Below are 57,671 nucleotides of genomic sequence, written 5' to 3' on the forward strand. Positions count from 1 at the left end.
ATAGCCTGGAACTTACCAATTCCCCTGCCGCCCTGCGCTGCCAATTCAGGGGAATCTGCGTAGTCATAGGCAACCGTATTATCTATAAACAGGCAGGCAGCCCAGTATTCGCCCGCGGCATCTTTATAAAACAGCCTGCCGTCCACCGTCGGTATGACAGTCAGGGCCTCCCTTAGAGGGTCGCCTCCCCGTTCTGAGATTATCTTCTTCAGATGCGTGGTTACTTTATAAATATTATCCATCATTGCGGGCACATCCCTGAAGATATTCTTATTCTTCCGCTGGAGGATATAGTCGGGATTATTTCCCTGCGTTTCAACGAAAAACGTATCATTTATCAGCCCTTCACCCAAAGGGCGTATTTGCAGTATGGGATGGGCGAATAAAAAATGGGGGACTGTTTTTTCTAAATTCGTGTTCATCGGTATAGTTATTTTTGGTCTTATTCTTGTTTTTTCGATATTTTTACCTGCCAGTTCCACGCCGACATCAGCGTGTCTTCTATCGATTCCTTTGCTTTCCATCCCAGCTCATTATTTGCCAGCTGCGGATCGGCCCATACTTTTACGATATCCCCGGCACGGCGATCCGTTACGCGATAATTCAGCTTTACTCCCGTTACCTTTTCGAAGGTATTTATCAGTTCCAAGACAGATAAGCCGCGTCCTGTCCCGATATTAAATACTTCGACGGGCGATTTTTGCCCTGATTGTAAAATCCGTTCGATAGCCGCGACATGGGCCTTAGCCAAATCCACTACGTTGATAAAATCCCGGATGCAGGACCCGTCCGGCGTATCGTAATCGGCCCCGAACACGCTTAACTGTTCGCGGATTCCGATAGCTGTCTGCGTAATATATGGGACGAGGTTTTGAGGCACACCGTTCGGCAGTTCGCCTATTTCAGTGGAAGGATGGGCACCTATGGGATTGAAGTAGCGGAGGATAACGCTCCGGATATTCGCTCCCGAGGCAACTGTATCCTGTATAATCTCTTCATTGACCTGCTTTGTGTTCCCGTATGGGGATTCTGCCGGCTTTACCGGCGCGGATTCGCTTACAGGCAGCTGGTCAGGCTGTCCGTACACCGTACAGGAGGAGGAAAAGACAAATCCCCCGATACCGAACTGCGGCATCAGTTCCAGCAGGTTGATTAGCGAGACCAGGTTGTTCCGGTAATACATCAGTGGCTTTTCAACGGACTCGCCTACAGCCTTGCTGGCGGCAAAGTGGATGATGGCTTTTATACCTTTATATTTTCCAAAAATAGCGGCCAGCGCTTCATAATCACAACAATCGATTTTCCTGAATACCGGACGTATTCCCGTGATTTTTTCAATGTTATCCAATACCCCGGCACCCGAATTGGACAGGTTGTCGACTATTATTACTTCATATCCTGCATTTTGCAGTTCTACCACCGTATGCGATCCGATGTATCCCGTTCCTCCGGTTACTAATATCCTGTCCGCCATGCTATTCGGTTTCTAATGTATATATAATATCCATGATCTCTTTTCCGGCCTGCTCCGCCGCTTTCTGTGTCGCCGCTTCGGAATATATGCGTATGATGGGTTCGGTATTCGATTTGCGCAGGTGTACCCACTTATCGGCAAAGTCGATCTTCACCCCGTCTGTATCGTTGATGCGCTCGTTCCGGTATTTTTCCTTTACTTTTTGCAGGATCAGACCGACATTCGTTCCGGGTTTCAGCTCCACTTTATCCTTAGCCATGAAGTACTGCGGGTATGCGGTACTTAATTCGCTCACTTTCTTCTTTTCTTTGGCCAGATGGGTCAGGAAGAGGGCTATACCTACCAGGGCATCGCGACCGTAGTGGCTTTCCGGATAGATAACACCACCGTTTCCCTCCCCGCCGATAACGGCGCCGGTTTCCTTCATCTTTGCCACGACATTCACCTCCCCGACGGCAGAAGCGGCATACTGCTGCCCGTGTTTTTCGGTTACGTCACGCAAAGCGCGTGTAGAGCTAAGGTTCGATACCGTATTTCCGGGTGTGTTGGACAGTATGTAATCGGCGATGGTTACCAGGGTGTATTCTTCGCCGTACATGGCACCGTCCTCGCAGATAATAGCCAGACGGTCTACATCCGGGTCTACGACGAATCCTACGTCGTATGCCGAATCCCTCATCAGCTCCATTATTCCGGACAGGTTCTTTTCCAACGGCTCGGGATCGTGCCGGAATTCCCCCGTAGGATCGTAATTCAGGCAATCCACATATTTTACGCCCAGTCTTTCCAGCAGTATGGGGATGATGATTCCCCCGACGGAGTTGATGCAATCGACTGCTATACGGAAATTAGCTTTCCGTATAGCCTCAGTATCCACGAGTTCCAGCTTGAGGATTTGGTCTATATGTATGTGGTTATATGTATCATTTAAACTGCATGAGCCGGTATGGTCAATATCCGCGTAAGTAAAAGCCTCGTCTGCTGCTGTTTTCAGCACAGCTTCCCCTTGTGCGGCATTGAGGAACTCTCCGTGTTCGTTCAGCAGCTTCAGGGCATTCCACTGCCTGGGGTTATGGCTGGCTGTGATAATGATTCCGCCGTCTGCCTGCTGGTCTGTGACAGCTATCTCCGTTGTCGGGGTGGTTGCCAGCCCCAGGTCGATCACATCGAAACCCATTCCCATCAGGGTGCCTTTTACGATATTACCGACCATTTCACCCGAAATGCGGGCGTCGCGCCCGATAACGATCTTATTGCTTTTTTGCGAGCTTATCCGGCGGATCTGCACAGCGTAAGCCGATGTGAACCTGACAATGTCCAATGGGGACAGGCCTTCCCCGATACGCCCGCCTATCGTGCCGCGGATGCCCGAAATTGTTTTGATTAACGTCATTGTTTTTTTGTTTCAATCGTTTATTGTTTTTAATCTTTCTTTGATGCAGTTATTTACGTATTTATCTTTATTTCGTTGAGAGTTAGTTTACAATTCAGGCTTTCAAGCTGAACGATTACTACTTTAAGTGGTATACCTATTTCCAATAAATCTTGGATCGCTCTATAACTATATTATTAACAGTATTTTAAAATATTCACATCTCAACTCCATCTGTTTTAATAATCTATCTCGGTTCCGTTACGACAAACGGTTTATAAGGTGAAAGGCTGAAAGTAAAATTACCATATGTATCGGTTCCATTATATCCAGATACTTCTGCCTTTATCGTATATTCTGAACCAGCTTTATAATTATCTACTTTTAGAGAATAGAGATACGTTTTAGTTTTATTTGTTCCCCTAAAATTATCGGCAAATCCTCTATGTGTATCTTCTGAAATTACTTCTCCATTTTCGAGTAATTGTATTTTTCTGATATTCAGGGAAGACTCACCTTTCGTATGAAATAAGCCAGCTGTAATGCATCCGTTAGCGTATACTTTATTTGTTACATCCCATTCTAACATTTCATACTGTAATGAAATATCAGCTGGAGTCCACGTACCAGCTATATAACCACCCGGATGGAAATAATCAACTTTTAACTCATCGAGCCTTAACTTGGCAGTCTCAATTCGTTTTGAAAATTCAATAAAATCTTTTCCACTCTTGTCTGCCCATCCTATTTCAGAAACAACCGTCAGACGTGGAAAATTTTGAACACTCATGTCTTTCACATTTTGAGGTATCGCTGTCCACATATTAGCTTGCAGTCCTAATACAAATTTTTCCTCATGAGGTTCGAGTCCTTGAATAGGATCATATCTATAAATAGATTCCAAAGAATTGATATTGCCGTATGCCAAATCAGAGGTTGTGCCATCATGTCTGCTTTCCTGTGTGATATCGAAGTAAAGATAACCCGCGGGGGTAGCCACTACATAATGCCCTTTACTGGCAACTTCTTTTACAGCTTCATCTCCAAGCCAAGCCATTATAGCTGTTTCTTTCGGCAGACTTTCATCTTCTAACACATCATTCCAGCCAATAGGGGTTTTACCTTTTTGTTTTATGATCTGAGATACCCTTGTTACAAAATAACTTTGTAGGTCAATAATGGTCGACATATTATTTTTCTGCATAAATTCTTTTATATGAGGTTCGTTCTCCCATACAGTATGTCGCACTTCATCTCCTCCAAAATGGAAATATTGTCCCGGGAAAAGAGAAGCAAGCTCTGTGAATACATTATCAAGAAATGTATATACCTCTTCTTTGGTCGGATCAAGAGTATTTGGTGTAAACTGGTTTCCCCAAATACCCCATGATGCAAGGAATGGGAAAACATAATCCGGATAGACTCTCTTATTGACACCCAAATGCGGATAAACAATAAGTACAGGCCAGCTATGGCCTGGAACATCTATTTCAGGAACTATCGTAATGTTCCGTAATGCAGCATAAGCAATAAGTTCTCTAATCTGTTCCTGCGTATAGAAACCACTGCGTTCGGCGGGTTGCTTATATTCAGTAGGAAAAACCGTTGTTTTCTCACTGGTGAGTTCCGGATATTTTTTTATTTCTATACGCCAGCCCTGATCATCGGTCAAGTGTAAATGCAATACATTGAGTTTATACAAAGACATTACGTCTATATACTTTTTCATTATCTCGATTCCGAAAAAAGTCCGGCTTACATCTTTCATATAACCTCTCCACGAAAATCGAGGCTGATCGACAATGGTTACTGATGGAACAACGGTATTCAAATTATCTACTTTGCAATCCCGTTCAATCTGAGAAGGCAATAGCTGACGTAATGTTTGCCCTCCATAAAGTAAGCCCTCTTGATATGGAGCCGAAATCAGAATCTTTTGTGAGCTTACGGCAAATTGATAAGCTTCTTTATTTTCCTCTTTAGATTTCTTTTTCAGAGCAAATATGATCCCCTTGTGTTGTGAAGATGGGTTCTTAATAGCTTTTACAGGTAATGGATATCCGGTAGACTTACGTAATACTTCTGCAATAAGATCAGCTATTACAAAAGATTCCTGCTGGCAAAAAATTTCAGTAGTTTCATTAATATGATATTCTCCTTGTCCTGTAGTTATCAATTGAGGTTTTGGTATTATTGAAATTTCAGAACTTTGTCCGTATAGTTTTCCTCCAAAAAGTAATGTAATTATAAAGCTTGTCAATATAATCTTCTTACAGTTTATTTTTTCCATTTTTTTATTTTAATTCGTTATTTTATATATACTTTGAAAGGTTCAGAATAATTATAATGTGTAGTACCTGCCACACATGCAGCTATACGCACGTATACTGGTTTGTTTGGATCTACTCCACTCACCGTTACAGATAGTTCTTTATCAAGACTGTCTGCTTCATTGCCGGCGGAAACAGAGACCTCTTTGAAATTACGGCTTCCATCAATAGTAGTTACCTGCGTATTCTTATCCAATAACGGAGTATTTGCCCATACAACCCTGTATATACTTAATCTTCCAGTATTAGGATTCGATGATTTACTGATAACAAATTTTACGGTAAGGTCGTTTCCACTAAAGTTTAAATAGGCATCATTTATCCTAATACGTAAAAACGGTTCAAGATAAAACTTAATATCTCCCGCAGCCGGAATTGATGTTCTTATAGTATCTTCACTGGTAACAAAGAACGGTCCTTGAGGTACAAGCTTGTAATTACCGGAAAAAATCATATCACCCTCAAATGTTCCATCTCCTTTAATAGAAAAATAAATAGGTTGCGCGTAGCCTTCTTCGTAAAGAGCTATTTTAGCTCCATTAACAGTTTGCACCGGAATAGTCTTCTCCTGTCCAGCCCCTTTAGTTGCCAGATCAACAATAGCCCCTTTCACTCTGGCATCCGGAGTATCATAATTATCAAGACTGCAACTAACAAATAGAACCGATAGTATTAGAGTAGTTATATATATTAATTTTTTCATAATGTATCAATTGTTAATAACCTGGATTTGGAATAATGGTAGGATTAGACGATATAACCTGATCATCTATCTTATTATAATACAATTTTGAATTAAATACACGAGGTATTTTCAATGCCGCTTCACGTTTGAAGATAACTTTATGTTTAATTATTGGCTGTCCACTAACCACATCTGAGGGTTGAACCAATAAATAAGGAAATAGACCCATAAATTGATGATTGTTAATATTATCCTCCATCTTACGCCAACGGATTAAATCCCACCAACGGCGGTTTTCAAAAGCCAACTCTGTCTGTCTCTCTTTTCTTACCAGTTCAAGGTTTATATTTGTAAGTCTTTTTACTCCAGCCCGATCACGAATTTTATTAATATAATCCAAAGCCTTATCGGTGTTCTGATTTAATTCTACCGCAGTTTCAGCATAATTGAGATAAATCTCGGCAAGTCGGTAAACTATATAATTCTGAGTAGATTTATTATAATCTATTTTACCTCCGGGATTCATATACTTTTTTATATAGAATCCAGTTTTTGTCGGATCCCATGTTGGAATTATACCATCTTTGCCTCCAATAGTAGTAGCCGTATTTTTGTACATACTTGTCAAATCGGCCGCTAATGTTGGGGTATTTGTACTCATTCCCTCGATAATTCCTCTTCTCATATCTATTATATCTCCTTGCCAAGGTCCGAACGGAACCAAAATAGAAGCCAAAAGACGAGGGTCTTTGCCTTTGAATAAATCGTAAGGGTTATCAAATTCTATTGGTTTCCCGTTCGAATCATTTACTTTTAATGTTCCTTCGGAACCATCAATATAATCAAAAGCTTCCACAATCTCCAAGGTCGGATTAGTAGCGCTACCATAATCAATCCTAAACGAATGTGGTGCATTATAATAATCCCAGCTATGAGCTTTATCCACAGTATAAGCTTTTACAAAAATAAGTTCCTCATGCCATGTTTTATCTAGGAATAAGTTTTGAAAATTAGTCTCTTTATCGGAATCCTTTTCGTAAAGCTTAAAGCCTACATTCTTTATTATTTCTTCAGAAGCTTTTTTCGATTCGTTAAAGAAGAAATCCGCATCGGTACTTTGTATTCCACACAATCCATTCATGCTGGCATCGTAAACTCCATATTTTGCAACACATGCGGCATGTAACATAGCCTGAGACTTTAGGGCTAATGCCGCATATTTAGTAGCACGGTACAGATTCTCTGCATTTGGCTGTTTTGCAGCATCGGGTAATCCTGCAATTGCGGCATCCAAATCTTCGAGAATGAATAGATACGTGTCCTTTTCGGTGCTACGAGGCACTCTGAGTGTTGTAGGATCAGGATTAAACCCCTGAGGTTCTTTTATTATAGGTACGCCTCCATACCTGCGTGCATAAAATGCCCTGATAAATTTGGCTTCAGCTAGATATAAATATTTCTCTTCATCTCTTAGATTTCCGTTTGGAACTTTCTTTATCATGTCACTTACATCCCTGATTTCAAAATAACCCTTATTCCTATTCCACCTGGGAGTGAGATTATTGGGAAAAAACTGATCATTTGTACTTCCCCATGTATAGCTACGTACAGCTTCATCAGTCCAAGTGGACGGGTATGAGGCCTCATCGTCCATTTCGTATTCAAAACTTTCCACTTCCATACCGGAATATAAGCGGGTTAAATATGCTTTTATACTTGCCGGATCACTCCACAGTTTATCTTCATCTATTATATCTCTGGGACTTGTATCCAAAAAGTCGCTACAACTCGAGATAGGTACGATTAAAGCAAGTAATGCTATAATTATATATATTTTTATCTTATTCATAATATTTTAATTAAAATGTTAGATTAAACCCGACATTGTAAGATTTTTGCTGAGGATAGTAAAAACCGCGATTGCCCTGAGATACTTCCGGATCGAAAATATCCAGCTTAGTAAATGTGAGTATGTTGTAAGCTGTTACATAAAAACGTAACGATTCCACTTTAAATTGGGTAAGGATCTTTTTCGGTACAGTATACCCTATTTGTACGTTCTTCAAACGCAAATAAGCCGCATTTTGAAGCCAGAAGTCAGAAACTCTTCTATTACTTTCTTTTCCTCCTACGTAAGTCGAAGGATACTTTCCCTGAATCCATCGGCTTTGAGGATCAAATAGATCTTCCCGATGCCACCTGTCGTAGAATACCTCCAAAGAACTAGCGCCATTAAAAAACGGAACTTGAGCCTCACTATCGAAGTACGCATCGAAGTTCGCCGCACCCTGTAGAAGAATAGACATATCAAAATTCTTATATTCAAGATTTATATCCAAGCCAAACATTATTTCGGGTGTGTTGTTCCGTCCGATAATAGTCTGATCGTTCTCATCAATAACATCATCATCGTTTAAGTCCATATATTTAATGTCTCCCGGAGAAAGGCTATTGTTCCCATTATTATCCTGAATAGCCCAATTCGCTATTTCTTCGTATGACTGGAATTGTCCCGCCGACTTATATCCAAAACGTTTATTCATCCAGCGGTACATATCATTCACACGCCAATTGTTATATGAATTAGTCGCGTCCGCTTGTTCCAGATATTCATATTTTGCACGGGTAAAAGACATATTGCCTCCTACACTGTAAAAGAATCCGTTTCCTAACCGATTCTGGTGCCTAAGCAAAATTTCAAATCCACGGTGAGAATCGCCATTAAGGTTCTCCTGTGGCATCTTCTGACCAAACTCTAAAGGAACGGAAGTTAATCGTGTAGCTGTTTTTCCATCTCGACTACGATAAAAAAAGTCAATTTCCCCTGTTAATTTATTGTTGAACAACCCAAAATCTAAGCCGATATTGGACGTTTTAGCTATCATCCATGTCAACTGATCGTTAGGAATGCCCAATGACGAAGCTGTAGGATAGATAAATTCGCTCTCCCCTCCATAAGACCCGAAGATATACCCCGGAATAGTATTCTCATTAATATCTTTGCCTGGAGTTTGATAACCTGTACGATCTGAATAAGGTTGCATAGAGGCATCATCACCCAAACGTGATGTGGAAGCACGAAGTTTAAGATTGGAGATGACTGATGAATATGGCTTCATGAAACTTTCTTCGGTAATCCTCCATCCTACAGATGCGTCAGGGAAGAAGCCCCAACGTTTCACTTTTGGATAGGTGCTGGATGCATCGTTTCTAAAGCTTAACTCAAGCAGATACCTGTTGTCAAAACCATAATTAATACGTCCAACATGTCCAATTGAGTTCTTGTCACTTCCGCTACCTTCATTCTTTTGTCCGGTTGCGAGACCTAAATTCAGTTCTTCCATATTGAAAAGGAAATCTCTGCTACCTCTGACATAATTACTCCATGTCTTAGTATATTCTCCGACATAAAGAGCCGCAACATCGTGACGTCCGAATTTATTTTTATATTCGAGGATTGTTTGCCCTATTGTGGTACTTCCCGCTGACATATTTTCATATAAAATTATTTAGGCTCTATTACGGTGAATGGCTTGTAAGGACTCAGGTTGAACGTAAAGTTACCGTACGAATCAGTACCTCCTTTTCCGGCAACTTCGGCTCGTAGGGTATATTTAGCATTCGGATTGTAAGTATCTACTTGCAGATTATATAGATAAGTCTTCGGTAGGCTAGTATCCCTCTGTTTATCGGCAAGTCCCTGATGGATATCTTCAGAAATAACTCTTCCATCTTCTAACAATTGTACCTTGCGAATGTCCATAAAGTTTTGTCCATTAGTATAATAAAATCCTGCAATAGCACGTCCATTGGCGTATACTTTTTTAGTTATATCCCATTCCAAAGGTTTGTAATCTGTACTTAGATCGGCAGGAGACCACTTGCCTGTAATGTACCCACCCTTACGAAAATAGTCTATCCTCATTCTATCCAGTCTTGGATAATGATTTTCGAGGCGGGAATAAAAATCCTGTAGATTTCTGTCAGCTAGAGGTTTCCATGCGATTTCTGATAGAGCCAATAGGCGAGGAAAGTTTTGCACGTTCATATCTTTTACTTCAATAGCTATAGCAGACCACATATTTGCCTGAATACCCAATACAAGGTCTTTTTCTTTTTCACCCAAAGAAGCTCTTGGGTCGTAGTTATATATACGCTTTATCGAATTGATATTGCCGTATGCCAAATCGGTCATCGTTCCGTCATTCCTATCATCTTGTGTTATATCGAAATATAGATATCCGCTAGGTGTAGCTACAGTTTTAAAACCTTTGTCTACTGCGCTTTTTACATCGCCTAGCCACGACATTATGGCTACATCCCTACTTAGGTTTTCTTCATCATTTAGAATATCGTTCCAACCCATTGGTGTTTTTCCTTTTTCGAGAAGTATCTTTGATATCCTGTTTACGAAATAACTTTGTAACTGCTCAACCTTTGTGAATCCTTTTTCTTTCATAAATTCTTTCACATGTTCTTCCGATTCCCACAAACGATGTACCACCTCGTCTCCTCCATAATGAATATATTTACCTGAAAATAATGCAGCAACTTCGGTGAAGATATTGTCGAGGAATGTGTAAACACTTTCCTTTGTAGGGTCGAGCGGGTTTGGTGTAAACTGAAACCCCCAGTATGACCATGATGTCAAAAATGGCACGACATAGTCGGGTGTCCGCATATCGTTTACTCCGAGTTCTGGATGAGCAAGTATAATTGGCCAGACATGTCCCGGTACATCTATTTCAGGTACTATGGTGATGTTTCTTTCTACTGCATATGCTACCAATTCTTTTATTTGGTTTTGTGTATAGAATCCGCTTCTTTCGGCTGGTTGGTTATATTTTGCAGAAAAAGTAGTCGTTTTTTTGCTGGTGAGTTCCGGATATTTTTTTATTTCAATACGCCAACCCTGATCATCTGTCAAGTGGAAATGTAGGGTGTTCAGTTTGTACAGAGCCATAGCGTCCATGTACTTTTTTATAACATCTATGCTATAAAATGTGCGACTGACGTCTTTCATATATCCCCGCCATTTGTAGTAAGGTTTATCTTGGATGGACACAGCTGGAACAGTCCATTTAGCTGAACGCACTGTGTTTTCACTTTCTATATCGGAGGGTAGAAGCTGTCGTAGGCTTTGTGTACCGTTGAACAAGCCACCTGCATCTGAGGCACATATTAGAATTCTATCATTGTCTACCTCCAGTGTATAACCTTCCTCCGGTAGATTATATTTTTTTGATATACTGAGGAGTATTCCTTTCTTACGGTTGCGAGTGTCTTTTTTTACTTCTATCGGAATTTTATAGCCAGTTGGTTTTTGTAGAAAGCTTGAAAGAAATTTGGCTACCTTTTGGGCTTCGGTATCGCAGTAAATCACACTTTTATCAGTGATTGAGAATTCACCATCTCCTACAGTCATTGATACCGGTTTGGGTATAATGGATATGGTTTTGGCATTCTGAGTACATACATAATCCGGAAGGGCTATAAATAAGATTAGAATAGAGAATAATGTTTTCATGTTAGTGTTATGTATTAGGTTTAGTTATTTTAGTTGCGTTATAAATTCGCCTAAAGCTTTTCCCGGATCGGCAGTTTTCATAAAGTTTTCTCCCATAAGGAAACCACGATAGCCTGCTGCCTGCAGATCAACAACCGTTTGAGGGTCTGATATCCCGCTTTCGGATATTTTTATAAACTCGTTCGGTATTTTTTCAACAAGGTCGAACGAGATTTGCACGTCAGTGACAAATGTCCCCAAGTTGCGATTATTTACACCCACAACATCCACTTTATCGTTGATGTGACCTAGCTCCTGTTCGTTATGTATTTCGAGCAGTACATCGAGTCCGAGTTCTTTGGCTGTTCGTGCCAATTGTTTTGTCTCAGCAATAGTCAGAGCCGAAGCTATGAGCAGTATTGCGCTTGCCCCGGCTAGTTTTGCCTGATAGAGTTGATATTCATCTATCATAAAATCCTTGCGAAGCAGGGGAATGCCGGTCAGGTTGCGAGCCACTTCCAAATCCGCCAGATTCCCTCCGAAGAAGTCCATATCGGTAAGCACTGAAATAGCGCTTGCACCGTTGCGGGAATAGGGTGGTATCACATCTTCCACTTTAGCTCCTTTGAAAATCCAATTGCGTGACGGTGAACGCCGTTTAAACTCGGCAATGATATCTGTCGGGGAGTTAGCCAAAGCTTCTTTGAATGATTTTACCGCCTCTACATTCGAAATCAAACGTTCCAGATCGGGTTGTGGTACGGCTATTTTCTGCCGTTCTACTTCGATCCTTTTATTTGCAATTATTTTATCTAATATATTTGCCATATTTGTTTCAATTTTAATTTTCGTCTAGTTCTTGTCATGCTGACGAAGGAAGCATCTCGTTTATAAAGAAGGAGATCCTTCGTTTCACTCAGGATGACACAAATCACTCCTTTAGGCCCTTCTCTTATCTACCCTAAAAATCTTGATCACAGATGCCAATACTATGATGCCAATACCAAACAGCCCTATCAGTGCATAAGAATACCGCAGATTGGTTGCACTTGCAATGTACCCGATCAGCGGAGGTCCCATCAGAAAACCGACGAAGCTGACGCTGGAAACGATGGTAAGAGCAATACTTGTCGGTATTTTGGTGTGCTGTCCGGCTACGCTGTATATTGTCGGTACGATGCCTGCCGTACCAAAACCGATAATCATAAAGGCGATAATCGTAGTGATGAAATGAGGGAAAGCCACTGTATACTAATCTTAAATATGGAGTATGCAAATATAAAATTCGTTTAAACAAAATACGATTATTTTTGAGGAAGATGTTTTTTTAACATTTTTTGCGGTTTTCAATGAATGCCAAGAATTATAAATAACAGAGAAAATGTGAGGTCGGGAAAGTGTGGTTTAACAGAAGATACTATTTTTTCAATGGCTATTTTCATTTGTACTCTTACCGTACTTTCATTTATTGACAATTTTTCGGCAATTTCTTTTGGCTTTAGACCCTCTTGTCGCGCCATCAGGAAAATTATTTTGCATCTTTCGGGCAGGTTGTTAATTACTTTTGTCAAAAGAATATCTATCTCTTCATCCTGAATAGACTCATCTGCATACTGACTCCTTGTATTCTGAAGATGTAACGGAATTTCATCTAATGTGGTATGTCCGTTTTTATTCTTCTGCAAGTAGCGATAACATTCATTCCGTGTAATTACAAATATCCATGTGTTAAGATCGTTTATATCTTCCAGTTTTGTTCTTGATTTCCATATGGAGAGGAATACATCAGACACTACCTCTTTACAATAATCCGTATTTTTCAGGAAATAATAAGAGTAACGGAATACCTGACCATAGTACAAGTCATAAAACTCATTGAATGAATTCCTGTCATCCTTGGATATCAAATCAAGTATCATTATTTTATTTTTTTCAATTCACAAATAAACAAGTTTTTTTTCAATTATCCAGCCCAACTATATACATTATAGAGCAAACACATCAAATCTTAAGAAGTTCGATTAAGTATTGTTTATTTAGCGCCGCTTTAAGTTGCCTTTTCCTGATGCTGAGTTTATCATTCTTTTGATTCAGTATTTGAAGGGCAAACTTTCTGAGAATAGATAAATTTTCCGGGGTATTTCCTTCTCCAGCTCGACAAGCATCTTCTTTAAAAGAAACATCTAATTTGAAAGAAACATCTAACTGCCAATGAAGCCGATTTTCAATACTCCAATGCCCTCTGGCAAGATTACTATAATAAGCAGCATTGGTTTGAGTTTCATTACTGATATAATACCGAACCTCATTACTGCTGCCATTTTTGGTTTGTCTAACTGATTCAATTTTAATCAGGGTGGATAAATTCTTCCAAAGATTCAGTTTTTCCTCCAATAAATAATCTGATGCAGGCAGAATATGGCAGCTACGGGTTTCTAATCTGCCATGATCATATTCCCACTCCTGGTTATGGCTTGAACCCGAATGGACTTTGAATGCACACTCAATGTCATCATATAATTCTTGTTGATTTGCTTTTACAGACAAAAAATAATACCCTTTCTTTTCATCAATCTGCTTTGCTATCTTTGTTTGGCAGCCTATGGCATCTATGCTAACGACTGCATCTTCCAGATCAAGCATATCCAGGACTTTGGGTATAGCCGTTATTTCATTGGACTTTTCTAAAACCTTTTCCTGAGCTACACACAATGCGTTTTCACATACCCATGCATTGAGAATATACAAACCATCGTTGCCGCGTGTGGCGGGTGAAACTCCGTGAAGTTTCTTTCTATCTATAGCAATCTGCTTTTCTGACAATGCTGACAGAATATCCCGGCCATGATTCATCAAACATTCCTGAAGGCTCTTACTTTCCAGTATACTAAAAACACGTGAAAACGTATCATGTGAAGGAACTCCATTGGGCAATTTTAATAACCCATCCAATGCTCCTCCTCTTCGCTCTTGTGCAAAAACAACCATGTCCTGATAATCACTACTCCCAACCAAATATGTACAGAGGACGATTAACAGAATATCTGATAACAAATGATTGCAACGCCCTATTACGCGGGGATCGGGGATACTTGAAAAATAATCGGATATATCTTTTTTACATGAAAACAAAGATAGTACTTTTGGTCAATTGCTATTTTGATTTTTGCCCTAACTTGCAGGTAAAAAGGTATCTATTCCGGTATTCCACCCTCTAAATGAATAAGTTCCTTCAAACTTCCCTTTTTGTGGGATTGTGAACCCCACAAAAATTAGATAGCTCTTTTTACTGTCTGTTGAAGCTGATCTTTGCTATAGCTTTCGTTACCTGAAATTCAAACTTCAATTCAGTTCTTTGATTCTTATACGCTTGAACTTAACAGGCGAGCCGTGTCCCAGAAATCCGATATAGCCCTTTGGATTGAATAGCCCCGGATGATTCTGGCCGTCGGCTGTACCGTTTTTAGTCGCTTCTTTAATATCCCCGTCCAGAATAACTTTTCTGTTCGCACCGCTAAACGGTATAAAAGCCATGTGATGGATATACTCAAAAGGAACCAGAAAGATTATCTAACTCTCATGATACTTGTAATTTGAAATAGTAATCGGAGCTGTCCCCGATTACTATTTCATGAGTAATAGATATTTTTAAACGATTAGCCTGTACGATTTTAGGATTAGTCAAATTAATACCCTGGATTCTGGTCTGAGCTTAAAACAGGATTACGGTCGAGAGCTCCTTGTGGAAGCGGGCGCAAACGCATACGAGAAGACCACTTCATCGTTAATATAATTTCGCCGTCGGGACGCGTAATCGGCACGTTATTCATCATTGTTTGCCAATACGAATCTTCGTAACGGGTCAAATCCGTTGCTCTGGCTCCTTCTCCCGCCAACTCGATACGTCTTTCATTCCGGATAAGGGTGATAGCCTGGTCTTTAGTCAATGACGCCGGAACATCGGGCATTCCGCAACGATCCCTTATTTGGTTCAAAACAGCTTGCACCTGACTGTCACAGCCTGTATTGTGAGTACGCGCCTCTGCGAAGATAAGCAATACCTCCGCAAACCGGAAACAAGGAAAATCTCCGGTAGCTTCATCTTCTCCACTTGTAGATCTGTCGAGAGGCGTCATCTTACGGAAATTATACCCTGACAATGATTCATTGCCCGGTATATTTTTATTCCACCATCTGTAATAGAAATCATTCCCACCCTGAACCGTTTCGAACCAGCCTTTGAATGGAAGCATAACAGATGCATACAGGCGGCTATCCCTGTTTCTCAGCTCTTTGATAAAGTCATAGTTCTTTATTGTTCCATCAGCTACTTTCGCGGCGCAGAACTCCGAGAATGATTTTCCGGAAGCAAGGAAGTCATCGTTTATCTTTTTGAAAGCTCTGCCTCTGTCCTCGTTAGAAAGCAACGCGGGATTTTTACCATCGGCAGTCCAGTATATATTTACAAGATTCTGGGTGGGAGTGGCAGAAGACCATCCGCCCAGCTGATTAGGACGCAAAGTCAAGTATGCAACCCAGTTTTCCTGAATCTTTTCTGCATACTGGCGCGAAAATATATACTCAGGGTTATCCGGATTTGCATTTTCGGTATGCCATAAAGTCTCATAACTAAACATACCTTTGACATATTTGTCCTTATTAATTCCTAACGTTGTAAAATCGATATATTGATCCATTTCTTCAGCTTCCTTCTCCTGTTCCGGAGTCAAAGACGTTACTTTGAATAGAGAGAACGTACCGTTCATCAGTTGTTTAGCCGTAGATTCAGCAAGCTGATAATCTCCAAAAAGCAATGCTGCTCTGGACAGGTAAGCCAATGCCGCATAACTGGTGACGCGGCCTTTTTCTCTCAAATAACCGCCGGTATAAGAAGCAGGCAGTATCTTTGACACAGCGGACAGTTCATCGATCACAAATTTACGTACTTCTTCCACCGGATCTCTTTTAATATTCTTTTCATCCGGATTAAGAGCAGTCGTGATGACAGGCGCCTTTCCGAAAATAAGAGTTTTATCCAGATAGTTTATGGCTCGTAGAAAACGAGCTTCCGCTTTCATCCGTTCTTTGATATTATCATCCATCGTACATTTACCCACATTCTCCAGAAAGTCGTTCACCCGGCGTATACCTACAAAATCCCAACCCGGGCCGGTAGCGGCGCTAAGTCCGTCCCTGACAAAAATAGGGCCATTGCTTTCCCAGGAATACTGACAATAAACTTCATCAGTATATGTATCATCATACACTCCTGCGCCCGGAGTGAGTTCGCTATATATACCGTTAAGCGCCATCCAGGCGTCTTTATCTGTTTTCCAAAACGCATTGGCGTCGGTATCTTTTGTAGGCGACACATCCATATCACAGCTTGTAAATCCGTCAATAAGCGCTAAGCATATAGATATTGATAAAATTGATCTTATATATTTTTTCATAAATCTATCCTAATTAGTTGTTAAAACGAAAGATTAATACCAAATGTATACATTTGTGATCCTATTGAATTTTGAGCGCGTCCCGAAGCCGATTCCGGATCGAAATCTTTCATACGCTTATCAGCCCTGATCGTAAATGGATTCTCCAAAGACACATAGAATTTCAATGCGCTCAACGAATATTTATTTATCAGTTTCCCGGAAACTGTATACCCTAAAGTGATATTTTTAATACGGAAGTAATCTCCCTTAAACAACCAAAAGTCTGATTGAAGTTGATTATATTTCGCATTACCGGCGCCCGATGTATAAATCCGGGGATAAGCAGCTTTCGGATCAGGGTTGTCTACCGTCCATCTTGTCAGGTGGTATTCCCTTGGGCTGGAATAGTTGAAGAACGGATGAGCCATTTCGTTCTGGAAATAAGTATGCACTCCTCCAATGCCTTGACCGAAGATAGCCAGGTCAAAACCTTTATAAGCAACATTGACGCCTATACCGTAAGTAAGGTCAGGCACGTCGCATTTTGTTATAATACGGTCCTTTTCATCCAGTTTTCCATCTTTATGCACATCCACATATTTAATATCCCCGGCCTGAGGCACAGTGCCATCCGTAACATAATTGCCGGAGTCGATATCGTCCTGTGTAAGCAGCCCATCGGTTTTGTACATTATATATGCGCCGATAGGATAGCCTTCCGCTGAAATCCATGGATTTGAAATACTATTGTTATTCGGCCCCATATCAAGAATCTTATTCCAGTTCTTCGCAATGTTTCCGTTTACTTCAAAAGAGAAGTTTCCGATTTTATCTCTATATCTTAGAGCTAGCTCGAATCCGCTGTTTTTTACCACTCCTACGTTTCCCGACACTTGATCCCTCACCCCTATTTCATTGGGCAGGTAATATTCCATCAGGATATCATCCGTTCTTTTATTATAATAATCGAACACCAAACCGGCTTTCCCATTCAAGACATCGAAATCCAAGCCGAAGTCAGTAATAGTTACAGTCTCCCATTTCAAATTCGGATTGGCTGGAGCCGATTGTGCTATACCCGTAGCCAGGCCGTCTTCGAAGTTATAGTCATAATCGCTGCTTACTTTATAGGTAGAAAAATAAGCATACGGACCGATTACATTTATATTACCAAGCTCACCCCATGATGCTCTCAATTTCAAATTGTGAACCCACGCTATATCTTTCATGAAGTTTTCTTCGCTTACACGCCATCCGACCGAAATGGAAGGGTAATACCCCCATCTGTGATCCTTATGAAACCTGGAGTGCCCATCGGCTCTTACATTGAACTCAAACAAATATTTTTCATCGAAATTATATGTCAGACGGCCAAATGTAGACATCAGTTTATCAACATACGAGCCGCCCCCATTCCCGAAATCCCCTTGCATTGTAGATCCAGCTTCTATATCAGATAAGTCGTTGCTTAGTAGATTTTTACGGTTAGAGGTCAATTGTTGATATTTGCTAACCTCATACGATACTCCCAGCAAAGCTCCTATATTGTGCTTATCTGCCAATTTCAGAGAGTAATTTGCCAAACCGTTGTATATCACCCGTGTTGATTCATTCCAGTTATAATCCAGTTGATTCGGTCTTTCAGTGCCGCTAATCTCCGCGCCGGTGGTGAATCGTTTCAGTTTATCCCATGAATTCTTGAATGTCTTCGATTTGGAGTCATTAGAGTTGTAATTGATTTCTCCCGTTAAAATCAAATCTTTGAACAGTTTAACGTCTGCCGCCGCTAAAATATTCATTCTGCCATTATTCACATTCTGCCAGCCGTCTTGTTCCAAAACACGTAATGGATTTTGGTTCAGGTCCTTGATATTGGCATCGGCTCCGTTAGTAACGGTTCCATATTCACCATTGCTGTGTTTGGCTACGAAAGTAGACGGAGTAACCATCAAATCCATATACGATACAGAACCTTTCCTCCTGTACTTATTAAGGATATATTTGAAACCGGCCCTCATTGTAAGCCAATTCTTAATATCCGATGATATATTGGAAACAACATTGTAACGATTGGTTCTCTCTCCCGGTATATAACCATCTTCCAGAGTGTAACCTAACGTTGTATTGTAATGTGTTTTAGTATCGCCTCCCCTAAAACTTACAGAGTGTTGCGTAATAAAAGCATCATTATCCAACACGAGGTCATACCAGTTGGTATCGGGATACATATCCGGATCGTATTTCGATCTGTAATCCTGCCTTATCGCGTCCAAATTGGGTTTTACCGCATTAGCAGGGTCATTCAGCATTTTCGTATTATAAACTCCTTCAGCCTGTAAAGCAACATACCAGTCTGCGCCTAGCATTTTAGGTCTGTAAGTCGCACGTTTTGCGCCGGCAAAACCGTTATAATCTATCTGAAGCTTACCTTGAGTCCCACTTTTAGTGGTTACCAATACAACTCCGTATGCGGCGCGGGAACCATAGATAGCTGAAGAAGCCGCATCTTTCAAGAATGAGATATTCTCAATTGAGTTAGGATCTAAACGTGAAAAGAATGTCACATCCGAAATTGCGCCATCAATTACAAACAATGGAGAAGATGCTCCCCCTGTTGAGCCTCTACCCCGGAAATTGATAGTCGGAGTCGCGCCCGGACGTGAAATGATTGTCACTCCGGCCACTTGACCTTGTGCGGATGTAAGAAGATTTGTATTGGCTCTTTCCGTCATGTTTTTTGTGTCAATAGTTCCAATAGAGCCCGTTACGTTAATTTTTTTCTGAATGCCATATCCGACCACCATCACGTCTTCGAAGGTATTTTCCTGTTCCTTCATGATGATCTTCAAGCTTGCGCCGGCCTTTACCTCTTGTTTCTCGAGGCCGACATAAGATATTTCCAATACTGCCCCGGGATTCACCCTGAATGAGAATTTCCCGTCGGCATCGGTCATAGTTCCGTTAGTAACCTTTCCCTTTTCTTTGACAGATACGCCCGGAAGCGGTTCTCCGTTGGCATCGGTAATGGTTCCGCCGGCTACGATCGTCGGGTCTTGTTCAACCTCTTCGGCAACCGGAATCGCTTTATTTTTCACAACAATGATTTGCTTACCGTCTATGTAATATGAAAGTCCGATCGAAGGTAAAACCTTGTCCAGAATTTCTTCCGATGTCTGATCCTGACTATCTACTGTTATAGTTTTGTTGTCCAACAAACCTCTTTCATAGAGAACTGCATAGCTTGTCTTTTTTTCAATCTCAGAGAAAAGCTCTTTAATATTTTTGTTATTAAGCTTCAAAGAGATTCTTTGATTCTGCGAATTTACAGCTGATACTGTACAAAAAAGACTTAAAATAAATAAGATTGAACTGACTTTCAATACATTCATAAAAAAAACTTTTTTATGTTTTTCACATTTAATTTTATTAATTTCATACTTTTTTCTCATATATTTGATATGTTTTAAGTTAACATTGTTTTGTATCTTTGTTTACTTGACTTTCGACCGTGTGATAGGGGTATTGCACGGTTTTTTTTATTCTCTGATCACTATATCATAGGCATACGATTTTAAAGTTAAAATTCTTTATTTATATGTTTTTTATAAGTTAAATCCTCTCTTTTGTGTTTTCAAAATCAATCGATGTAAATGATATTATCTTTCTTGGTTACTTTAAATGATTTGGACAACGATAAAGTCCGTAAAATATCATCAATGGACTCCCGCAAATTAAGATTTCCTTCAAATTTATAATGATTTACCTTCGGACTTGGTACAATTTCAATTCCATAGTAGCGCGACAACCGCCTCAACAATACATTAAAGGGTTCGTCCATAAGCTGAATACGTCCGTCTTTCCAGCAAACATAGGAATAAACATCAACATCCTTTATGCTGGTTTCGCTATTTTCATTAAAAAATCCTTGTCCGGGTTTCAGCATATTATTTTGCTTGTTAGAAGATACTGAAACCGATCCTTCCATCAAGACAACCGAATGTAGGGGTTCGTTGTTATAGGCATTCACATTAAACTTAGTACCAAAAACAGAAACATCCATCTTCTTCGTATGTACGATAAAGGGTTTCTTATCATCTTTTTTGACTTCGATAAATATCTCTCCATCTACCAGAATGTTTCTTGATTTTTCATCGAATACTTTAGGATATACCAGCTTAGTACCCGAATTGATCCATATTCTGGATCCATCACTAAATAATATGGATGTGCGTTTCCCTTTTGGTACAACGACAGTCACATATTCTGCCGGGATATCTTCTACAGCTATTTCATTTTCTGTTCCGACTCTAATGTTACCTTCTTTTGTCTGTGTTATCTGTTCTTCGTTTTGTATTATTTTTTGTGTATTGCCCGCAATTATACTAATCTCAGTTTCTTCCAGAGAGATAGAATCCAGTTTAGACATCAATAATTCTTTTTGGGACATCTCGCTTATATTATTTTTTAAGAACATAAGTGAAACGACAAACAAGCTTATGCACGCCGCCGTAACGGAAAATGCCATAAGCAACCGCCTCCTTTTGCGAAGCTTGTCTATTCTGCTATTAACATCGGATAATATGACTGGTTTCAGCTTGTCTGCTATATGAAGTGTTTCCTCCGGAATTTCAATTCTATTTATGAAACCTTGTAGTTTTTCGTTTATTTTTTCTTCAAACCAATCTGATAGCCGAACATTATTTTTTTTATTTTGATCCAAGTCTATATCCATATTCAAATTCAAATGTATACTAATCTTAAATATGGAGTATGCAAATATAAAATTCGTTTAAACAAAATACGATTATTTTTGAGGAAGATGTTTTTTTAACATTTTTTGCGGTTTTCAATGAATGCCAAGAATTATAAATAACAGAGAAAATGTGAGGTCGGGAAAGTGTGGTTTAACAGAAGATACTATTTTTTCAATGGCTATTTTCATTTGTACTCTTACCGTACTTTCATTTATTGACAATTTTTCGGCAATTTCTTTTGGCTTTAGACCCTCTTGTCGCGCCATCAGGAAAATTATTTTGCATCTTTCGGGCAGGTTGTTAATTACTTTTGTCAAAAGAATATCTATCTCTTCATCCTGAATAGACTCATCTGCATACTGACTCCTTGTATTCTGAAGATGTAACGGAATTTCATCTAATGTGGTATGTCCGTTTTCATTCTTCTGCAAATAGCGATAACATTCATTCCGTGTAATTACAAATATCCATGTGTTAAGATCGTTTATATCTTCCAGTTTTGTTCTTGATTTCCATATGGAGAGGAATACATCAGACACTACCTCTTTACAATAATCCGTATTTTTCAGGAAATAATAAGAGTAACGGAATACCTGACCATAGTACAAGTCATAAAACTCATTGAATGAATTCCTGTCATCCTTGGATATCAAATCAAGTATCATTATTTTATTTTTTTCAATTCACAAATAAACAAGTTTTTTTTCAATTATCCAGCCCAACTATATACATTATAGGGCAAATATCCAAATCAAATTTTATTCAGACTGATTTCTCTAAAATGTCTGTTGTTTTGGCTATATCCTCGTCCGTCAATTTATAATTTGTCATCTTCCCGCTCAGGTATGAGATCGTTTCGTACCAAGTCGACTAGCATCACATGTTCGGCGTTTTCCTTTTCGTCTTTCAATAAGTTTTCGGAAAGGATCCGGTCTTTTTCGTCGTCTCCTGTGCGGAAGTATGTTCCTGCGATGGGGTCGATATAGGCTTTGTCTTTAGTGATTTTGCAATGGGTTTCCGGCGATGAACCGAAGTCGAAGTAAAAGAGGTAGGGCGAAGGGTTGATGGAACGGAGTGAACGGTAAACTTTGAAGTCGTCTCCTGCGAACTTTTGGGTAAAGCAGCGCGAGAGAACGATTTGGAATACATCGCCACGCTTGCAATGGGCAATTCCTTTTCTTATCATCTCCTGATGTTCTTCATCGCTGATCATCGATTGCTCACTGCCTACAGTCTCGAAATTGTACAAGGCTATATTGTTATTGGTGAGGATGGCTTCCAGCTCGTGTGCTTTTTCTTCTGTGCCTTCCACCACATTTTCTACGATTGTCAGTTCATTTTTCAGGTGGTTGATTACCAAAATAAAACGGTACAAAATATAGTAGAATTCGAGAACATCGGCATTGTTCCCTTTCTTGTTTATAGGGTCTACGGCTTCAAAATATCGGATAGCATCGTAGGAGGTATATAACCAGTATCGGCCGAGAACATCGGATATAAATTTCTCCAATCGGTAAGATTAACACGTGGGAGCAGGAGGCCTTTTGTTGAATTAGCCCCTCCGTTGGTTGAATTTTCCTGTTTTAAATCCAGCAAAGCTCCCGCGGAGGGCAGGGCGGTTACGGCTGGTATTGCCCCGTATTCTCAGAGCTACATTGGATATTGTCTGATCCGCGATAGAATGGCTCCCACAGAAAATAAAATCTCCGGGAATCCAGTAATTCTCCCCCGGCGCCTCATCGAAGGCGGCCAGCATACGGTTCCAGTTATCTACTGTTATTGCCAGGGTCACTTCTGGCAATTCCTCCAGGTTGAATATCCGCTCAAGCCTGGGATCGGTGAATCTACTTGAATTCGCTTTCATGGATTTGTTTTTAATTAAATTACTTATAAAAGAAATATAGAGTGCAAAAGGCCTGTTTGCCAAATCTTCTGCTTTCGTCTGTTAAAACCAATTGGTATCATAAGGGCAAGAAATAAATGCCTTTATTAAAAGCGGCATTTAGCCGGAAGAGGGCGATGCAGTTGTGAAATCATTGTATCCTTACCTTATACGAAAGAAAAGATGACAGGTTCTTATAAAACCCCACAAACACCGGAACATGTATGATGAAAAATGCTTCCGTCAGAACAAATAAAGAGCCTGATGGCTCCCGAACCGAAAGGCGAGGAAATCTTTTCCGGTGTACCAATAAAATCAGAGATGCCGGTAGCCGGGCTGCTCAACCGGTACAGGATATTACCTTTCCCCTGGGCAGACGGACTGTTGTAGGAATAAACGCTTAAAACAACCTTGCCGCCGCCATTTATAAGGCTTTTGATCCCTCCGCGCCGGGCAGCAGCAGGCTGACAGCGTCAAACTGTACCATATTTGCAATATCTTCACCCGGACTGACCACATGGCTGGTAAAGATTTTCGTTCCGGTTACGCAGATGGAGCCATCCGCGTTATATTTGGCAGCGCCACTGCCTGTTATCGTGCCGGATTGAGCTCCTGTGGATGAAAACCCGGGCCGTGAAATATACGGTACCTCCAAACCTGGGACAGGAGGGTTCAAATCACATTTATCCTGTGAATTATTCTTTTTAATCATGATGCCGGAATTTACAGGCTGTTTATCATTCCTTATTAATGATTGATTGCTAAAATGCAAACAGAGAAGATTTCCCGGTATTACTGGTCTTTCCGGTCAGAAGCAGTTGTTATTTACTTCTGCTTTTTATCGCAAATTGTCCGTAATCACGCTTAATGATTTACGAATATTAAAACTGTAATATCCTTATTGTTTCTATCCGGTAGGGCAAAATGAAGATAAAGCTTAGGCCGGAACAGCCTTAACGCAAAAACTCCCTGCTGTTGATTGGTAAATATCATATGTTTTAAATTTAATGCTTATCAGTAGGCATTTATCACATATTAACCGCCGGGATACCGGACTGCGCGGCTAACGATGGATTCATGATTCTTTTTTCTTTTAAGTTACATATACCCCGGGAATATTCTGCCGGACTCAATAGTTTCCATTGCTATATTCCCGGGGAAGATATTGTCCTATTGGAAGAAAGGCTCAGCTCTGGTCTGCCGGAAGTGCCTTAAAGGGCGGTCATATCCAACTACCGGCAACCCAGAGCCGGCAAGTCAGGCTGAATATACCGCAATCATGTGCAATCCGGTCAGCCGCGCTATGGGCGAATGTGACGGACAGGCTGCTAAGCCGGAAAAATTCATTGGATACAGATTTTGTTTTCATAACATTCTGGTTTTAGTTGGGTTTACTAAGGCTGATAACTCCGTAATACACTTTTTCATTGGGATATCTTTGGCCTGAGGTTTTTTGACCAAAATGTTTCAGCCCTAAAAAAGGCTGCAGGCAAAAGATATTCTTTTCATTTTGGGTAATTTTTTCAGATTATGGATTCGTTTCCGCTTATTCCATAATATGATTATCGCCTGCAATATAAAAAACAGGAGACATTCCTCCAGCATAACCACCAAAGGATAATTACGACTTTTTACTACTGCATTTTCTATATTTTACGACAAATCCGTAAAAAAGGAAGGGTTTTTCGTTTTTTTTGCAGAATTTCAGGGATATTTTACGGGAAAACAATAAAAAACAGAGGAGACGCCGGAAATTTTACGGAAAAATAATAAAAGTTTTTTGTAAATTCTTTTATAAATTATAACCTGCGCTTCATCCCTTTTTTCTTCTTACGCCTGAGCCTGCGCATAAAGGCCTCTTCCTGAGGGTCGGAACCTGAATTATCCAAATAGAACGTGCCGAAGATCTCATCGACCGCTACAGGCGAACCAATGGACGGGGATATTCCGGTCTCCGCCTGAGGAATGGATAGCTCCGGCTTTCTGCCTCCGGCGGGGACCGCACCCTCATGGAAAAGTTGCTGGAAGGCGTTGGCCGAAAACTCCTTGCCCAGGCGCGAGCCGTTAAAAGCCAGGCGACTGTTATGATCAATAAAAGTGACCCCGTAGATGCGCTCTTGTTCGTTTTCCCTAAAAACAACATCAATACCGCGCAGCCCCAGCGCCTCAGTAAACAACTTCTTGCTGCCACCGTTGTGAAGCATCGCATCCCGGATGACGGATTTGCTGCGGAGCGGACCGGCTTGCCCGGATTTGACCTGTCCTTCGGTTTTCCTGATCTGTTTCAAAAGGGCTTCGTAGCCCACCGCCTTTCCGATCCGCGAGGACTTAATGGGGTTGCCGGCAGGCTCTCCCTTGTCGTCCATCGCGCAATAAATAATACCGTTATACAGGCGGCCTTCTTCTTCACCCCTTACATGCTTGACATGGATATTAAACAGCGACAGCAACGCGTTGTATTCGCCCAGCGTCCGGAAGCCGTACATATCCAGCACGCTTTTTACCGTATTGGAGATCTGCCGCCTGACATCCCCCTTCCTATAATCGACTTTGTGCAGGTAGAGGCGCGATGCTTCATCGTGCTCTCCGCTAAGCTGCTTCAGACCGTATTTCTTTTCCAGGGCGCGGCTGATGTCCATCGACCGGAGCTTCTCGTAACGGTCGCTGATCCTGCCGCCATCCCCGTCGATATTGACCGTTACGATATGGACATGGACGCGGTCGATGTCCGTATGGCGGTAAATGATATAAGGCTGGCCGCCATAGCCCAGCTGCTGCAGGTAATCTTCCGATATGCGCCGCAGTGTTTCCGCATCCGTGGGATCGCCCCTGTCGGGATTTATAGAGATATGTACCGCATGCTTTTTTATCCGGGGATTGGCTGCCAGGTAAGGTTCAAAGGATTGCAGGGTCTTGCCAAGGCCGGCGTCGGGCTGGTCATCCCTGGCAACGATCATCTTATGGCTGTGGATGACTTCGGCAACACCGCCATCCACCTTCTGCTGGTTATAGGATACAACCCCGTAAAGGGAGGAGCCGTGGATGATTTTAGCGATCATGGGTACATATATTTAAGAATTAGTGTATTCGATTATAAGTATGAATTACAAATCGGTTTATATTATTCTATGCTTACAGGTATATGATTCCCAACTATAATAAGCGGCAGGAATAATATAAACTACTTTCGGCCCGGCACTTATTTATAGTGTATATGCAGCTAAATATTTTATAATATTATACTGTGGGAGGTATATATTACTTCTCCGGCTCGTGTTTATCCAGGTGCCTGCGTTCAAATTCATCGGTCAGGGCGATCAGTTCAAGGGTGGTTTTCTCCACCCGGTAGAGCATGGCCAGGCCCCTTTTGTGTCCGAAGTTCGTCTTGACGGCCTTTACCAGCTGGTTGTAATTGTTGCCGACAGCCTGGTACTGGTGGTAGAATGTGGTCAGGCGCATATAATAATCTGCAGCAGCCTTATCTATTTTAACTACCTTCATCTCACGGCCAAGGAGCATCGAGACGATAAAAAGGCTCAGGTTCTTCTGCCCGGAGCGGCGGAAAAGCTCCATCACTTTTGCATGGTCGGAGGCATTCAGCCTGAAGTTCAGCCTGTAAACGGCCGGGTCTTTTAGTGTTTTCCTTCCCATAATACTTCATTTATTATGTGATGCGACCCTTCACGGACCTTCTTCTGATTTCCGACTTTGGAGGAAATCAGCCCCGGACAGCAGGCTGGGGCAAGGCGCGTTTTTGTATGACAAACGGTAGTTGTCATACAAAAACACACCTTGCTAATAACAGGGGTTATTATGAATACCCCTATCGGTGTATTGCGGGGGTATGTGAAACGCCGGATGGCCACCGCTTTGATTGGCGGAAGTAAGAGACCATGCATCTTATTTGTTTTTTCCATGATTATACCTGTTTTTAAGGGTAAAAAATACCCTCCTGTTAGTAATTGCAACATATATATCGCTGCTGTTTTTTTATGGGTTTTTCCTGACACTGCAAAGTTACAGGCTTAACTGTTTGTCTCAAAGGCCGGTAGGTACGACAAATGACGACAGGAGGCGACAAATAACGACAGGGGTGTACAACCTTAAAAGAAATCATTCATTTTTGCAAACGGTTGGACAAAACGGCGACGGGCCGGCGGGATAATAAAGCGGCCCGGCAACCGGAAGGATTGACAGGGGCATTGTAAAGCGATAGGACTATTGCCCGGTGTAACAGTCTGGGGGTTACCCGGCAGGATTGTGCATCTGTGAAAGAACCGGAGGATTGTATGGTAGAGCCGCGAAGTCACCGGATTGCATGGCCGTCCGGCAATAGGATAACAGGGCAATTCCTTCGGGGGACAGCCTCCCTGTCCTACGGCAGGATTATGGGATAAGGCCACTGTAGTATAGCCTGATGGTTTGACCGGCCGGTAACTTCACCGTATAACGGCCGGAGTATCCGGCAATAGCACAGTCTAACAGCCTGACTACCGGGACACGCGGACAGTTCCCTTATACAACAGGCCGGAAAAGCCGGATACGGTTCAATATATAATTGCATGATACATAAAATGAGTATTCACTTAAAAAACAGACGTATGGAAAAAGAAACAATCTTTATTGCGGTCGGCAACCAGAAGGGGGGAGTCGGCAAATCGACCCTGACAACCCTCATCGCCAGCTACCTGCACTACAACACACAAAAGAAGGTCGCCGTTATCGACTGCGACTTTCCACAGCATTCGGTATTTCGTATGCGCAACAGCGATATCGAAACCATAGGACAAAACCCACAGTTGCAGGCCGCCCTGCAGAAGCAGTTCGCAGCTACAGGCAAAAAAGCCTACCGCATCATCGAAAGCACACCCGCCAGGGCTCTTGGATATGCACGGGAATTAGCCGCCGAAGGGGACACTAGGCCCGACCTGGTACTTTTCGACCTGCCCGGCAGCGTGGACAACGCCGGCATACTGAACGTAATATTCAACCTGGACTATATTTTCGTGCCCATCATCGCTGATAAGCGTGTCTTGCAGAGCAGCCTGGCCTTTATCATGTCGGTAGAACGGTATAGGCAGGTTTCCCCGGAAGCGCTCAGGCTAAGGAGTATATTTTTGTTCTGGAACAAAGTGGACAAAAGGGAGAGTACGGAACTCTACGCCTTCTTCGACCGCATTGTACGGGCCGAGAACTATAAGATCCTGGAAACGCAGTTGCCGGATACCAAGAAGTACAACAAGGAGATTTCCCCCGGCAGGAGCCCGGTATTCCGCTCCACCCTGTTCCCGCCGGACAGGAAGCTGTTGAAAAACAGCAACATCGAAGCATTGGTTCATGAAATGTCTAACATTATAAATTTATAAATTATGAAAAAAAAAGAAAGGGAATTCGTCGAAGTGGACGAGGTAGCCATAAAACGGATGATCGCAGGGGATATGCCCCCGTATCTGGAGAAAGAAGAAAAGCAGCGCCGGACGGTGGAAAATGGCAATGAACCCGGAGTGCATAGCGGGGAAGGGATAAAAGAAGAGAAGGATGGGAAGGATGAAAACGCCGATAATTCCAAATCGTCCCGGAAAAGAAAAACAGTTAAGGACAAGGACAGCTACAGGGAAACTTTCCTGCAACAACCCAAGACAGCGGGCTGCAGGCAGAGTACCCTGAACCTGGATGAAAGGAACCACTCCGCCATAAAGAAAATGTTAAAAACAACGGAAGGCCTGTCCATGGCCGGTTTTGTCAATAATGTGCTCCGTCACCATTTCAGGGAGTATAGTGAGGAAACAGCAGAAATCAGGCGAAGCTATATGTCGGACTTATACAAGGAGGAGGAATTATGAAAACAATCGCATCGTACTTATTATTGCTTTTGCGTATACCTAAGGGCACGCACAGGGCAGCAACACTAAAGCACAACGATACCGGCAGGGACAAGTCCCGCAAGGCTTTACGGGTGAAGGAAAAAGTTTCCCGCAGCCCGGAACCGGAAGATATGGACCGCAAGGGGAAAAAGGCAAAGGGGGATTACTATGATACATTCCTGGTACAACGCAGGAACATAAGGCATAAACAGACCTCAGTGCTGCTGGGGGAAGAGATTTATGATTCCCTCAAAAAGACACTAAGGATAGCCGGGGATTTGACCATTACCGGATTTGTCAATAATGTCCTCAGGCATCATTTCAGGGAATACAAAGAAGATATCAACCAACTCAGGAGGAACTTTATAACGGACCTTTCCAAAGAAGAGGAGGAGGAATTATGAAAACGGCAGGATTGTTTTTGCTGTTCCTGTTGTGCACGCTGGCGGAACTGGTGTGTCAGGGGGTACTATTTGTGTGCAGGCATTTGGGGTATGCCGCCTTCGAGGCCTCCGGCAGGATGCGAAAGGCAAAGCGCAGGCTATGCCTGGGCTATATCCTGACCAGGAGGAAACTGGCGGCCGCAGGCGTTGCAAAACAAGCCATGCAGGCGAAAGCGGCGCCTGAAAGGCAGGAAAGCGTGGTCGGCAAATCAAGGACGGAATTCCTGACCGGATTGCCTGTATTGAAAGCCCCCCGGGAGGCTAAACCGTTCAAAAGCGAGCCGCTGAAGATGGTTCCCCAAACAGGCGACGAATTCGCCGATGCGGATGCTCCCGGGCAGTACAGCCTCGGCACATCACCTGTAGGAGAAGAGGAACTGGAGGATTTTGAGCCCGGCGATAACGGGGAAGAGCCGGCCGGCAACTCTTCGGGAGTCAGCTTCGAGGAGCTTTCCAAAACGGTACGCATACTGGATAAAGAGCAGCCTTCCGATACTGAAAAACAGGAAGCGGCCTTGGTATTATACAATATCGACGGAACCGGATTGTTCAACTTTATCGCCATAAACGATGCCTACACCGAAAAAGCCAGGGCGATGATGGCCGCTTTCAGGGAGCAGGCCGGGGATGGAGAGCGGAAAGCATTCGAGATGAGTGAATATATGGAGTAAGACTTTTTTCATTTTCCTTCATCTGCTGAAAAGAAAAGCAAAGCCCGGGACCGTTCCTGCGGATCCGGTATTGTCCTGATAAGCTATATCGTTTAAGTTAAACTTTTTTGATTTATAAAGTTAACTGAAATGGTATAGCTTATTTTCATGAACCACTTATCTGAATATATCTATTCTGTTTACGGATATATGGGAAATTATAATTAATTTCGTAAAGATATAATACCTTAAACGTGGAAACATGAGGACGTGTAAATATTTATCCACAATATATTTACTGTTATTTGCCGGAGTAATCGCCGTTTCCGGTCAAATACTGCCGGTAATAAAGACTCCGCGGCCGGCCACTCTGTCGACAGGTGCTATCGCCGGACAACCTGACAGCAGGACTAACACCGCATCGAATACACCTTTTCTCCCGGGTTTCAACAACCGTAATCAGCAACAGATGGAGATGTACGGGCGCGACAGAATAGAAGTTGAACGCCGTATGGAAATGCAGCGGATGACAAATGAGCGGCCGGAAGGCTTTCCTTCCATACAGTATGAGTTACCTTCGTGCGCAGGCTTGCAGGGTACGGAACAATTTTACCAGGCAGCAGAAAAACTCATGGATATGCTGAATGGGAAAAAACCCATGAACCTGAAAGAAGCTGTCTTTATGGTTGAAAATGCCTACTTCGAAGGGCAGCTTGACAAGAGAATGTACGAAAACAGGATTCTGGAGATGGCTATAATAGCCAGATCGAAAGCAATACAAGACGGCTATAACTGGAATGACCCGATGGTAAAAAACATCATGCTGTACCGTGTGATGGCAGATACCCTGAGTGTCAAGCTGCCGGGACAGGAAAAACCTTCCACGTCCTTTCCCATGCAATACGATTTTAAGGATTATTGGGGAAGGGAAGACCGATCAAAGCTGTTTGTTACCAAGCTGCTGACAGCACATACCGGGCAATGCCATTCCATGCCGCTGCTATACCTTATACTTTGTGAGGCTACCGGAGCGGATGCCAATTTAGCATTCTCGCCCCACCATTCGTATATCAAATTCAAAGACAAACGCAATGACTGGCATAACCTTGAACTGACAAACGGGAGAATAACTTCTGACGCTTTTGTCACCGGATCGGGTTTTATCAATTCGGCAGCCCTAAAGCACCATATATACATGGAACCGCAAACCCGAAAGCAGGTGATAGCCCTTTGCCTGGCTGACCTCGCAGGGGGGTATACACATAAGTACGACTATGACGGCTTTGTTATCCAATGTGCGGATTCCGTCCTGGCATATGCACCCGGAAATATCTCAGCCCTTGCGTTAAAATCCAATTACCATTCCGCCCGATTTGAATATACGGCCGAGCAGGCAGGCTGGCCTCCGGTGGATATATTGAAAACGTATTACCCGCGCATCTATGAATTGCTGGTAGAACGCAACAGCTATTATAGGAAAATAGATGAAATGGGCTTTGCTGAAATGCCGCCCGAAATATATGAAAAATGGCTTAACTCTGTAAATGAGGAGAAAGAAAGAAGGGAACACGATATAAGATACAGGAATATAATCCGGTTAATCAAATAATCTAATGAATATGAAACGGACAATATTGTTTTTAATTATTCTGTTTACTGTTGGCTTTGTCTCACAGGCACAGGAGAACCCATTCAAAAAATACGGGGTTAAAGGAGAAGTGCTTACCTTGAGTAAGGGCAAGTACAAGGAAACGTTTTACAACGAAGATATAACACAGGTAGGTACGGTACGGATCAATATCTGGACTAAAAAAGTTGTCGAGTTCCTGGAGCCGGATACAACAGGATTTGCTTACCAGGCTGAAATAACAAGCCGCTTTATTTCGGTCGATCCACTCTGTGAAGAGAACTATAGTTGGTCGCCGTATGTATATGCAATGAATAACCCCCTGCGGTTTGTTGACCCCGACGGACGGCTGGCTAGGGATTCTGTGGGTAATATCATATATAATCCAATAGATAAAATTGATGAAAACCAAAATAAGCGGTTTATTGATTTTCAGGACGGTACAGGAAGAAATATCACAATGAATTATCAATATGTAACAATTTATGCTGATGATGGAACACCAATAGAAGTACAACAAGTTACGGGTGCAAGTTTTGTTAATTCTAAGGGAGAAACTGTGGAACTAATGGGAAACACAGCTTTACAAGGTCAATTAGGAATTGACATAATGTCTAATTGTCATGGCCTTGCATTTGCTGACGGTCAATTTATAATGAGTCCGACAGCTGTTAATGCAGTACTCAAAGGAGATGGATATACACAGGTCAGTGACCCCCTTAATGCACAGGTCGGATTAGTCCAGGATGGGAGGAATGTCGCTCATGGGACCTATGGAGAATGGTATCACTCTGCAAGGGTAGACGGAATCGGATTAGGAACATTTCGCGATAAAGATGATATTGGTAAAATTCGCACAGGGGTACCTTATCATCAATTGAAAAACTTTAACGGACATGGCAATACACAAACAACAGCATACTTCCGAAAAAGGAGATAAAATATGAAACAAAGAAAGATAATATTGATTCCTATATTTTTATTATTATTCTATTCAATAACTTTTTATGGTCAGAATATTAGGAATAGCGGGAATTTTTATCGGGACAAGATTGCAGAAATAGCCAATCAAGGACAGTTTACAGCAAAAGTAATAGAAAGTTGTGATAGGCCTATAAATTATGGCAGTGACACAACGAGTTATTTCATTGGATTGAAAACACCTGAATCACCTGTTGATACATCTGCGATTTTCAATCTAAAATCAATAATCTATATAGGTTGCTCCTATTATTGGAATGGAATTTTTGATAAATATACCAATGATGAAAAAATAAAAATATTAGAAGAATTATTGGGATACGAAAATGATACGGATTTAAGCGGTACAAAAGTTATGCGATATGGCTTTATTAAGCCTGATACTTCTCGCCCGAAGACTATTTCATATTCAATGCAAACAGAGGCTCTTTTTATAATTACTTTGCTGACAATGAGTGAGACTTCGCTTGCTTATTGCCCTTATCCTGTATTGGTCAATATTAAAACAAATAAAGAAATTAACAACAACCAAAAAGAGATTAAGAAAGTTTTCAAAATATATAAGAAATGGATAAACGAAAATAAAAAAAATGGTTTTGTAAATTTTACGCCTCCATTAAAAGGAACAAATTATAAGTGGTATGGAGGGATAGATTATGGAGCCGATTTTAGAATGGATAATCTTCACTTTCCGGGCATGATTGTCGGAGAAGGTAAACATACTAATTACAAAGATGAATAGCGAGATTAAGTTTCGTATAAAAAATATAGAACGACTAAATGAAAATTAAAATACTTCTTATAGCAACGGGGTTATTGTTGAATAGCATTACAATAGAAAGTCAGGAAAATAATTTATCCGGTCATGATATTTTCCGGCAATCATATGATTATATAAACGGTATGCTGACAGATAGTATTCCCCTAAGTTTCAAAGATGCTGTTTTCATCACGGAAGATGCCTATTATGGCGGGTCATTGGAAACTGATACGTTAAACCAAAAATACGGGATATTATTAAGCCTGATAGAAAATATCTCCCATTCCGAGTTAATTACCTATACCCAAAAAGACAGGGATGTAATCGTAAAGCATGCCGCCATATTTAAAGTCCTGACAGATACTGTCCTTATTCCCCTCGATTCTATGCACTATTTCATACATAAACCTCATACATATGATTTTGACGACCCGTTGGGAAAAAAGGACTGGTCGAAAATGTTTATGTCCAAATTATTGAAAACAGGAAAAGGCAACTGTCATTCATTACCCTACCTATACAAGATTCTTGCAGACGAATTAAATATACCCTGTAACTTGGCTTTTGCACCCAATCATATTTATATCAAACTCTTTTCCGAAAAAACAGGCTGGTACAATACGGAACTGACAAACGGGACATTCCCTATCGACGCATGGATTATGGCTTCGGGCTATGTAACGATTGATGCTATACGCAACGGCCTATACATGGATGCTCTTAGCGACAGACAGGCTGTAGCTAATTGCTTGCTGGACCTGGCTTTGGGATACCAGCATAAATACGGGAAGGACAATCCCCATTTCGTTGTGAAATGCTGCAATACGGTCTTACAGTATCACCCATCCAATGCAAACGCCATGCTGACCAAAGCCGAAGCGCAAAAGCATTACATCCATTCGCTGATGAAAGCCAGAAAGCTGAAAAAGCCGGAGGCGCTCTTTACAGATCCCAGGATAAAAGAAATGTATGCACAAATGGAATCGGCATATATACAACTCTATGAATGGGGATATCGACAAATGCCGGAAGAAATGTATATGCAATGGCTGAATTTGCTTGACAGTGAAGCTGGGAAATATGTTAATCCAAGACTGAATGTCATTAAATAATAAATAACTGAAAAAGCGAAGTATAAACCCAGCTTCTTTGTGTTACGCCCATCTTTGGACATTGGCTATTTCAAATATTCTGCCTGAATAATCCATAAACATATAAAAACTGACGTGAGAAATTATATTTTTGATTTTTGATAGACGAACAAATGGATATGAATATCGGGGAGAGGACGAGCTTCCTGAAATGATAGATTTTTGTAATCAAAACCAATTACATTTAGAGAAGAAAATATTAATGCAGTTATTAAGGCTCAATATGCAAACAGACAGCAACAGGGTAGCAGGCAGAAAAAACACCCGGATCCAAATGAATAAATCAGACGAACTCTTCGGTGTGCATAAGATACCCGACAATATACTTGTCAGGCAACTCCTGGAGGAAAGGGGCAAGAACCTCTCCTACATCCAAGAGTTGGAGGAAGAACTGGGGCGGAGTAATATCATATCGGGAATAGTTCCAAACTTTTCAATAGGATTTAATACAATAAATGAGCGTGAATGCTCATAATCATTGATTTTTTTTCTTAGGTGTATGGTTATACTTTGTGCATACTCATAAATCTTCTGTAAAATGAAAGTATGGGTGAAGTAAACTCTGTCCAGAACGGAAATGCTTTGTTCTTCTTCCTCCTTTGACCATATTACGTTTGGCCATACAATGGCACGTCCCAGAATGTTATTGGCTGAGTCTTTTGCTACAATGATCTTTGCACCGGCAAAGTTGTAATAGAAATCGGCAGCATTCCGTGCTACTTCTTCACTGCGCATACAGGAGTTGTGGAGTGTGGTTTCACCATGTTGTACAATAGGGGAATAATTCTCTCCCTTATAAGCATCTATGAAATCGTTCATTTTATCATAGATTTTAATATTTACCTTACTGTCCAGACAAATAGCACTGGAAAAAAAGTCGAAGTCTTTGGATGTATATTCCGGAAGATTTTTGAAATATCCGATAAATGTGGACGGATCGATATCGGTACGGTTCTCAGGAAACCAGGGAGCTTGTGGATTCAGCCTGTCCGGGAAATTTTTATTAGTGATATCTTTCGTACAAGCAGTGAATACAATTTTAATCGAATTATAATTATCATAAGTAGTTTTCTTTCTCTTGGTTGAGAAATAGTTTGCTGAACCCCGGATAACTTCCGATACATCTTTGCCGGATTTTAATTCTGCAAGTAAAGCAGATGCTATTACACTACCATTTTCGGCTGCATGGCTTAATCGTGATTTTAACTCATCACTGACGATTGTTTTCATATCATTATTTTTTTATTTAACATGGTCCTTACATCAGGTGATACCGGACTTTCTTTTCTTTCAGGCTGCAAGAGGTCCATGTTTAGCCACGGCAAGGTTTTGACGGAAAAATACCGGAGCAAAGCGAGGATGATTTTTTCGCAAACCCAAAGGGCATAACCTTTCTGGGGTGTTTAGAACATGGAAATACCTTTGCCTGAAGGGAAAGAAAGCTTCCGGCATTATTTATTTTCTTTTTATTCATTGTCTTGTTCTGATATATTCTTTGCGGGTTATTTCCCTGATTGTTGGAATACCTGTAAGGTTAAGTGTTTCGTAAAGAGTGTTCAAGCCGCCAGAGAAGGTGGAATTATCGCCTTTATTACCAGTCAGGGCGTACTTAATTCGGAACAGAATAAACCGATACGGGAATACCTGATGAATGCCTGCGATAGCTCTGTTTTAAAAAAAATACGACAAATGATGCCTGGACGCGACAAATGCCGACAGGTTTGAATACCAATATATTATTCGCATATTTTTGATATCGCAATTCATTTTTTTGTCTAACTAAAACATTATTTGCGATGAAAAAAATCATTCTTCTTTCTCTTATGCTGCTTGCCGCCTTAGGCGCTTTTGCCCAGGGGAACGGCTCGCAGGGCATCACCGACGCCACACAGATGGTCACCTCGTATTTCGAGCCGGCAACAAAACTGATATACGCTATTGGCGCGGTTGTGGGGCTGATCGGAGGGGTAAAAGTGTACTCAAAGTTCAGCTCGGGAGATCCGGATACTTCCAAGACAGCCGCCTCCTGGTTCGGAGCCTGCATCTTCCTGATCGTAGCGGCCACCATCCTGCGCTCCTTCTTCCTCTGATCCGTTTTTTAAGTTCAGTATTGTTTAGGTTATCAACTAAAAACGACTATTATGGCAGAATATTCAATCAATAAAGGGATCGGAAAGCCCGCCGAGTTCAAAGGGCTTAAAGCCCAGTACCTGTTCATCTTCGCGGGAGGGTTGCTGGGGGTATTTATCCTGTTTGTGATCCTGTACATGGCGGGGGTAGGCCAGTGGATATGTATCGGATTGGGGGTGACGCTGGCACTGATGCTGGTATGGCTCACCTTCAGGCTTAACGATAAATACGGGCAGCACGGGCTGATGAAGCTGCTGGCCGGTAAAAGCCATCCGCGCTATATCATCAGCCGGCTGCGGACCGGACGCTTGTTCAGGAAAGGAGGCCGCCGATGAGGAATACCTTAAAAGCCGCCACCCTGGAAAGCAAGTTCCCCCTGCTGGCCGTCGAGGACGGATGTATCATATCCAAGGACGCCGACCTGACGGTCGCTTACCGCGTGGAACTGCCGGAACTGTTTTCGGTCACCGCCTCCGAATACGAAGCCATCCACGGGGCATGGCTCAAAGCCATCAAGGTGCTGCCCGACTACACTGTAGTACTGAAACAGGACTGGTTTACAGAGGAGAGATACCGCCCGGATATGGATAACCAGGATAGCGCCTTCCTGTCACGCTCCTTCGAACGCCATTTCAACGAACGCCCCTTCCTGGAACATACCTGTTACCTGTTGCTGACAAAAACAACGAAGGAAAGGATGCGCCGCCAGAGCAATTTCAATACCCTCTGCCGGGGATTCCTTGTGCCCAAAGAAATACAGGATACGGAGACCGCGCGCCGCTTTATGGAAGCTGCCGCACAGTTCGAGCGCATCTTGGGCGATTCGGGATTTATACGCCTGGAAAGGTTGGGCGCGGACGATATTGTGGGAACGGATAAAACCCCAGGCATCGTCGAGAAATACCTTTGCCTCTCCCAGACGGATACCACCTGCCTGCAGGACATGGACCTCCAGGCCGGGGAAATGAAGATAGGCGACAAGCTCTTATGCCTGCATACCCTTTCCGATGTAGATGACCTGCCCGCAGCCGTGGAAACGGATATCCGCTATGAGCGGCTGTCCACCGACCGCAGCGACTGCCGCCTGTCCTTTGCCGCGCCCATAGGCGTGTTGCTCTCCTGCAACCATATCGTCAACCAATACATCTTTATAGACGACCACGAGGAGAACCTGCGCCGCTTTGAAAAATCGGCACGCAACATGCTTTCACTATCACGTTACAGCCGCGCCAACCAGATCAACCGCGAGTGGACGGAGGATTACCTCAATGAGGCCCACTCCTACGGGCTGACCTCCGTGCGCTGCCATGTCAATGTAATCGCCTGGAGTGATGACAGGCAGGAGCTATCGCGCATCAAAAACGATGTGGGCTCCCAACTGGCGCTCATGGAATGCAAGCCCCGCCATAACACCGTGGATACACCCGCCCTCTTCTGGGCGGGCATCCCGGGAAACCAGGCGGACTTCCCTGCCGAAGAGTCCTTCTATACCTTCCTGGAACAGGCCCTGTGCTTCTTTATCGGGGAGACCAATTACCGCTCATCCCCTTCTCCATTCGGTATTAAGATGGTGGACCGCGTCTCGGGAAAGCCACTGCACCTGGATATTTCGGACCTGCCGATGAGAAAGGGGATCATCACCAACCGCAACAAATTCATCCTGGGGCCATCGGGCAGCGGAAAATCCTTCTTTACCAACCACCTGGTACGCCAGTATTACGAACAGGGGGCGCACGTCCTGCTGGTGGACACGGGAAACTCCTACCAGGGCCTGTGCAACCTGATCAACCAGAAAGCAAAGGGACAGGACGGAATCTATTTCACCTACACCGAAAAGGAACCGATCGCGTTCAATCCCTTCTATACCGAAGACGGGGTCTTCGACATCGAAAAGAAGGAAAGCATCAAGACCCTGCTGCTGACACTCTGGAAACGTGAGGATGAAGCTCCCACAAGGGCTGAGGAAGTAGCCCTGTCCAACGCGGTGAACCTGTATATAGACAAAATCAGGCAGGACACCTCGGTAGCGCCTTCGTTCAACACGTTCTACGAATTCATCTTCGGGGAGTATATGGAAATACTGGAGCGTAAACGGAACAGGGAAAAGGATTTTGATATCTATAATTTCCTGAACGTGCTGGAACCCTATTATAAAGGAGGGGAATACGACTTCCTGCTCAACTCCGACAAGCAGCTGGACCTGCTCTCCAAGCGCTTTATCGTCTTCGAACTCGACAATATCGCAGAACATAAGATACTGCTGCCGGTGGTCACCATCATCATCATGGAAGCCTTCCTGGGCAAGATGCGCCGGCTAAAAGGCATCCGCAAGCTCATATTGATCGAAGAATGCTGGAAAGCCTTGTCCAGAGAGGGAATGGCATCCTATTTAAAGTACCTGTTCAAAACCGTCCGAAAATACTTCGGTGAGGCAATCGTAGTAACACAAGAAGTGGATGATATTATCTCTTCCCCGGTTGTAAAGGAGTCCATTATCAACAACTCGGACTGTAAGATACTGCTCGACCAGCGCAAGTATATGAACAAGTTCGACGCCATACAGGCCATGCTGGGCCTGACAGACAAGGAAAGGGCGCAGATCCTGTCCATCAACATGGACAACGACCCCTCGCGCCTGTATAAGGAGGTATGGATCGGCTTGGGCGGGGTACAATCGGCTGTATACGCCACAGAGGTCAGCGCTGAAGAGTACCTGTGCTACACCACCGAGGAGACCGAGAAAATAGAAGTGCTGCGCCTGGCGGAAAAACTCGGAGGGGATACCCGGATGGCCATCAAACGGCTGGCGGAAAGCAAACGCAGCACTAAAAAACAATAAGAGTATTCACGCTAAAAAAGAAACAAAATGTTCGGATTATTTAAAAAGAAAAACCATATAAAGCCGCTGTTGGGCATACTGGCCCTGCAAAGCGGCATGATCGGAGAACTGCTGAGCCTGCTTAAAGAGATGAATGATAAGCGCCGCAGGCAGGAGGACGGCGCCAGACCTGCCGATATATGCGGGCTCTGGCACAGCAAGGAGTTGGGTATCTGCCTGTCGGTCAGCAAAAAGGGTGGCGGTTATTACGCTTCACTCACGGATACGGGCGGGCTGCCCGGGGACCGGGGAATACCCTATCCTGTCAGGACACATAACGGCATATGCTACTTCGTGCTGGACTCCTACGCCATTTTTATTGAATATGACCACCGAATGAATGCCCTGCGCCTGTGCGGGAACCTCCTGCTGGTGCGCATGGCCATCGATATGGCCATGTACCCGGGCACAATATTCAACCCGAATTAACCAATTTAAAAGCCAAATAAAATGACGCGTTATAAATATATATTGCTATCCCTGCTCCTTCTATACACCGCTGCGGGACACGCCCAGTCCTATTCGCTGGGGGTGAATATCCCGGCTGCGGGAACGGGGACCATCAATGCGGAGGTAAGCATGACATTAGACCGCAAATGGTCACTGCACCTGCCGGTGTACTACAACCCTTTTGTTTTCAAGGATAACAAAAAGTTTCAAAACCTCACCCTGCTGCCGGGAGTGCGCTACTGGCTGCGGGAATCCTATGTGGGCGGGTTTACCGGGGTAAACGCCGTCGCCTCGGAATACCATATCACATGGAAGGATAGCCGCTATCAAGGGCAGGCCTACGGCATGGGCATAAGTATAGGCTACGCCCGGATGTTGGCCCCGGGCTGGAACCTGGAGATCGAAGGGGGTATCTCCCTTGTCCGGGCGGATTACACAAAATACGAATGTGAAAGGTGCGGACAGCGCAAAGGGGATTACTCCCGCTGGCTGGCCATGCCGGGCAAGACCGCCCTCTCATTTATTTATCTATTCTAAATGTATACGGTTATGAATACACGGATATTAACATACCCTTTTGTTTACCTGTTCTGCGCATTGGCGCTGCTTATAGCCTCCCTGCTGTCTTCCTGCGGGGTACAATACCAGGTACAGGGCGCACGCGCCAATATTTTCCTGCCGCAGACGGCCGCACAGGAAGCCGGCCGGGAGGATACCGTACCGGCAAACGGGACACGCCCGTCGGTCATCGACATGAAAGACCGGCATGGCAACATCACCACCTATGTGCAGACGGAGAAGGATACCGCCGGCAACAGGCAGTTATCGGTACAGTTGCGGGAGGTGACCGTAACGGCTAAAATGAAGAGTGTACCTGAACGCCTGGGCATGGTGGATGTGGATTTCATTGTCTCGGTGCCCGAAGAACTGATCAACAGCAAATGGCAACTGAACCTGACGCCCCGCCTGAACGGGCAGGACGGCATCCGGGAACTGGAAAGCCTGGTGATCTCCGGCCACGAGTTCGACGAGCTGCGGCAGAAGGGATACGCCAAATATAACAGGTACCTCTCCCGGATCGTCCCGGACAGCCTCTTTGACGCCCGTTTCCTTAAAACAGGGGCCTGGCGCCGATATATAGCCGAGCACAACCGCTCCGAACTGCGCCGCGTACGCAAGGACTCGCTGGACTGGCTGAACTTTATAAAATACAAGCAAAAGCTGGGCAGGCGCTATGACCATTTCAACCGGAAGATGCACCGCAACCGCCAGTGGATCGGATGGCCGGATAAAGGCCTTAAACGGCTGATCTCCGGGCTGCCGATGTTCAACATGGAAAGGGACTTTGTCCGCAAATATACGCGGGGGGAATACCTTGAAGGGAAGTATACCGATGGTTTTGAGAGCGATTACCGGCAGGTAACGGCCTCCGACTCGGTGTTCCTGAAGAAAATGTTCATGGATAACGGACGGATCGCCAAAAACCAAAGGCTTAGGGACGATAAGCATATCGCTTTCGCCCAAATGGTAAAATTCCCCAGGAATGACAACGCAAGGCTCGATACGGTTATCTATAACAAGGGAAAATTCGAGTATTACTACAGCCAGCAGGTTCAGGCAAGCGAAAGCGGCCGCAGGATGCAGGTATACCTGGACGGCTATGTGGTGACCACCTCTGACTATAGTTTTCTGCTGCCCCGCTCCGATACGCTGGAATATGCCGTATCGTCCATGGTCGAATTCCTGGATGCCACTCCACGGTATATGCGCAAGGTAGTCGAACGCAAAGCCATATCTTCCCTAAAGGCCAATATCACATTTGCTACAGGGAAGTATGATGTGGATGCAGGCTTGGCCAGAAACAGCAGGGAACTGGACAAAGTCCGGGATATGCTGGATAAGCTGACAGGCACGGGTGAATTTGTCCTGGACAGCATCTCCCTGTCCGCCGGCTGTTCGCCCGAAGGCAGCTTTTCATCGAATATGCTGCTGTCCAAAAGGCGGGCCGAATCTATCGGGAAGTACCTGAAGGGGGAACTTGCCGGAATCGGTAGCGCCGCCTCCGCATTAAAACCTTATTCCAAAGGGGAGGACTGGGACGGCCTTTATGTACTGGTCAGGGATTCGCAGGGCATCGCCAATAAACAGGCGATCCTCGATATAATAGCATCGGGTGCACATCCCGACAAAAAGGAAGCTGCGCTCCGGCAGGGATACCCGGCCGAATACAGGTATATACGTGAAAAGCTTTACCCACAGTTGCGGACCGTGGAATTTACTTTCCATATGCACCGCAGGGGTATGGTAAAGGATACCATCCATACCACGCAGCCCGATACGGTGTATGCAAGAGGCATGGAACTGCTCAAGAAACGCAGGTATGCAGAAGCCCTCCCGAAATTGCATGAGCATAACGATTATAATACGGCGATCTGCCTGATGAGCCTGGGTTACGACCAGGCGGCATACAATATCCTGGTAAACGAACCCGAAACGTCAAACGGCGAATACATGCTGGCAATCCTGGCCTCACGGCTGGGCAAGACGCAGGAAGCCGCCGGCCGCTACCGGCGCTCGGTGGAACTCGACCCCACGAAGCAATGGCGGGGCAGGCTCGATCCGGAGATATACAGGCTGATTAAAATTGAGGATTAACCCACCAAAAACCAAGGAATTATGATACGAATTTTAAAAATAACGATCCTTTCCGCCTGCTGTCTGCTATTGGCAGCCTGCAGCCTGGTCGACTTCCCGGAGGACTGTACCTACTATGGCGATGCGGAGATAAAACCGGACTGGACGGCAATGGACGGAGGGAAAGCCAAGCCTCTGCTGACAGATATATACCTGTTATCCCCACAGCAGAATTACAGCTACCGCATAGCATCCGATACACTGCTAAAGGATGTACCGGCAGTAAGCTATAAGGCGCTGGCTTTTAACTCCCATGACCTGGCCGGCATAAGCTATTCCGGTATGGATTGCCCAAATACGGCCATAGCGGAACTGGAAACTTACGAAAAGAACGGCAGGATATATACCATCCAGGCTCCGGCGTTTTATACCGCCAATACGGACTTGAGGGTAATTCCATTTGAAACGGCAGTCTGTGAGCCCGTGTTAAGGCCGGCTGTACGCCGGGTCTATATCGATTTCATGGTTACAGGCAGTACGGATATGGAAGTCAGCGCCATCGGCGGGCAGCTATCCGGTATAGCCTACCGCTACGGTTTCAAGCAGCTCGATGAGCTGGAATCCGCCGCATGGCTGGCTTTTACTTCAATCAGGAATATGGAAAAAGAGAACCTGTTTTCTTCCGCACTGAATGTATTCGGGGTCAATCCCGGTAAGCAGGCAGCAGGCAGCATAGACAACCTGCTGGAGGTTGTACTGCAAACTACCGGTGGCGGTACTTTCTCAGAAACGGTCTCCCTGACGGATGTCTTCAACGGGTTTACCGCCCGCAGTATCCGTATTATTATTGAGGTACGACTCTCCGCCGTGGGCATAGAGGTATCGGTAACGGACTGGATCACAGGGCAGGAAAGTAATGTTGAACTCTAAATTTCAAGAAAGATGAAAAAGATTTTAATGATAGCATGTATGGGGCTGGCAGCTTTTGCTTTCTTCTGCTGTACGGATGAATATACGCCGGGCAGCGCTATCCCGGAAAAGGATACGCAAATGCAGCTGAAATCGGTAGCTGTAGATAGCGGATTGCAAACGGCAAGCGGAACAAACGGCGGATTCGCAAACGGCGATACCATCGGCCTGTACCTGGATGAGTACCGTTTCGGGTCCCCCTTTGTGTTCGCCGCCCGTAGCAATTACGGCTGGCAGCTATCGGAACCCGTATTCCTGACGGACAAGCCGCTCCGCCTGATGGCCTATTACCCTTACCGCCATAGCGGGCATGCCCGTTTATCCGAAAAAGCGGTATATGTTGAACACGTCACTCAAACCGATTATATGTACGGACTGGTTAGCGGAGGATATGTCAGCCGTGAACAACCCTATGCGGATATACTGATGAGGCATGCACTGGCCTTGGTGCGGTTCCGGTTTATCCGGAATGATTATCCGCATGACTGCTCAGTCGGACGGATAGCCATACGCAACGCCGAAGGGGTGCATCTGTTGCATAGCAGGGGCAGCCTCGACCTGGAAAGCGGGCAGGTAGATCCCGTGGAAGGATATTATGACCAGGCCACCATCAGGCCTTACGATATGAATTTCTATGATCCTGAGGCCGGCCCGGAGCAGTATGCCTGCATCCTGGTCATACCCACAGGCCCTGTCAGGGAGAACGGAGACCTGTTCTTCGAGTTTGAAATAGACGGGCATATATACATATGGCCTGTAAAAGCCGGTACCCTCTGGCAAGCCGGTATGAAGTATACCTATCAGGTAGAAATGGTTCCGGCGGCAAGAACGGTCAAAACCTCCGGTATAGCGGCAGATATCAATGTAGTATTCACCCGAACAAGTAAATATTAACTATGAAGAAGAATATATTCTTAATAATGGCGGCAGCGTCCGTTGTAGCCGCATTGCCTGGCTGTACGGATACGGACGGCTATCCGGTTCAGGAGCAAAACACGGCCCTATCCGTAGCGGATATAGGCTTCGGCTCCAAAGCAGCGGATGGAGCAAACGGCACGTCGAAAGCATATTTTGAACCCGGGGATATGATTATGCTCTACCTGCCGGGCAGCGGCGGCGACCCCTACCGCAAAGTCACCCTGACCCCTTCCGGCTGGGTGCTGGACAGCCCGGTGACGCTTTCCGAAAACGATACCGGGATCTATGCCTGCTACCCGGCCGTATCCGCCGGGGATGAATTACTGATCGAACACATTACGGGCATGGATTACCTCTACAGCGGAAAGCATACGGCAAACCGCATGAACCCGTCCATATTCCTGGCCATGAGGCATGCCCTGGCACTGATTGAGTTCGAGTTCGAACCCGGCCCCCTGATTACAGGCAGCCCGGTAGACTTTATCTCCATCGAGGGGGAAGGCCTCCACAGCAGAGCAGCCATCAGCCTGTTGTCCGGAAAGCCGGCTTATGAAGAAAATATACACGAGCCGGCTATCATCTACGGCCGGCAGATGGAAAATCCCTTTATCGGGTATGACACAAAAATAAGCCTGATGGTAGTACCTGTCATGCAAGTGAAGTCTGACGGGGATATCTTCTTTAACTTCTGCTTCGGGGAATTCAAGTACCACTGGCCGGTGCCGGCAGGAACAGCCTGGGAAAGCGCAAAGCGCTATACCTACAGGGTGCAGCTGCGCGAACGGCTTTTGGAGGTCACCGATGTACAGGTACAGGACTGGACGGATGGGGGAAAAGAAACGGTCACACTACCCTGGCATCAATAGATATTTATTAACAATGAGCCAATGCTGTTAAGCGGGCCTAAGGCGCCAAAGCCTGTCATACAGCCTTGTTTTTCTAACTATTCAATAAAACCATTAACTAAAAAACAGATTTTTTAAATTTTAAAACGAACGATTATGAAAAAACTGGTGATTTTATGTTCAGTATTATCCCTGGCAGCCTGCTTCCTTTGGAGCTGTACAGACAAGGACGAACAGGATACAGCGGAAAATGCCGCAGGTACGAAACTCGAAATGACAGCCGGGATCAACAGCCCCGTCGCAGCGCTTAAAAGCGGCCCGGTAGCCGTTTTCCCCGAAGGGAGCAAGCTAAGGCTGTTTATCACGAAGGGAAGCCTGGGGGACGATTATGAATCCGAAGCCTCCCGGGGTGTAGCATCTACACTGACAGGCGGCAAATGGGAACAATCCCCGGCGGTAAACCTTTACGGGCACAATGCCACGGTTTTCGCTTTCTACCCTTATACAGCTATTGCCTCCGACGGAACCGCCCTGCCCATACACAGCGGGCTGACCGACTATATGTACGGGACGCATACACAGGGGCATATACCCGTCAACAGGGACAACCCGCAGGTACGCCTGATGATGAACCATGCCCTGGCACTGGTGCAGTTCAACCTTTACCGCCAGGATTACCCCTGGAAAGGAGACCTGACCTGCATACGCATCACTAACGCGCCGGGGAAAGCCGTCGTGTATAATAGTGCAAAACTGAATATCGCCACAGGAGAGGTAAAGGATCACTCCGGGCAGGATATGGCCATACAGCTCAACAGCACATCCCTGGGTATTATTCCCGGCAGCCAGTCCACAGATGAAGGGACGTTTCATAAACTGCTGCTGATACCTACCGGTACGACAAAGGCTGACGGGGAGATACTTGTCACCTTTACCATCGACGGCAGGGACTATATATGGGAAGCGCCGGCAGGCACGCAGTGGAAGCAGGGCACCAAAAATACCTACCAGGTACTGCTCAAAGGCCATGAGCTGCAAATAGCAGGCTTCGGGATAACCGACTGGACGGACGGACCCGTAGGGAATGTGGTCCTCCAGTAAGCAGGAAAGCAGGATTTAATTCCACAGCCGGAACGGACAGGACAGCCGTTCCGGCTATATAAACAGTTTTATTTACTTAAAAATTTTAACTTCCATGAAACACAAAGTTTTTATGTTGTGGGTGGGCTTTTTGCTCCTTACAACCAATATGAGCGCGCAATGGGCGGTCTTCGACCCCTCGAACCTGGCGCAGGGAATCGTAAACACTACCAAGCAGATCGTACAGACCTCAGCCACGGCCCAGTCGATGTTGCAGAATTTCCAGGAAACAGTCAAAATATATGAACAGGGGAAGCAATACTACGACGCGCTTAAATCGGTGAATAATCTTGTACGCGACGCGCGCAGGGTACAAAAAACCATCCTGCTGGTAGGTGAAATTTCCGATATCTATGTGAACAGTTTCCAGAAGATGATGGCAGACCCGAACTTTAGCGTCGAGGAGCTCAACGCCATCGCCGAAGGCTATGTCATCCTGCTCGAAGAGAGCGGCACCGTGCTGGAACAACTCAAGACGGTGGTCAATATCTCCACCCTCTCCCTGTCGGACAAAGACCGCATGGATGTGGTGGACCAGTGTTACCGCGACATCCTGGAATACAGGAACCTGGTACAGTATTACACCAATAAGAATATCGGCGTATCCTACCTCAGGGCCAAAAAGAAAGGGGAAACACGCCGGGTGATTGCCCTCTATGGAAATAGCAACGATAAATACTGGTAATTATGAACTTCGACAACTTACACCAGATATTACGCAACCTGTATGACCAGATGATGCCCATGTGCGGGGATATGATCGGCATCGCCAAGGGTATCGCCGGGCTGGGAGCCCTCTTCTATGTAGCCTACCGTGTATGGCAGTCCCTGGCAAGGGCGGAACCCATAGACGTATTCCCCCTGCTGCGACCGCTGGCCATCGGCCTGTGCATCATGTTCTTCCCGACCATCGTGCTGGGAACAATCAACAATGTGATGAGCCCCATTGTACAGGGCACACACAAGATGATGGAAAACCAAACCCTCTCTATGCGGGAATACGCCGAACAGCGCGACCGCGTCGAATATGAAGCCAAGCTGCGTAACCCCGAAACGGCCTACCTGGTCAGCGATGCCGCCTTCGACCAGAAGCTCAGCACGATGGGCGTGACCAATGTCGTGGGAAAGGTCGGGCTTTATGCCGAATGGGCCCTCTACGAGTTTAAGAAATGGGTACAGCAACTGATCATGAATATCCTGGAACTTATTTTCCAGGCTGCCGGGCTGGCCATCGACGTGGTGCGCACCTTCTCCCTGATCATCTTGTCCATACTCGGGCCGGTAGCCTTTGCTTTTGCCGTATGGGACGGCTTCCAGTCCACACTGACCGCCTGGCTGATGCGCTATATATCCATCTACCTGTGGCTGCCCGTATCAGACCTCTACGGGGCCATACTGGCGCGTATACAGGAGCAGGTCATCAAAAACGATATCGCAGGACTGCAGGCGGATCCCGGATATATCATGGATTCCACCGACGCGGTCTATATAATAATCATGATTATTGGCATTATCGGCTATTTCTCGGTGCCGACCATCGCCGGGTGGATTATACAGGCCGGTGGAGGAGGCGCCCTGACAAAGGGTGTGAACGCCATGGGCATGAAAGGCGGGGCCTTCGCCGCGGGAATGGCAGGGGCCGCCGCAGGCAATATGGCCGGACAGGCAGGCAGGGGAATCGCCGCCGGGGGACGCTACATCGGGGGAAAACTCAAAAGCGGGGCCAAATCGATCGCTTCCGGCATACGCGGGCGAAGGTCAGGCACAAGCGGAAACGGGAGCTCCTGATAACGGGTCTACGCCCCTACAGTATTGTGTATTGATTATGTACCACTAAAAAACAAAAAAAATGCAGTTTAAATCACTTCTGAACATCGAGACCAGCTTCAGGCAATTGCGCCTGTTTGCCATCGTATTCATCTGCTTATGCGCGGGGATAACCATCGCCGGCGTGTGGTGCGCCTATGACTTCGCCGAAAAGCAGCGCCAGAAAATATATGTACTGGACAACGGGAAGTCACTGATGCTGGCACTCTCGCAGGATTTGTCCCAAAACCGCCCTGTGGAAGCACGCGAGCACGTACGCCGCTTCCACGAGCTGTTCTTTACCCTGGCCCCGGAGAAATCGGCCATAGAAGGCAACATATCCCGGGCGCTGGCACTGGCCGACAAAAGCGCATTCAACTACTATAAGGACCTATCGGAGAAAGGATACTACAACCGCCTGCTGTCGGGGAATATCATCCAGAATATACAGGTGGACAGTATCGTATGCACCTTTGAGAGGTATCCCTACCCGGTGACGACCTATGCCCGCCAGACCATCATCCGTGAAAGCAATATCACCCAGCGCAGCCTGGTGACCACATGCAGGCTGATGAACTCCTCGCGCTCGGACGCCAATCCCCAAGGGTTCCTGATTGAAGCCTTCGAGGTCAGGGAAAACAGGGATATACACGTCATAAAACGCTAAAATAAAACACTAAAAAAGAAAGAAGCCTTATGAGAAAATTTATTAAGAAAGCGGCATACCGCCTGGAAGACAGGCTTAGGGCTCTCTGCGGGGAAATCACCCCGGGAAAGAAACTGGCAGCTATCCTGACGGTACTGCTGGTATGCACCGCCGCTAATATCTACATTGTCTTCAGGGCGGTTTACAACCTGGGCAGAGACAGTTACACGAATATACCCGGCATCGGACACATCACACCGCCGCAACTGGACAAACCGGGAAACCGGATGGCCGGTGATTCTATAAAAGGGAAAGGAGCAGGCGATGAAAGCTATTGATAAGAACAGGTGGCTAAGGGGATGGATACTGCTGATGATGGTATGCACCATCGCATTGATAGCAGCCGATATCCTCCTGCCCGCCGGAAGAAGCCGGGAAGAAAAGTATCCCGAACCGGGAACAGGATATGGCATGCCTTTTACCGACAGCCCCGTGGAACTCCTGCCGGCGGATACACACCGGATAAAGGAACAGGACAATATTAGTAACGCATTGAAAAACTTACTGGAATATGAAGGACAACAAACAAACGCTTAAGAAATATGCGGTATTCGCACTGATGGGTATCGCATTCGCGGGATGCCTCTGGATGATATTCGCCCCTTCGGCGGATGATAAACAAAAGCAGGCCATGACACAAGGATATAACGACCGCATACCCGACCCCGCCGCAGGGGATATTATCGGGGACAAAAGGGATGCATACCAGATGGAAAACATGAAGCAGCGGCAGCAGGAGACAATGGTATCCCTGCAGGATTATTCATCGATGCTCAACCCCGGGAGTGATGATAACCCCGGCTTGCAGCAGGGGGAACAGCAAACGCCCCGCCAGGAACAGGCGCAGTCCGCCATCAATTCGTCGGCAGCATCTTACAGGGACATCAACCGGACGCTGGGCACATTCTACCAGCCCCCGCAAAACGATGAGCGCGAGCAGGAGATACTGGCACTGGAATGGCGCCTGCAGGAACTGGAGAAAAAATTACAGGAAAAGGACAGCCGCCAGGCGGCGATGGATGAACAGGTCGCCCTGATGGAAAAATCTTATGAGCTGGCCGCCAGGTATATACCCCAATACCAGGGTGAAGGCAACGTCCGTTATCCGGACGAAGCGGCTATGCCGCAGCAGCAAAGCGACGGACTGAGCGCGCAGGAGATGAAAAACAGGATCGGCAGGGCAGCCAATACCGGCGATACGGGCGATAAAGTCAAGATATCACCTGTCGGAAGGACAACAGACAGGACCGTATCGGCACTGGGGCAGGATTATGCTGACGGTGAACTGGTGCGGATGTACGGCCAGCCGCGTAACTTCGGGTTCAACACCCCGGGAAATAACAACAATGAAACCGGGCGAAATACCATCAAGGCCTGCGTACACGGCGACCAGACGGTCATCAGCGGCCAGAGCGTGTTTATCCGCCTGCTCGAACCGGTTATTGTCGATAACGTTACCGTACCGGTAAACGCCATTATCACAGCCGGAGCCAATTTACAGGGGGAACGCCTCGCCCTGTCCGTATCTTCCATCGAATACCAGGGGGTGATCTACCCGGTAAAGATGTCCGTTTACGACACCGACGGCACAAAAGGGGTATATGTGCCGGCATCCATGGAACTGGACGCCCTTAAGGAGGTGGCTGCCAATATGGGAAATGCAATGGGAACCAGCTTTACCATGACACAGAGCGCCAGCGCACAGATCGCATCCGACCTTACAAAGGGCGTCATACAGGGCGCTTCACAGTATTTTGCAAAGAAGATAAGGTTGGTGAAAATAAACCTGAAGGCAGGCCATAAGCTGCTGCTTTACCCTGAAAAACAATAATCCCCTTTTATTACAAATAACCTATCGTTTAATAATTAAAAAACAGGAAACATATGAAAAATCTGATTATCACATTGTTACTTTCGGCATTAGCCATAACGGCTTTTGCCCAGCATACGCAAGGGGATCTCCCTGCCGTACAGGAATCACCCCAAGCGGGGGAGCACGGACAAGGCAGCAGCCCCTCCTCCGGTGACTTATATTACGGGCTGACGCGCAAGATCATGTATGACCGCGTGATACCGCCCCATGGGATAGAGGTGACCTTCGACAAGACCGTGCACCTGATATTCCCCGCCCCGGTGGTCTATGTGGACCTGGGATCGGCCAATATCGTAGCCGGCAAAGCCGACGGGGTCGGCAATATCCTGCGGGTGAAGGCTGCCGTACGCGACTTTTCCCCCGAAACGAATTTTTCAGTCGTTACGGACGAAGGGAACTTTTATTCGTTCAATGTCAAATACGCGGACGAACCCCAAAAGCTGAATATCGAGATGAAAGATTTTATACATGACGGACAGGCAGTCAACCGCCCCAATAATTCACTGGATATCTATTTGAATGAACTGGGCAAAGAGACCCCTAAGCTGGCCAGGCTGATCATGAAATCCGTCTATGACAATGACAAGCGTATCTACAAGCATATCGGCAGCAAAAAATTCGGCATACAGTTCCTGCTCAAGGGGATATACGTCTACGACGGGCTGTTGTACCTGCATACGCAGATCGGGAACACCACCAACCTGCCTTACGACATCGACTTTATACGCTTTAAGATCGTCGATAAGAAAATACTCAAACGCACCGCTGTGCAGGAAACGCTCATCGTCCCTGTCAGGGCCTATAATTATGTTACAAGGGTGGAAGGGCAAACCGCCGGACGTACCGTCTTTGCCATCGGCAGGATCACCATACCCGACGATAAGCAACTGGTTATCGACCTTTATGAACAGAACGGGGGGCGGAACCACTCCCTGGTCATTGAAAATGCAGACCTGGTAAGGGCCGAACGCATTAATGAACTGAAAGTAAAATAAGGGCGCGGGCCTTTCTATTGACAAACAAAAAAAATAAAAATGATGAACAGGATAATATCAGTGAGCTTACTGGCACTGGGCCTTACCCTTTGCGGGCAGGCATATGCGCAGCGTTACCTGCCCGGGATGAAGGGCATACAGGCCACAGCAGGGGCCGTCGACGGGTTTAAGCTAAGCAGGCAGCACGGGCAGGCATTCGTCTTCGGGGCGGCCATGGCCACCTATACCAAAAGCGGGAACCGCTGGGTATTCGGCGCGGAATATTTACAGAAGAACCACCGCTATGAAGAGATGGATATCCCGGTATCGCAATTCACCGGGGAAGCCGGGCATTACTTCAGGTTCCTGTCCGACAGGTCAAAAGCATTCTTCCTGTCGCTGGGGACATCCCTGATGGGAGGCTATGAAACAATCAATCGGGGAAAAGAAATGCTCCCTGACGGGGCGACGCTCACCGGAAAGGATAGTTTCCTGTATGGCGGGGCGCTGACACTCGAAGCAGAGACTTACCTGAGCGACAGGTTTATATTACTGGTTGGAGCAAGGGAGCGGTACCTGCCGTCCTCTTCCATCTCTGATTTTCACTTCCAATTCAGCGTAGGGCTAAAAATTATAATCAATTAGGCATCCCCTACCGTACAGGACGGTGTAACAATCAGGTGTAATAATTATAAACATAAAAACTGAACATGTTATGAAGGTAGTATTGGCGGAAAAACCCAATGTGGCTAAAAGTATCGCAGCCATTTTGGGCGCCACAACAAAAAAAGAAGGATACTTCGAAGGCGGCGGCTACGCCGTCACATGGGCCCTGGGCCACCTGGTCGGGCTGGCTATGCCCGAAGCATACGGATTTACAGGATTCAAACGCGAAAACCTGCCCATCCTGCCGGAGGAGTTTATACTGATGCCCCGCCAGGTAAAAGAGGGCAAGGAGTATAAGAATGATCCCGGGGCGATGAAGCAGCTCAAAATAATCAGGGAGTTGTTCAGCCGGGCCGACCGGATAATCAACTGCTGCGATGCGAGCCGCGAAGGATGCCTGATATTCAGGTACATTTATAATTACCTGGCCTGTAACAAGCCCTGTGAGCGCCTGTGGATCAGTTCGCTGACCGATAAGGCTATCCGTGAGGGTTTTCAGAACCTCCGCCCGGGAAGCGACTATGATAACCTCTACCTGTCGGCCAAAGCCCGCTCACAGGCTGATTTTACGGTAGGGGTAAATGCCTCCCAGTCCCTGTCCGTTGCCGCCGGCAGCGGTGTATGGTCCCTGGGGCGGGTACAGACCCCTACCCTGGCGATGATCTGCTCCCGATACATGGAAAACAGGGACTTCATCCCACAGGCGTACTTCCGGCTGAAGCTCCATACAGTCAAGGATACCACGGCATTTGCTGTCGTATCGGCGAATAAATATAATGAAAAGGCCACAGCGGAGGAAGACATGCTGCGCGTCCGCAGCGCAGGGACGGTACAGGTCACAGGCGTTGAGCGCAGGGAGGTAAAGCAGGAACCGCCCCTGCTCTACGACCTGACCGGTTTGCAGAAAGAGGCAAACAGCAGGCACGGATTTTCGGCGGATAAGACGTTGGGCATCGCCCAGGCGTTATACGAAGCGCGTGCCATCAGCTACCCCCGCACCGCAAGCCGCTATATCCCCACCGATGTAATGGAGGAAATACCCGGGCTGGTAGCCGCCCTGAAAGCGCACCCCCGTTTCGGGGAATATGCCGGTGGTATGGAAAAGATCATCCTGAACGCCTGCAGCGTGGACAATAAAAAAGTGATGGACCATCATGCTTTGATCATCACGGGTGAGGGTGCAGGCGGATTAACCGGTGATGAACGTATCATCTATGATATGGTAGCCGGGCGTATGCTCGAAGCGTTCTCCCCGGAATGCGTCAAAGAGAACACCCTTATAACACTGGATGGGGGCGGCGTACATTTTGCCGCACGGGGTAGCGTTACGCTTGTTCCCGGATGGCGCGGAGTCTTCAATGCCAGCGAAGAGGCTGACCACGATGAAGAGACGGCCGCCTTACCTGCCCTCTGCGAAGGCGATGTGTTGCCTGTCCGGGAAATCGAAATGCAGCAGAAGCAAACCAAGCCCCGCCCGGTACATACGGAGGCCTCGCTGCTTTCGGCCATGGAAGGCGCGGGCAAGGAATGCGTAGGCGAACAGGAACGCGAAGCGATGAAAGATTCGGGTATCGGAACGCCCGCCACACGCGCGGCCATTATCGAAACCCTCTTGGCGCGGAAATATGTCCGCCGGGAGAAAAAGGCGCTCGTGCCCACCGAAAAAGGGCTGGCTGTATATCAGGCTGTCAAAGACAAGAAGATCGCCGACCCCGCCATGACAGGGGCGTGGGAACTGGCGCTCAATAAGATCGCCACAGGACAAATGGATGCCGCCACATTCCACCGCTCGATAGAGGTGTATGCCTCGCAGATCACAACCGAACTGCTGGGGATTGCTTTTGAACGCAAGGACGGGCGTTCCGGCTGCAGCTGTCCCAGATGCAAAAGCGGAAAGGTTGTGTTTTTTCAAAAAGTGGCCAAGTGCAGCAATGAAAGCTGCGGGCTGACGGTGTTCCGTAGCATCGCGGGAAAGGAACTGACCGACGCGCAGCTCACCGCCCTGCTGGAAAAAGGGAAAACGCCTGTCATAAAAGGATTTACAAGAAGCAGGACGGGAAAATCCTTCGAGGCGGCAGTGGCTTTCGATACGGAATTTAAAACAGTATTCGCCTTTGAACAGGGCAAAAAAGGAAAAGGACCCAGGGGGAAATAAAAAGTTATCAATCCGATTAACAACTAAAACCAAAAAGAAAATGAAAAAATTCGCATCCTATTTAATCTACACGATACTGCTGGCTTGTATCGTATGTGCCTGTAGCGACCATCTGGATATTAAGCAATCTTATGAATTCAAGGTTACCCATCTTCCGGTACCCAAGAAACTCAAAGTAGGCGAGACCGCCGAAATACGCTGCCGGATAGAACGCAGCGGCTATTACCAAAAGGCTGCCTATAAACTGCGCTACTTCCAGCCTGACGGGCGGGGGACCCTGATGCTTGACGATGGGACCGTCTTCCTGCCCAACGATTACTATAACCTGGACAGGGAAACCTTCCGGTTGTACTTTACAGCCGCCTCGGACGAGCAGAACAACATCGATATCGTATTCGAGGATAATTTTGGGAATAGCTATGCTTTGAGCTTCTCTTTTAATTATGACTCAAAAGAAGAGAAGGATGATTGACGTATTCCAGGATCTCCTGTTATGTGATAAAAATATTATTGTCTGATTATTAAAGCGATATACATATGAACGCGATATATTATGTTTTAGCGGCTTACCAGGCCATAACATGGGTATGGATAGCCATATCCTTGCGAAAAGCGCCCGCCGATACCGAATTATGGGGCGAAGAGATTGGGTAAGGGGAACCGCCAGTAAATAAATGAAAAAGACCCGATGAAAACACCCATAACCTATTACGGGGGCAAGCAGTATATGCTCAGGCATATCAGGCCGCTGGTACCCGCCCATAACCTCTATTACGAGCCCTTCGCGGGTGGGGACGCCGTATTGTTCGATAAAGAGCCGGCCCCCATCAATGTCATCAACGACCTGAACGGGGAGCTGATCAATTTCTACAGGGTGGCAAAAGAGCGGCCCGCAGAACTGGGAAGGGAGATAGCCCCGGTACTGCACAGCCGCGCGCAATTCGACCATGCGTGCTATATCTACCGCAACCCCCTGTTCCTCACTCCCGTCCAAAGGGCGGCAGCCCTCTGGCTGCTATCAAAAGTGAGCTTCGCCTGGAAACTGGGGCAGGCCTTCGGCTTCGAAAAAACAAAAAGCAAGAATCCCCGGAAGTTGGTCAATGCCAAACTGGCATTCTGCGATGAACCGGTATGGCTCCTGGAAAAGGCAACCATCGAATGTGACGACGCCTTCAATATTATCAGGCGTTATGATACGCCCGGTACATTCTTCTTCCTGGACCCGCCTTATGCGGGTACCGGAATGGGCCATTACGCGGGAATGTTCTCCGGGCAGGAACTTTCCCGGTTGCTGGAACTCTGTAATACGCTGCAAGGGAAATTTATGCTGACAACATATTCAAATGAAACGGTACGCAGTGCCGCCAATTGTTCCGGATGGGCAATACATCCGGTCAAACATCCCCTGATAGCCGCTAAAGCCGGAAGGGTACAGGAGGAATGGATCGTATGTAATTATACCCTATAACTGCTTCTATTCCTGCCCCGGACAGCATACGCCTGCCGCGATGGAGTGGATAAGGAAGCAACATTATGAACCATATCCCCGAGGAGGTTAGCTCCCCCGGAATATTTAAACCCTATTTGAGACATGGATAAAATTGAAAACATAAATACAGCAGGGAACTTCTATCTGGCCAGGGACCTGGAAACGCCGGAGATGGAACGCCTGCTCGACCGCTTAGGTATCGACAGGCTGCACATGGAAGCCATACGGATTATTGGGCAGGGACAGGCCAGGTCTTTTTTTGTTTCCGGAAAAAATATATATCCGGCACCAATACCGGACAGGCTGGAGGATATACTCGTCCGCCAGATACCTGTCTATAAGATGAGTGAGCTCGAAGGCCATTTATCCCGGCTGGAAAAGGAATCTTCCCCGGCATATTTTATGACGGCAGATACAAAAAGGAACGATGTACCGGAACAGATCCGCCGGCTGGGCCTGGAATACGATTATAACGCAAAAGACCTGGCCGTGAGGGAACCGCTCTTCTTAGTATTCAAAAACAGGGCTTATGCCTGCAACTGTGAAGGACGCAGACGCGAACTGTTGGAAGGCTTCGGCCTTGAAGCGCAGGTCTCCGGTGCGCCTTACCACATAAAAGACCTTTTAGCCGGGCAGGAGGCAGACTTGGAACTGGTCAAAAGCAGGGCATTAAGCTATATACCCATCCAACGCAGGACACTGCCGGTCTGCCGCGAAGCCTTCAGTCACAAGCCCATGAATATAAAAGATATACCCCCGTGGCTGCTCTCCCCTAAATTTGTCAGCGATATAATCGAAACGAATCCGCGCAGCATCAGGTATATCCCCGCGGAAAAGCTCGACGGTGAAGTATGCTATCTGGCCGTCCGCAGGGACAGCGAAGCATTTATGCACCTGCCGGGGGAGTGGAAAACGACCCGCATATGCGATGCGGCTTATTCCGCCGCATGCAGGGAAACAGACGACCCGGCATACCTCAGGGATATAATCAGGGCCATCCCTGAGGCAAGCACCCATATCGCTTTGATGGGTAAATACCACAGGACGTTTACCGCCGGGGAAATACTGAAATCATTACCGGAGAATGTCTTAAACAGGCAGGTCTGTGAAAAAGCCCTCAGTCT

General features: G+C 45.4%; 57 protein-coding genes and 2 pseudogenes (1 of these 59 only partly in view). 32 read left to right on the forward strand and 27 right to left on the reverse strand.

Features of this window, described 5'->3' with window-relative positions:
• The 19 genes and pseudogenes from IR083_RS24530 to IR083_RS01045 all read right to left on the reverse strand — a co-directional run.
• Positions 1-422: pseudogene (locus tag IR083_RS24530) on the reverse strand (aminoglycoside phosphotransferase family protein); the annotation flags it as partial.
• A 20-nt stretch (positions 423-442) separates the two neighbouring features.
• The gene (gene galE / locus IR083_RS00960; protein WP_194222883.1) at positions 443-1,474 is read right to left on the reverse strand and encodes a UDP-glucose 4-epimerase GalE; all 1,032 of its coding nucleotides are present in this window, start codon (positions 1,472-1,474) and stop codon (positions 443-445) included.
• Position 1,475: 1 nt separating this feature from the next.
• A complete protein-coding gene (gene glmM, locus IR083_RS00965; protein WP_194222884.1) occupies positions 1,476-2,867 on the reverse strand; it encodes a phosphoglucosamine mutase in 1,392 nt (463 codons plus the stop codon).
• A gap of 226 nt (positions 2,868-3,093) precedes the next feature.
• Positions 3,094-5,136, reverse strand: coding sequence for a beta-N-acetylhexosaminidase (locus tag IR083_RS00970; RefSeq protein ID WP_194222885.1), 2,043 nt, complete (start codon positions 5,134-5,136; stop codon positions 3,094-3,096).
• Positions 5,137-5,153: 17 nt separating this feature from the next.
• Positions 5,154-5,879, reverse strand: coding sequence for a DUF3823 domain-containing protein (locus IR083_RS00975; RefSeq protein ID WP_194222886.1), 726 nt, complete (start codon positions 5,877-5,879; stop codon positions 5,154-5,156).
• 13 nt (positions 5,880-5,892) lie between these two features.
• Positions 5,893-7,710 carry a RagB/SusD family nutrient uptake outer membrane protein gene (locus IR083_RS00980; RefSeq protein WP_194222887.1) on the reverse strand — a complete coding sequence of 606 codons (1,818 nt, stop codon included), beginning with the start codon at positions 7,708-7,710 and terminating at the stop codon, positions 5,893-5,895.
• A 10-nt stretch (positions 7,711-7,720) separates the two neighbouring features.
• Entirely contained in the window at positions 7,721-9,352 is a 1,632-nt protein-coding gene (locus IR083_RS00985) for a SusC/RagA family TonB-linked outer membrane protein (RefSeq protein ID WP_194222888.1), read from the reverse strand.
• 14 nt (positions 9,353-9,366) lie between these two features.
• Positions 9,367-11,388: a beta-N-acetylhexosaminidase gene (locus IR083_RS00990; protein WP_194222889.1), complete on the reverse strand. Its 2,022-nt coding sequence runs from the start codon at positions 11,386-11,388 to the stop codon at positions 9,367-9,369.
• Between the two features lie 24 nt (positions 11,389-11,412).
• Entirely contained in the window at positions 11,413-12,195 is a 783-nt protein-coding gene (gene trpC, locus IR083_RS00995; RefSeq protein ID WP_194222890.1) for an indole-3-glycerol phosphate synthase TrpC, read from the reverse strand.
• Between the two features lie 111 nt (positions 12,196-12,306).
• Positions 12,307-12,612, reverse strand: coding sequence for an MFS transporter (locus tag IR083_RS01000; protein ID WP_317174666.1), 306 nt, complete (start codon positions 12,610-12,612; stop codon positions 12,307-12,309).
• Between the two features lie 101 nt (positions 12,613-12,713).
• On the reverse strand, positions 12,714-13,286 hold the full coding sequence (locus IR083_RS01005) for an RNA polymerase sigma factor (RefSeq protein ID WP_194222891.1): 573 nt from the start codon (positions 13,284-13,286) through the stop codon (positions 12,714-12,716).
• 82 nt (positions 13,287-13,368) lie between these two features.
• Complete coding sequence (locus IR083_RS01010) at positions 13,369-14,499, reverse strand: ISAs1 family transposase (protein ID WP_194222892.1); 1,131 nt, start codon at positions 14,497-14,499, stop codon at positions 13,369-13,371.
• 210 nt (positions 14,500-14,709) lie between these two features.
• Positions 14,710-14,901 carry a hypothetical protein gene (locus IR083_RS01015; RefSeq protein WP_194222893.1) on the reverse strand — a complete coding sequence of 64 codons (192 nt, stop codon included), beginning with the start codon at positions 14,899-14,901 and terminating at the stop codon, positions 14,710-14,712.
• Positions 14,902-15,053: 152 nt separating this feature from the next.
• Positions 15,054-16,820: a RagB/SusD family nutrient uptake outer membrane protein gene (locus IR083_RS01020; protein WP_194222894.1), complete on the reverse strand. Its 1,767-nt coding sequence runs from the start codon at positions 16,818-16,820 to the stop codon at positions 15,054-15,056.
• Positions 16,821-16,840: 20 nt separating this feature from the next.
• Positions 16,841-20,101, reverse strand: a complete 3,261-nt coding sequence (locus tag IR083_RS01025; RefSeq protein WP_242052323.1) for a SusC/RagA family TonB-linked outer membrane protein — start codon at positions 20,099-20,101, stop codon at positions 16,841-16,843.
• Positions 20,102-20,439: 338 nt separating this feature from the next.
• Positions 20,440-21,534 carry a FecR family protein gene (locus IR083_RS01030; RefSeq protein ID WP_194222896.1) on the reverse strand — a complete coding sequence of 365 codons (1,095 nt, stop codon included), beginning with the start codon at positions 21,532-21,534 and terminating at the stop codon, positions 20,440-20,442.
• Between the two features lie 114 nt (positions 21,535-21,648).
• Positions 21,649-22,221 (reverse strand): RNA polymerase sigma factor, encoded by a 573-nt coding sequence (locus IR083_RS01035; RefSeq protein ID WP_194222897.1) that lies wholly within the window; start codon positions 22,219-22,221, stop codon positions 21,649-21,651.
• Positions 22,222-22,403: 182 nt separating this feature from the next.
• Positions 22,404-23,048: pseudogene (locus IR083_RS01040) on the reverse strand (chorismate-binding protein); the annotation flags it as partial.
• A 60-nt stretch (positions 23,049-23,108) separates the two neighbouring features.
• Positions 23,109-23,420, reverse strand: coding sequence for a hypothetical protein (locus tag IR083_RS01045; protein ID WP_194222899.1), 312 nt, complete (start codon positions 23,418-23,420; stop codon positions 23,109-23,111).
• Positions 23,421-23,672: 252 nt separating this feature from the next.
• Here IR083_RS01045 and IR083_RS01050 point away from each other — a divergent pair, with 252 nt between their 5' ends.
• Positions 23,673-23,828 carry a hypothetical protein gene (locus tag IR083_RS01050; protein ID WP_194222900.1) on the forward strand — a complete coding sequence of 52 codons (156 nt, stop codon included), beginning with the start codon at positions 23,673-23,675 and terminating at the stop codon, positions 23,826-23,828.
• A 34-nt stretch (positions 23,829-23,862) separates the two neighbouring features.
• Here IR083_RS01050 and IR083_RS01055 read toward each other — a convergent pair whose 3' ends face one another.
• The 6 genes from IR083_RS01055 to IR083_RS01080 form a co-directional block, all read right to left on the reverse strand.
• Positions 23,863-24,150 carry a hypothetical protein gene (locus tag IR083_RS01055; RefSeq protein ID WP_194222901.1) on the reverse strand — a complete coding sequence of 96 codons (288 nt, stop codon included), beginning with the start codon at positions 24,148-24,150 and terminating at the stop codon, positions 23,863-23,865.
• Between the two features lie 510 nt (positions 24,151-24,660).
• On the reverse strand, positions 24,661-24,807 hold the full coding sequence (locus IR083_RS01060) for a hypothetical protein (protein ID WP_194222902.1): 147 nt from the start codon (positions 24,805-24,807) through the stop codon (positions 24,661-24,663).
• 430 nt (positions 24,808-25,237) lie between these two features.
• On the reverse strand, positions 25,238-26,497 hold the full coding sequence (mobB, locus tag IR083_RS01065; protein WP_194222903.1) for a conjugal transfer protein MobB: 1,260 nt from the start codon (positions 26,495-26,497) through the stop codon (positions 25,238-25,240).
• 199 nt (positions 26,498-26,696) lie between these two features.
• Complete coding sequence (locus IR083_RS01070) at positions 26,697-27,089, reverse strand: MobA protein (RefSeq protein WP_194222904.1); 393 nt, start codon at positions 27,087-27,089, stop codon at positions 26,697-26,699.
• Entirely contained in the window at positions 27,071-27,355 is a 285-nt protein-coding gene (locus tag IR083_RS01075; RefSeq protein WP_194222905.1) for a hypothetical protein, read from the reverse strand. The genes IR083_RS01070 and IR083_RS01075 overlap by 19 nt, the downstream gene beginning before the upstream one ends.
• A 186-nt stretch (positions 27,356-27,541) precedes the next feature.
• Positions 27,542-27,841 carry a hypothetical protein gene (locus IR083_RS01080; protein WP_194222906.1) on the reverse strand — a complete coding sequence of 100 codons (300 nt, stop codon included), beginning with the start codon at positions 27,839-27,841 and terminating at the stop codon, positions 27,542-27,544.
• A gap of 198 nt (positions 27,842-28,039) precedes the next feature.
• On the opposite strand from IR083_RS01080, the gene IR083_RS01085 reads away from it, so the two are divergent.
• The 8 genes from IR083_RS01085 to IR083_RS01120 all read left to right on the forward strand — a co-directional run bounded on the left by IR083_RS01085 (position 28,040) and on the right by IR083_RS01120 (position 34,875).
• Positions 28,040-28,804 carry a ParA family protein gene (locus IR083_RS01085; protein ID WP_194222907.1) on the forward strand — a complete coding sequence of 255 codons (765 nt, stop codon included), beginning with the start codon at positions 28,040-28,042 and terminating at the stop codon, positions 28,802-28,804.
• Between the two features lie 3 nt (positions 28,805-28,807).
• Entirely contained in the window at positions 28,808-29,281 is a 474-nt protein-coding gene (locus tag IR083_RS01090; RefSeq protein ID WP_194222908.1) for a DUF3408 domain-containing protein, read from the forward strand.
• On the forward strand, positions 29,278-29,706 hold the full coding sequence (locus tag IR083_RS01095) for a DUF3408 domain-containing protein (protein ID WP_194222909.1): 429 nt from the start codon (positions 29,278-29,280) through the stop codon (positions 29,704-29,706). Before IR083_RS01090 ends, IR083_RS01095 begins: the two co-directional genes overlap by 4 nt.
• Before the next feature lie 116 nt (positions 29,707-29,822).
• Entirely contained in the window at positions 29,823-30,416 is a 594-nt protein-coding gene (locus IR083_RS01100; RefSeq protein ID WP_194222910.1) for a hypothetical protein, read from the forward strand.
• Positions 30,417-30,657: 241 nt separating this feature from the next.
• Positions 30,658-32,004 (forward strand): hypothetical protein, encoded by a 1,347-nt coding sequence (locus IR083_RS01105; RefSeq protein WP_194222911.1) that lies wholly within the window; start codon positions 30,658-30,660, stop codon positions 32,002-32,004.
• A gap of 10 nt (positions 32,005-32,014) precedes the next feature.
• Complete coding sequence (locus IR083_RS01110) at positions 32,015-32,962, forward strand: hypothetical protein (protein ID WP_194222912.1); 948 nt, start codon at positions 32,015-32,017, stop codon at positions 32,960-32,962.
• A gap of 3 nt (positions 32,963-32,965) precedes the next feature.
• Positions 32,966-33,745, forward strand: a complete 780-nt coding sequence (locus tag IR083_RS01115; RefSeq protein ID WP_194222913.1) for a hypothetical protein — start codon at positions 32,966-32,968, stop codon at positions 33,743-33,745.
• 38 nt (positions 33,746-33,783) lie between these two features.
• Positions 33,784-34,875, forward strand: a complete 1,092-nt coding sequence (locus tag IR083_RS01120; protein ID WP_194222914.1) for a hypothetical protein — start codon at positions 33,784-33,786, stop codon at positions 34,873-34,875.
• Positions 34,876-35,280: 405 nt separating this feature from the next.
• On the opposite strand, the gene IR083_RS01125 is transcribed toward IR083_RS01120, so the two are convergent.
• Entirely contained in the window at positions 35,281-36,144 is an 864-nt protein-coding gene (locus tag IR083_RS01125; RefSeq protein WP_194222915.1) for a hypothetical protein, read from the reverse strand.
• A gap of 180 nt (positions 36,145-36,324) precedes the next feature.
• Between IR083_RS01125 and IR083_RS01130 the strand changes: the two genes are divergently transcribed.
• The 6 genes from IR083_RS01130 to IR083_RS01155 all read left to right on the forward strand — a co-directional run bounded on the left by IR083_RS01130 (position 36,325) and on the right by IR083_RS01155 (position 40,909).
• Positions 36,325-36,639 (forward strand): hypothetical protein, encoded by a 315-nt coding sequence (locus IR083_RS01130; RefSeq protein WP_194222916.1) that lies wholly within the window; start codon positions 36,325-36,327, stop codon positions 36,637-36,639.
• Positions 36,640-36,710: 71 nt separating this feature from the next.
• Positions 36,711-37,004 carry a DUF4134 domain-containing protein gene (locus IR083_RS01135; RefSeq protein ID WP_194222917.1) on the forward strand — a complete coding sequence of 98 codons (294 nt, stop codon included), beginning with the start codon at positions 36,711-36,713 and terminating at the stop codon, positions 37,002-37,004.
• A 51-nt stretch (positions 37,005-37,055) separates the two neighbouring features.
• Positions 37,056-37,379, forward strand: a complete 324-nt coding sequence (locus tag IR083_RS01140) for a DUF4133 domain-containing protein (RefSeq protein WP_194222918.1) — start codon at positions 37,056-37,058, stop codon at positions 37,377-37,379.
• A complete protein-coding gene (locus tag IR083_RS01145; protein ID WP_194222919.1) occupies positions 37,376-39,883 on the forward strand; it encodes a TraG family conjugative transposon ATPase in 2,508 nt (835 codons plus the stop codon). The genes IR083_RS01140 and IR083_RS01145 overlap by 4 nt, the downstream gene beginning before the upstream one ends.
• A gap of 27 nt (positions 39,884-39,910) precedes the next feature.
• Positions 39,911-40,351, forward strand: a complete 441-nt coding sequence (locus IR083_RS01150) for a hypothetical protein (protein ID WP_194222920.1) — start codon at positions 39,911-39,913, stop codon at positions 40,349-40,351.
• A gap of 21 nt (positions 40,352-40,372) precedes the next feature.
• On the forward strand, positions 40,373-40,909 hold the full coding sequence (locus IR083_RS01155; RefSeq protein ID WP_194222921.1) for a DUF3575 domain-containing protein: 537 nt from the start codon (positions 40,373-40,375) through the stop codon (positions 40,907-40,909).
• A gap of 44 nt (positions 40,910-40,953) precedes the next feature.
• Here the strand turns inward: IR083_RS01155 and IR083_RS01160 are convergent, their stop codons facing one another.
• On the reverse strand, positions 40,954-41,148 hold the full coding sequence (locus IR083_RS01160; protein WP_194222922.1) for a hypothetical protein: 195 nt from the start codon (positions 41,146-41,148) through the stop codon (positions 40,954-40,956).
• A 229-nt stretch (positions 41,149-41,377) separates the two neighbouring features.
• Here IR083_RS01160 and IR083_RS01165 point away from each other — a divergent pair, with 229 nt between their 5' ends.
• From IR083_RS01165 to IR083_RS01245, 17 genes are all read left to right on the forward strand, one after another.
• The gene (locus IR083_RS01165) at positions 41,378-43,027 is read left to right on the forward strand and encodes a hypothetical protein (RefSeq protein ID WP_194222923.1); all 1,650 of its coding nucleotides are present in this window, start codon (positions 41,378-41,380) and stop codon (positions 43,025-43,027) included.
• Between the two features lie 21 nt (positions 43,028-43,048).
• Positions 43,049-43,936, forward strand: a complete 888-nt coding sequence (locus tag IR083_RS01170; RefSeq protein ID WP_194222924.1) for a hypothetical protein — start codon at positions 43,049-43,051, stop codon at positions 43,934-43,936.
• A gap of 12 nt (positions 43,937-43,948) precedes the next feature.
• Positions 43,949-44,869: a fimbrillin family protein gene (locus IR083_RS01175; RefSeq protein WP_194222925.1), complete on the forward strand. Its 921-nt coding sequence runs from the start codon at positions 43,949-43,951 to the stop codon at positions 44,867-44,869.
• 26 nt (positions 44,870-44,895) lie between these two features.
• Entirely contained in the window at positions 44,896-45,759 is an 864-nt protein-coding gene (locus tag IR083_RS01180; RefSeq protein WP_262893141.1) for a fimbrillin family protein, read from the forward strand.
• A 135-nt stretch (positions 45,760-45,894) separates the two neighbouring features.
• Positions 45,895-46,839 (forward strand): fimbrillin family protein, encoded by a 945-nt coding sequence (locus tag IR083_RS01185; RefSeq protein WP_194222927.1) that lies wholly within the window; start codon positions 45,895-45,897, stop codon positions 46,837-46,839.
• Positions 46,840-46,933: 94 nt separating this feature from the next.
• A complete protein-coding gene (locus tag IR083_RS01190) occupies positions 46,934-47,563 on the forward strand; it encodes a DUF4141 domain-containing protein (protein WP_194222928.1) in 630 nt (209 codons plus the stop codon).
• 2 nt (positions 47,564-47,565) lie between these two features.
• A complete protein-coding gene (gene traJ, locus IR083_RS01195) occupies positions 47,566-48,666 on the forward strand; it encodes a conjugative transposon protein TraJ (protein ID WP_194222929.1) in 1,101 nt (366 codons plus the stop codon).
• Positions 48,667-48,727: 61 nt separating this feature from the next.
• Positions 48,728-49,351 carry a conjugative transposon protein TraK gene (traK, locus tag IR083_RS01200; RefSeq protein WP_194222930.1) on the forward strand — a complete coding sequence of 208 codons (624 nt, stop codon included), beginning with the start codon at positions 48,728-48,730 and terminating at the stop codon, positions 49,349-49,351.
• 29 nt (positions 49,352-49,380) lie between these two features.
• Positions 49,381-49,668, forward strand: a complete 288-nt coding sequence (locus IR083_RS01205) for a TraL conjugative transposon family protein (protein ID WP_194222931.1) — start codon at positions 49,381-49,383, stop codon at positions 49,666-49,668.
• Complete coding sequence (locus IR083_RS01210; RefSeq protein WP_194222932.1) at positions 49,655-49,927, forward strand: hypothetical protein; 273 nt, start codon at positions 49,655-49,657, stop codon at positions 49,925-49,927. Before IR083_RS01205 ends, IR083_RS01210 begins: the two co-directional genes overlap by 14 nt.
• A gap of 22 nt (positions 49,928-49,949) precedes the next feature.
• On the forward strand, positions 49,950-51,221 hold the full coding sequence (gene traM / locus IR083_RS01215; RefSeq protein ID WP_194222933.1) for a conjugative transposon protein TraM: 1,272 nt from the start codon (positions 49,950-49,952) through the stop codon (positions 51,219-51,221).
• Between the two features lie 53 nt (positions 51,222-51,274).
• Positions 51,275-52,258, forward strand: coding sequence for a conjugative transposon protein TraN (traN, locus tag IR083_RS01220; protein ID WP_194222934.1), 984 nt, complete (start codon positions 51,275-51,277; stop codon positions 52,256-52,258).
• A 42-nt stretch (positions 52,259-52,300) separates the two neighbouring features.
• Complete coding sequence (locus IR083_RS01225) at positions 52,301-52,882, forward strand: conjugal transfer protein TraO (RefSeq protein ID WP_194222943.1); 582 nt, start codon at positions 52,301-52,303, stop codon at positions 52,880-52,882.
• A 70-nt stretch (positions 52,883-52,952) separates the two neighbouring features.
• The gene (locus tag IR083_RS01230; protein ID WP_194222935.1) at positions 52,953-55,058 is read left to right on the forward strand and encodes a type IA DNA topoisomerase; all 2,106 of its coding nucleotides are present in this window, start codon (positions 52,953-52,955) and stop codon (positions 55,056-55,058) included.
• Positions 55,059-55,098: 40 nt separating this feature from the next.
• A complete protein-coding gene (locus IR083_RS01235; RefSeq protein WP_194222936.1) occupies positions 55,099-55,530 on the forward strand; it encodes a DUF3872 domain-containing protein in 432 nt (143 codons plus the stop codon).
• Between the two features lie 216 nt (positions 55,531-55,746).
• Positions 55,747-56,526: a DNA adenine methylase gene (locus tag IR083_RS01240; RefSeq protein ID WP_194222937.1), complete on the forward strand. Its 780-nt coding sequence runs from the start codon at positions 55,747-55,749 to the stop codon at positions 56,524-56,526.
• Between the two features lie 123 nt (positions 56,527-56,649).
• Positions 56,650-57,671, forward strand: partial view of a hypothetical protein gene (locus tag IR083_RS01245; protein ID WP_194222938.1) — the 5' portion only. Its footprint extends 844 nt past the window's final position; 1,022 of the gene's 1,866 nt are visible here — the first part of the coding sequence; the start codon lies at positions 56,650-56,652; the stop codon falls past the right edge of the window.

The sequence above is a fragment of the Dysgonomonas sp. GY75 genome (assembly GCF_015234155.1).
GTDB classification, from domain to species: Bacteria; Bacteroidota; Bacteroidia; order Bacteroidales; family Dysgonomonadaceae; genus Dysgonomonas; species Dysgonomonas gadei.

Excerpts from the sequence above, each read along its gene's own strand:
- IR083_RS01005 (WP_194222891.1), bottom strand. The coding sequence starts at position 13,286 with ATGATACTTGATTTGATATCCAAGGATGACAGGAATTCATTCAATGAG.
- IR083_RS01190 (WP_194222928.1), top strand. The coding sequence starts at position 46,934 with ATGAAACACAAAGTTTTTATGTTGTGGGTGGGCTTTTTGCTCCTTACA.
- traJ (WP_194222929.1), top strand. The coding sequence starts at position 47,566 with ATGAACTTCGACAACTTACACCAGATATTACGCAACCTGTATGACCAG.
- IR083_RS01125 (WP_194222915.1), bottom strand. The coding sequence starts at position 36,144 with ATGAAAACAATCGTCAGTGATGAGTTAAAATCACGATTAAGCCATGCA.
- IR083_RS01100 (WP_194222910.1), top strand. The coding sequence starts at position 29,823 with ATGCGAAAGGCAAAGCGCAGGCTATGCCTGGGCTATATCCTGACCAGG.
- IR083_RS01085 (WP_194222907.1), top strand. The coding sequence starts at position 28,040 with ATGGAAAAAGAAACAATCTTTATTGCGGTCGGCAACCAGAAGGGGGGA.
- IR083_RS01045 (WP_194222899.1), bottom strand. The coding sequence starts at position 23,420 with ATGAAAGCGAATTCAAGTAGATTCACCGATCCCAGGCTTGAGCGGATA.
- IR083_RS01030 (WP_194222896.1), bottom strand. The coding sequence starts at position 21,534 with ATGGATATAGACTTGGATCAAAATAAAAAAAATAATGTTCGGCTATCA.
- IR083_RS01235 (WP_194222936.1), top strand. The coding sequence starts at position 55,099 with ATGAAAAAATTCGCATCCTATTTAATCTACACGATACTGCTGGCTTGT.
- trpC (WP_194222890.1), bottom strand. The coding sequence starts at position 12,195 with ATGGCAAATATATTAGATAAAATAATTGCAAATAAAAGGATCGAAGTA.
- IR083_RS01160 (WP_194222922.1), bottom strand. The coding sequence starts at position 41,148 with ATGTTGCCATGCCGGTCTTTCATGTCGATGACCGACGGGCGTGTCCCG.
- IR083_RS01230 (WP_194222935.1), top strand. The coding sequence starts at position 52,953 with ATGAAGGTAGTATTGGCGGAAAAACCCAATGTGGCTAAAAGTATCGCA.
- IR083_RS01050 (WP_194222900.1), top strand. The coding sequence starts at position 23,673 with ATGCTTCCGTCAGAACAAATAAAGAGCCTGATGGCTCCCGAACCGAAA.
- IR083_RS00990 (WP_194222889.1), bottom strand. The coding sequence starts at position 11,388 with ATGAAAACATTATTCTCTATTCTAATCTTATTTATAGCCCTTCCGGAT.
- IR083_RS01140 (WP_194222918.1), top strand. The coding sequence starts at position 37,056 with ATGGCAGAATATTCAATCAATAAAGGGATCGGAAAGCCCGCCGAGTTC.
- IR083_RS01180 (WP_262893141.1), top strand. The coding sequence starts at position 44,896 with ATGGCGGCAGCGTCCGTTGTAGCCGCATTGCCTGGCTGTACGGATACG.
- IR083_RS01075 (WP_194222905.1), bottom strand. The coding sequence starts at position 27,355 with ATGGAAAAAACAAATAAGATGCATGGTCTCTTACTTCCGCCAATCAAA.
- IR083_RS01185 (WP_194222927.1), top strand. The coding sequence starts at position 45,895 with ATGAAAAAACTGGTGATTTTATGTTCAGTATTATCCCTGGCAGCCTGC.
- IR083_RS01170 (WP_194222924.1), top strand. The coding sequence starts at position 43,049 with ATGATACGAATTTTAAAAATAACGATCCTTTCCGCCTGCTGTCTGCTA.
- IR083_RS01135 (WP_194222917.1), top strand. The coding sequence starts at position 36,711 with ATGAAAAAAATCATTCTTCTTTCTCTTATGCTGCTTGCCGCCTTAGGC.
- IR083_RS01055 (WP_194222901.1), bottom strand. The coding sequence starts at position 24,150 with ATGATTAAAAAGAATAATTCACAGGATAAATGTGATTTGAACCCTCCT.
- IR083_RS01225 (WP_194222943.1), top strand. The coding sequence starts at position 52,301 with ATGAACAGGATAATATCAGTGAGCTTACTGGCACTGGGCCTTACCCTT.
- IR083_RS01130 (WP_194222916.1), top strand. The coding sequence starts at position 36,325 with ATGGAAATACCTTTGCCTGAAGGGAAAGAAAGCTTCCGGCATTATTTA.
- IR083_RS00975 (WP_194222886.1), bottom strand. The coding sequence starts at position 5,879 with ATGAAAAAATTAATATATATAACTACTCTAATACTATCGGTTCTATTT.
- IR083_RS01035 (WP_194222897.1), bottom strand. The coding sequence starts at position 22,221 with ATGATACTTGATTTGATATCCAAGGATGACAGGAATTCATTCAATGAG.
- traN (WP_194222934.1), top strand. The coding sequence starts at position 51,275 with ATGAAAAATCTGATTATCACATTGTTACTTTCGGCATTAGCCATAACG.
- IR083_RS00980 (WP_194222887.1), bottom strand. The coding sequence starts at position 7,710 with ATGAATAAGATAAAAATATATATAATTATAGCATTACTTGCTTTAATC.
- IR083_RS01240 (WP_194222937.1), top strand. The coding sequence starts at position 55,747 with ATGAAAACACCCATAACCTATTACGGGGGCAAGCAGTATATGCTCAGG.
- IR083_RS01105 (WP_194222911.1), top strand. The coding sequence starts at position 30,658 with ATGAGGACGTGTAAATATTTATCCACAATATATTTACTGTTATTTGCC.
- IR083_RS01095 (WP_194222909.1), top strand. The coding sequence starts at position 29,278 with ATGAAAACAATCGCATCGTACTTATTATTGCTTTTGCGTATACCTAAG.
- IR083_RS01015 (WP_194222893.1), bottom strand. The coding sequence starts at position 14,901 with ATGGCTTTTATACCGTTTAGCGGTGCGAACAGAAAAGTTATTCTGGAC.
- IR083_RS01110 (WP_194222912.1), top strand. The coding sequence starts at position 32,015 with ATGAAACGGACAATATTGTTTTTAATTATTCTGTTTACTGTTGGCTTT.
- traM (WP_194222933.1), top strand. The coding sequence starts at position 49,950 with ATGGGTATCGCATTCGCGGGATGCCTCTGGATGATATTCGCCCCTTCG.
- IR083_RS01205 (WP_194222931.1), top strand. The coding sequence starts at position 49,381 with ATGAGAAAATTTATTAAGAAAGCGGCATACCGCCTGGAAGACAGGCTT.
- IR083_RS01145 (WP_194222919.1), top strand. The coding sequence starts at position 37,376 with ATGAGGAATACCTTAAAAGCCGCCACCCTGGAAAGCAAGTTCCCCCTG.
- galE (WP_194222883.1), bottom strand. The coding sequence starts at position 1,474 with ATGGCGGACAGGATATTAGTAACCGGAGGAACGGGATACATCGGATCG.
- IR083_RS01120 (WP_194222914.1), top strand. The coding sequence starts at position 33,784 with ATGAAAATTAAAATACTTCTTATAGCAACGGGGTTATTGTTGAATAGC.
- IR083_RS01155 (WP_194222921.1), top strand. The coding sequence starts at position 40,373 with ATGACGCGTTATAAATATATATTGCTATCCCTGCTCCTTCTATACACC.
- IR083_RS00985 (WP_194222888.1), bottom strand. The coding sequence starts at position 9,352 with ATGTCAGCGGGAAGTACCACAATAGGGCAAACAATCCTCGAATATAAA.
- IR083_RS01175 (WP_194222925.1), top strand. The coding sequence starts at position 43,949 with ATGAAAAAGATTTTAATGATAGCATGTATGGGGCTGGCAGCTTTTGCT.
- IR083_RS00970 (WP_194222885.1), bottom strand. The coding sequence starts at position 5,136 with ATGGAAAAAATAAACTGTAAGAAGATTATATTGACAAGCTTTATAATT.
- IR083_RS01115 (WP_194222913.1), top strand. The coding sequence starts at position 32,966 with ATGAAACAAAGAAAGATAATATTGATTCCTATATTTTTATTATTATTC.
- glmM (WP_194222884.1), bottom strand. The coding sequence starts at position 2,867 with ATGACGTTAATCAAAACAATTTCGGGCATCCGCGGCACGATAGGCGGG.
- mobB (WP_194222903.1), bottom strand. The coding sequence starts at position 26,497 with ATGATCGCTAAAATCATCCACGGCTCCTCCCTTTACGGGGTTGTATCC.
- IR083_RS01020 (WP_194222894.1), bottom strand. The coding sequence starts at position 16,820 with ATGAAAAAATATATAAGATCAATTTTATCAATATCTATATGCTTAGCG.
- IR083_RS01060 (WP_194222902.1), bottom strand. The coding sequence starts at position 24,807 with ATGAAAACAAAATCTGTATCCAATGAATTTTTCCGGCTTAGCAGCCTG.
- IR083_RS01210 (WP_194222932.1), top strand. The coding sequence starts at position 49,655 with ATGAAAGCTATTGATAAGAACAGGTGGCTAAGGGGATGGATACTGCTG.
- traK (WP_194222930.1), top strand. The coding sequence starts at position 48,728 with ATGCAGTTTAAATCACTTCTGAACATCGAGACCAGCTTCAGGCAATTG.
- IR083_RS01070 (WP_194222904.1), bottom strand. The coding sequence starts at position 27,089 with ATGGGAAGGAAAACACTAAAAGACCCGGCCGTTTACAGGCTGAACTTC.
- IR083_RS01090 (WP_194222908.1), top strand. The coding sequence starts at position 28,808 with ATGAAAAAAAAAGAAAGGGAATTCGTCGAAGTGGACGAGGTAGCCATA.
- IR083_RS01150 (WP_194222920.1), top strand. The coding sequence starts at position 39,911 with ATGTTCGGATTATTTAAAAAGAAAAACCATATAAAGCCGCTGTTGGGC.